Annotated in this window: 48 protein-coding genes and 1 pseudogene (2 of these 49 only partly in view); 21 read left to right on the forward strand and 28 right to left on the reverse strand. The window is 69.1% G+C overall.

Annotated elements, in window-relative coordinates; translation table 11 throughout:
* Both gap and Aco04nite_RS25615 read left to right on the forward strand, forming a co-directional pair.
* Nucleotides 1-42 carry the 3' portion of a type I glyceraldehyde-3-phosphate dehydrogenase gene (gap, locus tag Aco04nite_RS25610; RefSeq protein ID WP_212999914.1) on the forward strand. The gene continues 975 nt to the left of window position 1, outside the view, so the window shows 42 of its 1017 coding nt (coding positions 976-1017); its start codon lies off the left edge, out of view; it ends in the stop codon at nt 40-42.
* Between the two features lie 4 nt (nt 43-46).
* The gene (locus tag Aco04nite_RS25615; RefSeq protein WP_212999800.1) at nt 47-658 is read left to right on the forward strand and encodes a CBS domain-containing protein; all 612 of its coding nucleotides are present in this window, start codon (nt 47-49) and stop codon (nt 656-658) included.
* 31 nt (nt 659-689) lie between these two features.
* Here Aco04nite_RS25615 and Aco04nite_RS25620 read toward each other — a convergent pair whose 3' ends face one another.
* Nucleotides 690-1025, reverse strand: coding sequence for a helix-turn-helix transcriptional regulator (locus tag Aco04nite_RS25620; protein WP_212999801.1), 336 nt, complete (start codon nt 1023-1025; stop codon nt 690-692).
* 176 nt (nt 1026-1201) lie between these two features.
* Here Aco04nite_RS25620 and Aco04nite_RS25625 point away from each other — a divergent pair.
* Nucleotides 1202-2107 (forward strand): annotated as a pseudogene (locus tag Aco04nite_RS25625) (TerC family protein); the annotation flags it as partial.
* 65 nt (nt 2108-2172) lie between these two features.
* On the opposite strand, the gene Aco04nite_RS25630 reads toward Aco04nite_RS25625, so the two are convergent.
* From Aco04nite_RS25630 to Aco04nite_RS25645, 4 genes are read right to left on the reverse strand one after another with little or no spacing between them, the layout of a single operon-like run.
* Nucleotides 2173-3033, reverse strand: a complete 861-nt coding sequence (locus Aco04nite_RS25630; protein WP_212999915.1) for a universal stress protein — start codon at nt 3031-3033, stop codon at nt 2173-2175.
* The gene (locus Aco04nite_RS25635; RefSeq protein WP_212999802.1) at nt 3030-5693 is read right to left on the reverse strand and encodes a bifunctional acetate--CoA ligase family protein/GNAT family N-acetyltransferase; all 2664 of its coding nucleotides are present in this window, start codon (nt 5691-5693) and stop codon (nt 3030-3032) included. The genes Aco04nite_RS25630 and Aco04nite_RS25635 overlap by 4 nt, the downstream gene beginning before the upstream one ends.
* A 10-nt stretch (nt 5694-5703) precedes the next feature.
* Nucleotides 5704-6576 (reverse strand): universal stress protein, encoded by an 873-nt coding sequence (locus Aco04nite_RS25640; protein ID WP_212999803.1) that lies wholly within the window; start codon nt 6574-6576, stop codon nt 5704-5706.
* A gap of 20 nt (nt 6577-6596) precedes the next feature.
* Nucleotides 6597-9179 (reverse strand): cation-translocating P-type ATPase, encoded by a 2583-nt coding sequence (locus Aco04nite_RS25645; protein WP_244876286.1) that lies wholly within the window; start codon nt 9177-9179, stop codon nt 6597-6599.
* Between the two features lie 287 nt (nt 9180-9466).
* Here Aco04nite_RS25645 and Aco04nite_RS25650 point away from each other — a divergent pair, with 287 nt between their 5' ends.
* Complete coding sequence (locus Aco04nite_RS25650) at nt 9467-9928, forward strand: universal stress protein (RefSeq protein WP_212999805.1); 462 nt, start codon at nt 9467-9469, stop codon at nt 9926-9928.
* Nucleotides 9929-10010: 82 nt separating this feature from the next.
* On the opposite strand, the gene Aco04nite_RS25655 is transcribed toward Aco04nite_RS25650, so the two are convergent.
* From Aco04nite_RS25655 to Aco04nite_RS25675, 5 genes are all read right to left on the reverse strand, one after another.
* The gene (locus tag Aco04nite_RS25655; RefSeq protein ID WP_212999806.1) at nt 10011-10253 is read right to left on the reverse strand and encodes a DUF1918 domain-containing protein; all 243 of its coding nucleotides are present in this window, start codon (nt 10251-10253) and stop codon (nt 10011-10013) included.
* A gap of 304 nt (nt 10254-10557) precedes the next feature.
* Entirely contained in the window at nt 10558-11985 is a 1428-nt protein-coding gene (locus Aco04nite_RS25660) for a DUF4389 domain-containing protein (protein WP_212999807.1), read from the reverse strand.
* An 86-nt stretch (nt 11986-12071) separates the two neighbouring features.
* On the reverse strand, nt 12072-13688 hold the full coding sequence (locus Aco04nite_RS25665) for an ABC transporter permease (protein ID WP_212999808.1): 1617 nt from the start codon (nt 13686-13688) through the stop codon (nt 12072-12074).
* Nucleotides 13681-14661, reverse strand: coding sequence for an ABC transporter ATP-binding protein (locus Aco04nite_RS25670; protein WP_212999809.1), 981 nt, complete (start codon nt 14659-14661; stop codon nt 13681-13683). Before Aco04nite_RS25670 ends, Aco04nite_RS25665 begins: the two co-directional genes overlap by 8 nt.
* Nucleotides 14662-14665: 4 nt before the next feature.
* On the reverse strand, nt 14666-15256 hold the full coding sequence (locus Aco04nite_RS25675) for a DoxX family membrane protein (RefSeq protein ID WP_212999810.1): 591 nt from the start codon (nt 15254-15256) through the stop codon (nt 14666-14668).
* 256 nt (nt 15257-15512) lie between these two features.
* On the opposite strand from Aco04nite_RS25675, the gene Aco04nite_RS25680 reads away from it, so the two are divergent.
* The 4 genes from Aco04nite_RS25680 (at nt 15513) to Aco04nite_RS25695 (ending at nt 20544) form a co-directional block, all read left to right on the forward strand.
* Nucleotides 15513-16406, forward strand: a complete 894-nt coding sequence (locus tag Aco04nite_RS25680; protein WP_212999811.1) for a universal stress protein — start codon at nt 15513-15515, stop codon at nt 16404-16406.
* Nucleotides 16407-16517: 111 nt separating this feature from the next.
* Nucleotides 16518-17501, forward strand: a complete 984-nt coding sequence (locus Aco04nite_RS25685; RefSeq protein ID WP_212999812.1) for an Acg family FMN-binding oxidoreductase — start codon at nt 16518-16520, stop codon at nt 17499-17501.
* 86 nt (nt 17502-17587) lie between these two features.
* A complete protein-coding gene (gene adhE, locus Aco04nite_RS25690; RefSeq protein ID WP_212999813.1) occupies nt 17588-20173 on the forward strand; it encodes a bifunctional acetaldehyde-CoA/alcohol dehydrogenase in 2586 nt (861 codons plus the stop codon).
* A gap of 74 nt (nt 20174-20247) precedes the next feature.
* Nucleotides 20248-20544: a hypothetical protein gene (locus Aco04nite_RS25695; protein WP_212999814.1), complete on the forward strand. Its 297-nt coding sequence runs from the start codon at nt 20248-20250 to the stop codon at nt 20542-20544.
* Nucleotides 20545-20587: 43 nt separating this feature from the next.
* On the opposite strand, the gene Aco04nite_RS25700 is transcribed toward Aco04nite_RS25695, so the two are convergent.
* From Aco04nite_RS25700 to Aco04nite_RS25725, 6 genes are all read right to left on the reverse strand, one after another.
* Nucleotides 20588-21562: an Acg family FMN-binding oxidoreductase gene (locus Aco04nite_RS25700; protein ID WP_212999815.1), complete on the reverse strand. Its 975-nt coding sequence runs from the start codon at nt 21560-21562 to the stop codon at nt 20588-20590.
* Between the two features lie 111 nt (nt 21563-21673).
* The gene (locus Aco04nite_RS25705; RefSeq protein ID WP_212999816.1) at nt 21674-22189 is read right to left on the reverse strand and encodes a flavodoxin family protein; all 516 of its coding nucleotides are present in this window, start codon (nt 22187-22189) and stop codon (nt 21674-21676) included.
* Between the two features lie 94 nt (nt 22190-22283).
* On the reverse strand, nt 22284-23255 hold the full coding sequence (locus Aco04nite_RS25710; RefSeq protein WP_212999817.1) for an Acg family FMN-binding oxidoreductase: 972 nt from the start codon (nt 23253-23255) through the stop codon (nt 22284-22286).
* Nucleotides 23252-24115 (reverse strand): universal stress protein, encoded by an 864-nt coding sequence (locus Aco04nite_RS25715; protein ID WP_212999818.1) that lies wholly within the window; start codon nt 24113-24115, stop codon nt 23252-23254. Before Aco04nite_RS25715 ends, Aco04nite_RS25710 begins: the two co-directional genes overlap by 4 nt.
* Nucleotides 24116-24124: 9 nt before the next feature.
* A complete protein-coding gene (locus Aco04nite_RS25720; RefSeq protein ID WP_212999819.1) occupies nt 24125-25084 on the reverse strand; it encodes an Acg family FMN-binding oxidoreductase in 960 nt (319 codons plus the stop codon).
* Between the two features lie 73 nt (nt 25085-25157).
* Entirely contained in the window at nt 25158-26885 is a 1728-nt protein-coding gene (locus Aco04nite_RS25725) for a GAF domain-containing sensor histidine kinase (RefSeq protein ID WP_244876287.1), read from the reverse strand.
* 115 nt (nt 26886-27000) lie between these two features.
* Here Aco04nite_RS25725 and Aco04nite_RS25730 point away from each other — a divergent pair, with 115 nt between their 5' ends.
* From Aco04nite_RS25730 to cydC, 6 genes are all read left to right on the forward strand, one after another.
* Entirely contained in the window at nt 27001-27444 is a 444-nt protein-coding gene (locus Aco04nite_RS25730; RefSeq protein ID WP_212999820.1) for a CBS domain-containing protein, read from the forward strand.
* 52 nt (nt 27445-27496) lie between these two features.
* Nucleotides 27497-28141, forward strand: coding sequence for a response regulator (locus Aco04nite_RS25735; RefSeq protein ID WP_212999821.1), 645 nt, complete (start codon nt 27497-27499; stop codon nt 28139-28141).
* A 148-nt stretch (nt 28142-28289) separates the two neighbouring features.
* The gene (locus tag Aco04nite_RS25740; RefSeq protein WP_212999822.1) at nt 28290-29678 is read left to right on the forward strand and encodes a cytochrome ubiquinol oxidase subunit I; all 1389 of its coding nucleotides are present in this window, start codon (nt 28290-28292) and stop codon (nt 29676-29678) included.
* Nucleotides 29679-29689: 11 nt separating this feature from the next.
* On the forward strand, nt 29690-30685 hold the full coding sequence (gene cydB, locus Aco04nite_RS25745) for a cytochrome d ubiquinol oxidase subunit II (RefSeq protein ID WP_212999823.1): 996 nt from the start codon (nt 29690-29692) through the stop codon (nt 30683-30685).
* Entirely contained in the window at nt 30682-32373 is a 1692-nt protein-coding gene (gene cydD, locus Aco04nite_RS25750) for a thiol reductant ABC exporter subunit CydD (protein ID WP_212999824.1), read from the forward strand. Before cydB ends, cydD begins: the two co-directional genes overlap by 4 nt.
* Entirely contained in the window at nt 32370-34028 is a 1659-nt protein-coding gene (gene cydC, locus Aco04nite_RS25755) for a thiol reductant ABC exporter subunit CydC (protein WP_212999825.1), read from the forward strand. Before cydD ends, cydC begins: the two co-directional genes overlap by 4 nt.
* Nucleotides 34029-34630: 602 nt before the next feature.
* Here cydC and pflA read toward each other — a convergent pair.
* The 5 genes from pflA to ppdK form a co-directional block, all read right to left on the reverse strand.
* Nucleotides 34631-35380, reverse strand: a complete 750-nt coding sequence (gene pflA, locus Aco04nite_RS25760; RefSeq protein ID WP_212999826.1) for a pyruvate formate-lyase-activating protein — start codon at nt 35378-35380, stop codon at nt 34631-34633.
* A complete protein-coding gene (gene pflB / locus Aco04nite_RS25765) occupies nt 35380-37623 on the reverse strand; it encodes a formate C-acetyltransferase (RefSeq protein ID WP_212999827.1) in 2244 nt (747 codons plus the stop codon). The genes pflA and pflB overlap by 1 nt, the downstream gene beginning before the upstream one ends.
* Nucleotides 37624-37772: 149 nt before the next feature.
* Nucleotides 37773-38783 (reverse strand): alcohol dehydrogenase AdhP, encoded by a 1011-nt coding sequence (gene adhP, locus Aco04nite_RS25770; protein WP_212999828.1) that lies wholly within the window; start codon nt 38781-38783, stop codon nt 37773-37775.
* A gap of 89 nt (nt 38784-38872) precedes the next feature.
* Nucleotides 38873-39178, reverse strand: a complete 306-nt coding sequence (locus Aco04nite_RS25775) for a hypothetical protein (RefSeq protein ID WP_212999829.1) — start codon at nt 39176-39178, stop codon at nt 38873-38875.
* A gap of 12 nt (nt 39179-39190) precedes the next feature.
* Nucleotides 39191-41848: a pyruvate, phosphate dikinase gene (ppdK, locus tag Aco04nite_RS25780; protein ID WP_212999830.1), complete on the reverse strand. Its 2658-nt coding sequence runs from the start codon at nt 41846-41848 to the stop codon at nt 39191-39193.
* Nucleotides 41849-41980: 132 nt separating this feature from the next.
* On the opposite strand from ppdK, the gene Aco04nite_RS25785 reads away from it, so the two are divergent.
* The 6 genes from Aco04nite_RS25785 to Aco04nite_RS25810 all read left to right on the forward strand — a co-directional run bounded on the left by Aco04nite_RS25785 (nt 41981) and on the right by Aco04nite_RS25810 (nt 47930).
* The gene (locus Aco04nite_RS25785) at nt 41981-43021 is read left to right on the forward strand and encodes an alcohol dehydrogenase catalytic domain-containing protein (protein ID WP_212999831.1); all 1041 of its coding nucleotides are present in this window, start codon (nt 41981-41983) and stop codon (nt 43019-43021) included.
* On the forward strand, nt 43018-43647 hold the full coding sequence (locus tag Aco04nite_RS25790) for an SRPBCC family protein (protein ID WP_212999832.1): 630 nt from the start codon (nt 43018-43020) through the stop codon (nt 43645-43647). Before Aco04nite_RS25785 ends, Aco04nite_RS25790 begins: the two co-directional genes overlap by 4 nt.
* Nucleotides 43648-43736: 89 nt before the next feature.
* A complete protein-coding gene (locus Aco04nite_RS25795; protein WP_244876288.1) occupies nt 43737-44423 on the forward strand; it encodes a CBS domain-containing protein in 687 nt (228 codons plus the stop codon).
* A 56-nt stretch (nt 44424-44479) separates the two neighbouring features.
* Nucleotides 44480-44950 (forward strand): Crp/Fnr family transcriptional regulator, encoded by a 471-nt coding sequence (locus Aco04nite_RS25800; protein ID WP_212999833.1) that lies wholly within the window; start codon nt 44480-44482, stop codon nt 44948-44950.
* A gap of 71 nt (nt 44951-45021) precedes the next feature.
* Nucleotides 45022-45429, forward strand: coding sequence for a nitroreductase/quinone reductase family protein (locus tag Aco04nite_RS25805; RefSeq protein ID WP_244876289.1), 408 nt, complete (start codon nt 45022-45024; stop codon nt 45427-45429).
* Nucleotides 45430-45530: 101 nt separating this feature from the next.
* Nucleotides 45531-47930, forward strand: a complete 2400-nt coding sequence (locus Aco04nite_RS25810; RefSeq protein WP_212999834.1) for a phosphoketolase family protein — start codon at nt 45531-45533, stop codon at nt 47928-47930.
* 399 nt (nt 47931-48329) lie between these two features.
* Here Aco04nite_RS25810 and Aco04nite_RS25815 read toward each other — a convergent pair whose 3' ends face one another.
* The 7 genes from Aco04nite_RS25815 to Aco04nite_RS25845 form a co-directional block, all read right to left on the reverse strand.
* A complete protein-coding gene (locus Aco04nite_RS25815) occupies nt 48330-49214 on the reverse strand; it encodes a universal stress protein (RefSeq protein WP_212999835.1) in 885 nt (294 codons plus the stop codon).
* Between the two features lie 452 nt (nt 49215-49666).
* A complete protein-coding gene (locus tag Aco04nite_RS25820; RefSeq protein WP_212999836.1) occupies nt 49667-50563 on the reverse strand; it encodes a universal stress protein in 897 nt (298 codons plus the stop codon).
* Between the two features lie 580 nt (nt 50564-51143).
* Nucleotides 51144-52142 (reverse strand): Acg family FMN-binding oxidoreductase, encoded by a 999-nt coding sequence (locus tag Aco04nite_RS25825; RefSeq protein WP_212999837.1) that lies wholly within the window; start codon nt 52140-52142, stop codon nt 51144-51146.
* Between the two features lie 161 nt (nt 52143-52303).
* Nucleotides 52304-53080, reverse strand: a complete 777-nt coding sequence (locus tag Aco04nite_RS25830; RefSeq protein ID WP_212999838.1) for a sulfite exporter TauE/SafE family protein — start codon at nt 53078-53080, stop codon at nt 52304-52306.
* A complete protein-coding gene (locus Aco04nite_RS25835; protein WP_212999839.1) occupies nt 53077-53658 on the reverse strand; it encodes a rhodanese-like domain-containing protein in 582 nt (193 codons plus the stop codon). Before Aco04nite_RS25835 ends, Aco04nite_RS25830 begins: the two co-directional genes overlap by 4 nt.
* Nucleotides 53655-55058, reverse strand: a complete 1404-nt coding sequence (locus Aco04nite_RS25840) for an MBL fold metallo-hydrolase (RefSeq protein WP_212999840.1) — start codon at nt 55056-55058, stop codon at nt 53655-53657. The genes Aco04nite_RS25835 and Aco04nite_RS25840 overlap by 4 nt, the downstream gene beginning before the upstream one ends.
* Nucleotides 55059-55252: 194 nt before the next feature.
* Nucleotides 55253-55516 carry a metal-sensitive transcriptional regulator gene (locus Aco04nite_RS25845; RefSeq protein ID WP_438874940.1) on the reverse strand — a complete coding sequence of 88 codons (264 nt, stop codon included), beginning with the start codon at nt 55514-55516 and terminating at the stop codon, nt 55253-55255.
* A gap of 303 nt (nt 55517-55819) precedes the next feature.
* Between Aco04nite_RS25845 and Aco04nite_RS25850 the strand changes: the two genes are divergently transcribed.
* Nucleotides 55820-57238, forward strand: the 5' portion of a protein-coding gene (locus Aco04nite_RS25850) for an FAD-dependent oxidoreductase (RefSeq protein ID WP_212999842.1). 210 nt of this gene lie beyond the right edge of the window; only the first 1419 of its 1629 coding nucleotides appear in the window; it begins with the start codon at nt 55820-55822; the stop codon falls past the right edge of the window.

Here is a 57238-nt window from a genome sequence, read left to right on the forward strand (position 1 = left end):
AACCGCCTCGTCGACCTCACCCTGCAGATGGCCGGGCGGTGACGTCATGCGCGTCAGGGACATCATGTCCAGCCTCGTGCATACCGTCGTGCAGACCGCTTCGGTGGAAAGCGCCGCGCAGCTGATGGCCGGCAAGGCCGTCACCGCGCTGCCCGTGGTTGATGGTGATGGGCAGCTGGTCGGCATGGTCAGCGAGAGCGACCTGCTGTGGCATCGGGTCCCGATGGACCCGACGGCCCACGTGCGGCGCATCCCGGCCACCGACCCGGCCGAGCGGCCCGGGATGGTGTCCGAGGTGATGTCGCCGTACCCGGTGACCACCTGGCCGGACGCGGACGTCGCGGAGGTCGCCGAAGTAATGCTGGAGAAGGATGTGCGCAGCATCCCGGTGCTCGACGACCGCGCGCTGGTCGGCATCATCAGCCGCCGCGACATCCTTCGGTCGGTGGTGCGCAGCGACGAGGCCATCGCCCGCGAGGTACAGCACCGGCTCGACGAGTACGCCGATAGCCGGCAACTCTGGACAGTCACCGTCGATGGCGGGATCGCCACGGTGACCGGCGAATACGCCAACGACACCGAGCAGGCCGTAGTGACAGTGCTGGCGCGCACCGTGCCCGGTGTAGCAGCGGTGCGCACCGAAGCTTCGGTGTCATGAGCGGTGGGAAGGTGCGATCAGGGCTGCTCGATTACGGGCGGCCCTGATCGGCCTTAAGCGGCGGTGCCGGGGCGAACAATGACAGCAAGTCGCCGATTCGCCGATCCGCCTCTGCCGGGTGGCGGAAACGGCCGGCCGGGTTGACGGTGTAGCGGTTGCGGCGTCCCACGCGGGTGTGCTCGAGGTAGCCGGCCTGCTCGAGGTCCGCCACAATCGCCTGCGCCGCCCGCTCGGTGATGCCCACGGTCTCGGCAACCTCGCGGAGCCGGGCATCCGGGTCGCGGGCGATGGCCAGCAACACGTGCGCGTGGTTGGTCAGGAACGTCCAAGCCGGCATCCGTACGCCTCCCCTTGTCGTACGAACCATACTTCGTGAATAATGGTTCGTAGTTCGAGGGGGAGTACCCGATGTGCGGCGCGGCGCCGTCAATACGGACCCGGCCATCCGGGGCCCGGTGACGCGGCCACCAGTGTGGTGGTTCGGGGAGACCGTCGACCAGTGACGCCGGCCCACGCGGCCGGCCTGGTCGGAGGGAGCTCCATATGTCCGTGCCCTGGTGGGCTTGGGTCCTGGTGATGGGTTTGGTCGCGGTGATGCTGGCGGTCGACCTGTTCCTGCATCGCGACAACCACGTGATCGGGTTCCGGGAGGCAGCGACGTGGTCGGCCGTCTGGATCGGTGCCGGTCTGATGTTCGGTGCGCTGCTGTGGTGGTGGCAGGGCGCCGACGTTGCCGGCACCTATTACGCCGGCTATCTGATCGAGAAGGCTCTGTCCATCGACAATGTCTTCGTCTTCGCGTTGATCTTCTCGGCCTTCGCGGTGCCGCCCGCGCTGCAACACAAGGTGCTGTTCTGGGGCGTCGTCGGCGCACTGATGATGCGGCTGGTGTTCATCTTCGTCGGCGCGGAGCTGCTCGAGACGTTCTTCTGGACGGCGTACGTCTTCGGCGCCTTCCTCGTCTACACCGGTTACCGGATGGCGTTTCGCCACGGCGAGCAGAGCCCACCGGAGCGCAACCCCGTCGTCCGCCTCGTGCGCCGTGTCGTGCCGACCGACCCGGCCTACCACGGCGACCGGTTCTTCACCCGCATCGACGGCCGCCGCGTGGCCACCCTGCTGTTCGTCGTGCTGATCGCCGTCGAGGCCACCGATCTGATCTTCGCCATCGACTCGGTCGCCGCGGTCCTGGCCATCACCACGAGCACGTTCATCGTCTGGACGGCGAATGCCTTCGCCATCCTGGGCCTGCGCAGCCTGTACTTCTGCCTGGCTGGTCTGCTGCGCCGGTTCGTGCACCTGCACTACGGCCTGGCCGTGCTGCTGGCCTTCGCCGGCGTCAAACTCATCCTTTCCGAGACGCCGGTCGGCAAGCTCCCGATTCCGCTGACCCTCGGCGTCATCGTCGGGACGATCGCCGTGTCCATCGTCTGGAGTTTGCGCAGCACGCTGGCGAACGCGCTTGAATTCCTGAGAATGGTGGGCGGCGCTGCGGCGCCGCCCACCAGACTTCACTACTTGCCGTGGACCACGGCCACGGTGCAGGCAGAGTGGCGCAGCAAATGCTGGCTGACCGAACCGAGCAGCATGCCCAGCGTTGCTCCGCGTCCCCGCGTCCCGACGACCAGCAGTTGGGCGCTCTTACTGGCTTCGACCAGGGCCGCCGCCGGGTGCTCCACCACAGCGTCGGTCGAGACGTTCAGCTGCGGGTACTTCTCGCGCCAGCCGGCGACGAGCTCGTCGAACGGGCGACGTTCGTCCGCGGTCACGGCTCGGGTCACCAATGGCGTCTCTTCCCACAGCCCGGTCACCGGCGCCCACGCACGGATCACGCGCAGGTCGACGTTGCGGGCGACGGCCTGCTCGACGGCGAAGCCGAGCGCGAGCTGCGCCGACGCGGAGTCGTCGACGCCGACCACGATCGGCGCGTCCGCGGCCGGGGTGCCGCGGACCACGATGACGGGGCACTCAGCGTGCGCACTGACCGCGACGCTGACCGAGCCGAGCAGGCCGGTCACTGCGCTGTGCCCGCGGCAGCCCAGCACGATCAGACCTGCGTCGGCGGAGCGGCCGATGAGCTCGAGCGCGGCGCTGTTGCTGACGATCGCGATGTGGGTGTGCACGGACGGGTGGGTCTGCTTCGCCGCGGCGACGGCCTCGTGCAGCGCGCCCTTGATGGCACGGTCGGTTTCACCGTCCGGCCAGACGGACGGAGCGGGGATCGTGGAGGTCGCCGGCAGCCAGGTGGGCCACTCGTAGGCGTACAGGAACTCCACCGCTGCTCCGGTGCGGGCGGCTTCGTCGAGTGCCCACTGAGCGGCTGCCTTGGCGTCGGGGGAATGGTCGTAGCCGACGACGATTCTTCGGGCGGTCATGATGGCGTCTCCTCTCGGGAGGGGTCGGCCGGACGCAGGGCGCGAAGCATCGGGTCCGGCTCGGCGCCGGTCGGCGCCAGCCGTAGCTTCGCGTCGACGGCGACGACGCCGTCGGGTCCGGCGAGTACGGGGTTGAGGTCAAGCTCGGCGACCTCGGCGAAGTCCTCAGCCAACCGGCCGAGGCGCAGAAGAAGGTTTTCGAGCGCGGCCGTGTCGATCGGCGCCGACCCGCGGTAGCCGGTGAGCAGCGGCGCGGCGCGCAGGCTGCGCCACATCCGGCCGGCGTCGAGGTCGGTCATCGGGACGAGTTGCAACGCGCGGTCACCGAGCAGGTCGGTGTGCACGCCGCCGAGGCCGAGCAGGACGACCGATCCGAACAGCGGATCATGAACGACACCGGCTACCAGCTCGACCGGTGCGGACACCTGCCGCTGCACCAGCACCCCGGCTCCGGCCCGGCCGGCCGCGGCGACCGCGTCGAACGCGTCGTGGACCTCTTCGGGACTGGTCAGGCCGAGTCGTACACCGCCGGTGTCGGACTTGTGGACCACGGCCGGATCGGCGGACTTGAGCACCACCGGGTAGCCGAGTCGGTTCGCGGTAGTGACAGCGGCAACCCGGGAGGTCACCGTCGCCGCGGGAAGGACGTTGATGCCGTAGGCGCCGAGGATTTCGGCGGTTTCTTTGTACGGCTGCCAGCCGCCACCGCCTGCCAGCGCTCGGTCTACGGCCGCACCTGCGGAAGCGGCGTCGATTCCGGTGATGTCAGGGCGGCGGCCGAGAGGTTGCCGTCGCCAGTCGGCGTACCTGGCGGCGTGCCCGAGTGCCCGCACCGCCCTTTCCGGCGATTCGTAGACGGGTGCGCCACGCATGCCGATGCGCGTGACCGCTTCCTCGCCGCCGATCACCACCGCCGCGACCGGCAGGTCGGCGTGCTGATCCACCACTTTGCCCAGAGCGGCGATGATCTCAGCGGGATCGTTGGCCCGTGTACCGATGACGATCAGCAGCAGCATGTCGGCCTCGCCGCTGTCGGCGAACGCGGTCGCGACTGCGGCGAACGCAGCGGGGGTGGCGCCGGCGCCGAGATCGATAGGGTTGCCGTGCCCGGTGAGCGGTGGCACGGTCAGGCTGGCGACCTCCGCGGCGTCGGCGGCCAGCACATTCAACCCTCCGGCGTTGCTGACGACGGCCAAACGCGGGCCGGCCGGTAACGGCTGGTCGGTGAGCATCCGCGCGGCGTCGATCAGGTCACCGAGGTTGTCCGGGCGGATCACACCGGCCTGGGCGAAGAGCGCATCCACGGTTGCAGTGGGCGCCGCGGCCGCTGCCGTGTGGGAGGCGCCGGCCCGGCGTCCGGCATCCGAGCGGCCACTCTTGAGGGCGAGCACCGGCTTGCGGCGTCCCAGGGCGCGCACCGTACGGGCGAACTTGCGGGGATTGCCGAACGATTCGAGGTAGAGCGCCACGGCACGGGTGGCCGGGTCGTCGTACCAGTAGGCGATGAGGTCGTTGCCGCTGACGTCCGCCTTGTTGCCGAGCGACACGAACGTGGAGATGCCGAGGTCCTGCTCGAGCAGGGCGATGCCGACTGCGCCGGACTGGGCCGCGACCGCGAGGCTGCCCGTCGCCGGAACGTGCGGCGCGAAGCCGGCGTCGAGCCTGATCGAAGGGTCGGTGTTGATGACACCGAGGCAGTTCGGCCCGATCAGTCTGATGCCATGCCCGCGAGCGAGCCGGATGAGGTCATGTTGGCGTTGGCGGCCGTCCGGCCCGTCCTCGGAGAATCCGGCGCTGAGCACGACCGCGCCGCGGACGCCGATCTTCGCGCCGTCGGCGAGCACTCCGGCAACCTGATCCGCGGGTACAGCTATGACCAGAAGGTCGGTCGGTGCCGGGAGGTCACGTACCGAGCGGCAGGCGGGGATACCTTCCGGCGCCGCGCCGCTGTGGTTGACCGCGTACAGGCTCCCGGTGAAGCCGTACTCGCGAATCGCCCGCAGCGTCTCGTAGCCGACTCCGCCGGGTCGGTGGCCTGCGCCGACGACCGCAACCGAGGTGGGTGACAGCACCGCGCGCAGTGACGCCCGTTCCGCCGCTCGGTCTCGCGCGTCGACTGCCTGCCCCACGGTTTCCTCGTCGCGGACGGCAAGGCCTACGTCCACGATCCCGGCGTCGAGCCGCGACCACGAGTCCGGGCTCAGGTCGCGGGTCACGCGCAACATCGCGGTGTTGCCCGGCAGTACCTCGCCGACCAGTTCCTCGATGCCGTGGCGGCGCGCCCGGGCGGCGAGGTGCTCCAGCAGCAAGGTGCCGATTCCACGGCCGCACTGCGCGTCCGCGACGAAGACCGCGAACTCGGCACGCCGCCCATCTCGATGCGGAGAACCGCACGAAGCGACTCCGACCAGCGCGTCACCCTCGGCGGCCAGCATCGCAACGTGGCCGTCGGACTCCGGCGCGCATAGCCGGTCCACCTCAGCGGCGAGACTGGCCGAACTCGGTGCGGCGAAGAACCGCAGCCGTAGGCTCTCCTCGCTCGCTTTGTCGTACAGCCTGGTCAGGCCGTCTCGGTCGCCCGGCTGGACCGGCCGGATCGTGACGATCCCACCGTCGGCGGTCAGAGCGTCTACTGCGTCGAGTGCAAGATCGGCGGTCATAACCTGCTCCTCAGGCCGGTTGCGGCCGGACGATATAGACCGGGCAGGCAGCGTGGTGCAGCAGCTGCAAGGTCGTCGAGCCCAGCAATGCGCCGGCGAGCGGCCCATGGCCGCGGTTGCCGACCACCACCAGGCGGGCATGCCGGGAAGCCCGCTCCAGGGCAAAGGAGGCGCTCTCGTGGGTCACTACCGTCTCGACCGGCACATCCGGGAACTTCGCGCGCCACGGGGCGACCTGTTCCTCGAAGCGCTGCCGTTCAGCTGCGTCCTGCTCGGGCGTGTCGACCGTCGGCGGTGCCACGTCGGAAAGCCAGAGCGGAATCACCGGAAGATAGGTACGGACGAGATTCAGCGAGCAGCCGTGCTCGTTCGCCGCGGTGAACGCAGTTTCCAACACCATGTCCGCTGCGGGCGAGTCGTCGACACCGACGGCGATCGGACCGTCGACGGCTTCGGCCGGTCCGCGCACCACTACCACCGGGCACGAAGCATGCGTGGCGACGCGCTGGCTCACCGAGCCGAGCAGCAGGCCGGCGAAGCCGCCACGACCACGGCTGCCCAGCACCAGCAAGTCCGCACCCTGGGACACCTCGAGCAGCCGCGGGGCGGCGTTCCCGATCAGAGTGTCGGTCTGCACGGTGATACCCGGTGCGACGTCCCGGGCTCGATCCCACGCCGCGGCCACGATCGCCTCGGCGATCTTTCGGGCGAGGTCGACGAACTCGCTCCCGATGGTGTAGCGGGCGCCCTGCCATTCCCAATCGAAGGCGTGCACGATACGCAGTGGCACATGGCGGCGGTCAGCTTCCTGAGCCGCCCAGTCGACGGCGTTGTTGCTCGGGTCGGTGCCGTCTGTACCGACGACGATGCCCCTGATGGTCATGGCCCGTACCCCTTTCGGTCTCAGCTTTCAGCGTGAGATTTGTCGATGAAATGCGGCAGGGCGGCAGGTCCCCGTCCGGCGGGCCGGAAGTCCCGTATCCAGCGATGCACGACAAGCAGCGCAAGCCCAGGAATCACGGCAACGGCAGCGCAGGCCAGCAACTGCGGCCAGGTCAGCGCTTCTGTGCCGAGCAACGTGCGCAACGGTGGCGCCAGTACACCGGCGACCTGCAAGACACCGGACAGGGCGACGGCTGCGACCAAGGACCAGTTACGCGGCGCACCCGGTACGGCCTTGGCCCGCACGGCGAGGGCGACGCCGAGCTGGGCCAGACCGAGCACGACGAACATGACCGACTGCCATGGCAGGTCCCTTTGCTGGGCGAACACTCCGGACGCCAGGACCACCGTTGCCAGGCAGACGCCGCCCGCCAGCACACTCGCCAGCAGTCCGTCACCGAGTACCGACTCCTGCGGCGAGCGGGGCTTACGCTGCAATACATCGGCTTCGGCCGGCTCGGCGCCGAGCGCCACACCTGGGATGCCGTGTGTCAGCAGGTTGATCCAGAGCAGCTGCCCCGGCAGCAGCGCCACGGGCATGCCGAGCAACGGACCAGCGAGCATGACGAGCAACTCGGCGATGCCGCCGGACAGCGCGTAGCGCAGGAATCTGCGGATGTTGTCGTAGATCCGGCGGCCCTCGCCGATGGCATCGGCCACCGTGCCCAAGTTGTCGTCGACCAGCACCAGCTCGGCGGCCTGCCGGGCGACCTCTGTTCCGCCGCCCATGGCGATGCCGATGTCGGCGCGACGCAGTGCGGGGGCATCGTTGACGCCGTCGCCGGTCATCGCGACTACCTCGCCGCGCTGCTGAAGGCCGGCGATGATGTCGAGCTTCTGCTCCGGCTGCGTTCGGGCGTACACCCGGGCGTGTTCGATGTCGTCGGCGCTCAGCGGACCGGCGTCGCCGACGGAGACGCGTTCGCCCGGCCGGAGGATGCCGAGCTGGGCGCCGATCGCCGCTGCGGTTGCGGGGTGGTCGCCGGTTATCAACAGCAGACGTACGCCTGAGGCTTCGAACGCCTCTGCGGTCGTCCGTGCGTTCGCCCGCAGTGGATCGCCGATGCCGACCAGCCCGACAGGTTGCAGCGGGGGAGGGTTGGCCGGGTCCGGCTGAGTGGCGGTGATCGCTGTCGCGAGGGCCAGCACCCTCAGTCCGTCTGCGGCGAGATCAGCCGCAGCGCCGCGCAGGTCGGCGTCTGTCTCCGGATCCAGGACGCTTTCGGGCGCTCCTTTGCGCACCACCAGGTAGGTGCCATCGCGCAGATGGTGAACAGTCGTCATTTGCCGAGTCGCCTGGTCGAAGGGATGCTCGGCAGTACGGGGCGAGTCGGCTCGTTCAGCGGTGATGTCTAGACCGCATCGGGCAGCGAAGGTGACAAGCGCGGCTTCCATCGGGTCACCGGCCGCGGTCCACTCGGATCGCTGCTCGCCGGGTGCGACAAGATCCGCGTCGTTGCAGAGCAGGCCGGCGCGGGCGATCAGGCGCAGCGTTTCCTGGTCGTCGGGCGATCCCTCACCCACGTGGACCTCACCGTCCGGTGCGTAGCCGGCGCCGGTGATCACGTACCGGGCGCCACTGGCAGTGACGGCCTGCTGGACCGACATGCGGTTCTGGGTCAGGGTGCCGGTCTTGTCGGAGGCGATGACGGTGACCGAGCCGAGCGTTTCCACCGCGTGCAGCTTGCGGGGTATCGCCCTGGTGCGGGCCATCCGCCGGGCGCCCAGCGCTAAGGCGAGCGTCACCACGGCCGGCAAGCTCTCCGGCACAGCCGCGACGACGAGACTTACTGCGGTGATGGCCATCCGGGCCAGGGGTTCACCGGCGAGCACGCCGACAGCGAAGACGACGGCGGACACCGCGATCGCGGTGATACCCAGAACGCGCCCGAGGCTCGCGATGCGCCGCTGCAGCGGGGTCGGTGCCGGCTTCGTACGAGAGACCAGAGCCGCGATCCGGCCCAGCGAGCTCGAGGCCCCGGTCCGCATGACCAAGCCGGCGGCTCGGCCCGTGGTGAGTACAGTGCCCGAGCCTGCCTCTTCCCCCGCCGCCCGGTGCACCGGCACGGACTCGCCGGTCAGCGCCGATTCGTCGAAGGCGGCACGCTGCGCTTCCGTGAGGTGGAGGTCGGCCGGAACGACGTCACCGGCCTCAAGGCGTACGAGATCACCGGACACCAGCTGCGAAGCCGGAAGAACGACATCGTGGCCATCGCGCACGACGCGCGCGGTGGGCGCGGCAAGCTGGTCGAGAGCCGCGATCGCGGAGTCAGCTCGGATTTCCTGCAGCACACCGATCAACGTGTTCAAGGTTACGACGAGCAGGATCACGGCCGTGTCCGGGATGTCGCGAAGGGCCGTCGTGACGACGGCGGCGGCCAGGAGCAGCGCCACCAGCGGGTCCGCCAGCTGCCGGCCGATGCGTCCGGCCAGTCGGCGCGGAGCCGGCGCTGCGACGGTGTTGAGGCCGTCAGCCGCCAAGCGTTCGGTCGCTTCCGCAGTGGTCAAGCCGGTAGGGGCGGTCGGGACGACAGTGGTCTCCACGGCTATTCCTCCCATTGGTGTCAGCTCCACGCTGCGCCATTGAGGACCCGTCCGGCAGGGCCGAAAGCCCCAGCTACGTGGGACCGTCCTCAGCGGGGGACGTCGTGCCGAAGGTGCGGACAACGGGCCCTTCGGCACTGTCGACGCCCGCTGCGTCGAAGCATGGTGAAGGTGTGGCCGGCGACATGTCAGCTGCTCGGAACGGCGGTTCGCCGTGTATCTCTCTGTCCTCCTCGCTGGGCGCCAGACACGAACGCCGGCCACACAGTCGCGATCGGAGGCACGTCATGACGCTCTACGAACTACACGACCCCACCGATGTGCGGGAGACCGACATCGTGGTCGGCGTCGACGGTTCGCCGTCGTCCACAGCGGCTCTGCGCTGGGCCCTTGCCCAGGCCAAGCTCGCGAGCGTACGAGTGCAGGCCGTTGCCGCGTGGGAGTACCCCACTTACTACGGCTGGGCGGGTGCGTATCCCTACGAGGACGTGTCCGTCAGCACCGGAAAGTACCTCGACGAGACGGTCCATCGGGTGATCGACGCCGAGAAGGCGGACGTTGAGGTGTTGCAGAGTGTCGTTCCCGGCAACCCTGCCCAGGCCCTCATAGACGCCTCTGCCCACGCCGCACTTCTCGTGGTCGGTTCCCGGGGGCACGGCGCCTTCGCCGGCGCTCTGCTCGGATCGGTCAGCCAGCACTGCGTACACCACGCGCATTGCCCGGTCGTCGTGGTGCGCGGAAAGAGCTGACGACGTCGGCGCGCCCGTGTCCTCACCCCCCAAGGGTGAGGACACGGGCGCGCCACCCTGAGTGGAGGTATGAAGCGCCGACTTACGCCCGGTTGGCGTCGGCCGGCACGTCGGAGTCGGCGGAGTTCGATCCGGTTGAGTCGCCGCGCTCGATCCGCGCTTCCTCGCCGGGAAAAATGAGGGACTTCCGGCCGTCGTCGAGCCAGCGGACCTCGTACGGCGGAGCCCCATCATCGTGCCGGACGGCGATGACTGTTCCGACACGGCGGCCATCCGCCGTAGAGGTTCCGTCGACGGTGATCCGGTCACCGACTTGAGCGAACATGGCGAACGCCCCTTCCTCGCTGTAGGTGATTGCCCACCGGCTCCGTGCCGAAGGAACAGATGACGCCGTTCGTCGACGGCTGCAGGCGGTTGATCGGTCGGCCGCCTCGTCCGACTGCTGCCTTGCCGCTTCCCGCAATCTGTGCCGTCGTGACAACGATCCCTCGACAGCGTGCAGAGGGTCAGAGGCTTTGGCCCAGCCTGAGGGTGGCACTCGGCCTTCCACTGAGGTGCCGTGAACCGCCCGAGTCTCACGACCGCAGGGCTTCCCCGTACCGCGTTCGGTGCGGGGAAGCGGTTGGCGATCACACGCCGGCCGTAACCGGCGGTATCGGCTGGGGAACCGGACCGATCGGCGGTGGCGGACCGTTGTGCCGAAGGCCGAGACCCCATCCGCCGAGCACGATCAGGCCGATGGCCAGCATGGCGAGGATGCCGCCCAGGGCGAGCAGGCCGCCTCCCCAAGCGGCCGAGGCCGGGACCTGGAACGCGCCACGGACGTCCGCAGCCACCCCCGGGGAGCCGTCCGCGTTGACAACGACAACGGCGTACTGGCCGTCCACCATGTTCCACTCGAGCGTGGCTTGCGGTCCGGTCGCCGAGGCCACCCAGAACGTCTGGGACGTGGGATCGGTGACCGCGAGGACATCACCGGGGACGCGGTCATAGTCGGGTGTGCCGTCGCTGAGGCCGGTCAGCTCGTCGTGTGCGGTTCCGCTCAGCCAGGCGTCGATCGAGTGCTGCGGGGCGATGCCGATGAACAACGAGCGCCCGTTCGAGGAGACCGCATTCAGCCGTAGTCCGCCGGTGTCGGAGATGCCGCGTGTCCAGGCGTCGGCGTCGGTGATCGTGAGATCCTCCGCTGTGACGGCCGCGGTGGTGCTCGTCAGGTCGACCGCGGGTGAGGTCACGTAGCCGGTGCTGTCGTGCCGGCTGTCCACGGCGAGCAGGATGCCGCCGCCGATCGCCGCTCCGGCCGCCGGGGCCAGGAGCATCACTCCCACCACCAGCGCGATGGCTGAACCGGCCCCGGACCTCGTCTCGGCATGGGCGGCATGCGGCGGCGGGTCACCATCCGGGCCATCGGGCTCCATCCCGCCTTGGTCCAGCCGGAAGGGTGGGTACCGTGGCGTGAGCAGGGTCAGATAAGCCAGGACGCGCAGATTCCACCGGGCGATGCCGATCAGCAGGCGGGCGAGTCCCCGGGGGTAGTGGCCGGTGAACAAGAGGGCGAATCCGGCGATGAGCAGCGCAGCGGAGACCACGCCGATGGGCGCGGCCGTGCGAGCGTCGCCGGCCGCCGGTGACCACGTCGCGGCCCCGTTGAGCGCCCCGATGATCAGGAGGTGCGGGATCGCGAACACCCAGGCCACCAGCGGTAGCCAACGCGGCGGCGGGCCGTCCGTGCTGTCCAGCCGTACGCGTGCCGGGTAGTCGGGCACGTCGGCGAGGGTGAAGGGCGGGTACCGATCTGTGCCGAGCACCTGGTAGCCGTAGTAGCCGACCCGCCAGCTCCAGCGCAGCACTCCCAGGTTGTAAGCGCGGATGGCGACCGGGTAGTGGCCGGTGAACAGCACCGCCAGGTAGGCCACCAGAGTGAGCACCACCAGGCCGGTCCAGAGCACCAGCAGAGCGAGATAGTGCGGGACGAGCAGGATCCACTTGACGAGCCACAGCCAGCGGCTCAGTGGCTCCTCGTGCCTTGCCTCGACCCGCACGGGATAGCGGTTCATGACACCTCCCGAGGCTTTCCTCCAGTTCATCGCCGAGAAACCGTGTCCAACAGGGCCGGAAGCCCTGCGAGCCGCAGGCACAACGGTCAGACGAGACCCGCCCGGCGACGGCGGGCCACAGCCAGCGCGACCAAGGCCCACGCGGCAATCGCCGTGAGGTGGCCCCAGGCGAATCCGGCACCCGTGCCGTCCGGTCGCGTTGCGGTGAGAAGCGCCTGCAGCAGATGCCGCAGCGGGAACAGGTCGGCTAAGGCGGTGAGTTCGCCGGGAAGCGGCTGGTCGCCGACCACGAAGATCTCCGACAGGAAGGACAGCGGTAGGAGCGTCCCGAGGGTTACCGCGACCAGCGACCGCGCCCGCGGTAGGAGGGCAGCCAGGGCAGCGCCCATCGCAGAGAAGCACAGCGAACCCAGAACGGCCGCGAGCAATACGGCGGGCAGGCGCGCCGCGTCAAGGCGTACGCCCAGGAAGCCGATGCCGATGGCGGCGAGAACCGTGCCGCCCAGAAGCGCGGTGAGCAGGGCAACGCACACCCGGCCCGCGACATACGCGCCGAAGGGCAGGGGAGTGCCCAGAAGCCGTTTCAACACGCCGGCGGTACGGGCGGCGACCAAGCCCTCAGGCATGTCGACGTAGGCGGTGACCGCGATGGTGTACGCCGTGAGACCGGCGAACAGGTACTGAGCCATTGCCATGCCATGCACTCGGGCGTCACCGAAGACCGTGGGAAAGAGCGCGAGCAGCATGGCCGGGAAGATCAAGGCGAAGAAGACAGAGAGTGCATCGCGGCGCATGCCGAGGAGCGCGTACGAGATCTGGCCGTGCAGCGCCATGAACGGTGACCTGCGGCCGGGTTCCAGCGGGTTCGAGAGATGCGTGCGCGCCGGGCCGGGTGTTCGCGTCGAGGCCGGTCCGCCGCCGAGCTCGTGGGGCGTCCAGCCGTAGCGGTGTCGTGCGATGAGCACGCCGACGACAGCCCAGACGGCCAGCACGGCCAGGTGTTGCGGGGAGAAGCCTGCACCGGCGCCAGGGCGGAAGGTCTCAGCCGTCGCCAAGGCGAGGTGCTTGAGCGGCAGGAAGGATCCGAGGAGTTCCAACGGCTGCGGCAGGTCCACGTTGACGATGAAGACGTCGGAGACGAAAGCCAGCGGGATGAGGATGCCCTGTGCCAGTGCTTGAGTCGCCGTCACGGTTCTGACCGACGACGCCAGAGCGATGCCCAGAGCGGCGCAGCACGCGATGCCGAGCGCCAGGGTGATCAGCATGGCGGGGACCTTGTTCCACACGATCTCGACGTCGTACGCGAGAACGCCCACGGCCGTCAGCAGCAGCACAGCGGACCCAGCGGCAACCGCCGATGCGCAGATGCGTGCCGCGACCACGGCTGCCGCTGGTATGGGGGCAGCGTGGAGCCGAAGAAGGACGCCGCTCTCGCGCAGCACGGCCGTCTCTACCGCTGTCAACGTGAAGGAGGCCTGAGCGACTCCGAACACTGCGAACGGTGCGACCAGGAACTGCGTCACCGGAACGCCTTCCTCGGTGGTCGCACCGCCCACGATAGTCCCCACGATGATCAGAAAGGCGAGCGGAAACGCCAACGTGAAGAAGGCGGCGAGAGGATTGCGCAGAGAGGCGCGGACCGCATGAGCGGTCATGAGCCTGAACGGCTTCTGCGGCCGGGCAGGGACATGCTCGTCAAGCATGGTCTGCCTCCCCGGTCAGCGCGAGGTAGGCGTCCTCCAGCGTCGGCGGAGCGACCGTGAAGTCGGACAGCTCGATGCGACGGTCCCTCGCCCATTGGATGACCTGCCAGCTGTCCGCTAACGGATCGCGGGACAGGACACGTACGTGATCGCCGTGGATCTTGGGTGGAGCGCTCGTCGCCGGCATCTCGGTTGACGGCGGGGATGGCGGCAGCCGGAAGCTGATGATGGTGGGCAGGCGGCTCTGCGCTCGAAGTTCGTCCGGCGTTCCGACCGTCAGCAGCTGTCCGGCGCCGAGCACACCGACCCGGTCGGCGAGACGCTGCGCCTCCTCCAGATAGTGCGTGGTCAGGAGGATCGTCGTGCCCAGGTCACGCAGTCGCGCCACCAGCTCCCACGCGTGATGTCGAGCGGCCGGGTCGAATCCGGTGGTCGGCTCGTCCAGAAAGAGAAGCTCGGGAGCGCCCGCCAGGCCGAGAGCGAGATCCAGGCGACGCCGCTGGCCGCCGGACAGGCCCTTCACCCGTACCGTCCGTTTGTCCCCGAGCCCGACCAGGTCGATCAGTTCGTCCGGATCGTGCCGGCGAGGAAACAAGCCGCACTGCAGGCGGACCAGCTCTCGGACGGTGAACTCCTCCTCGAATCCCGCGGACTGCAGCACCACTCCGATGCGAGCGCGGTAGGCCGACCCACCCGTCGCTGGATCGAATCCGAGCACGTCGACGGAACCGGAGTCCCGGGCGCGATAGCCCTCGAGAATCTCCACGATGGTTGTCTTGCCGGCGCCGTTCGGGCCCAGCAGGGCGAAGATCTCGCCGTCGCCGACCGAGAAGCTGACCTGGTCGACGGCGTGCACCTGACCGTACGTCTTGGTCAGGCCCTGGACCACGATGCGGTCCGTGTTGCCGCACGCCGGATCGCCCGGCCGCGCTCGATGCGGCCGGGCGACGTTGTGCCTTCGGTGGGTATGCATGGCTTCAGATGAGCCAGCGGTTCTTCTGCACGATGGGCAGGGACGCCCACCACTTGCCCAGCCCCCAGGTGTGACCGGCGTAGGTCAGCGCCAGGACGATGCCGGCGAGGCCGTAGATGATGTGGTAGTCGACGATCGGGTTGGTCGACATGCTCGGCTCTCCGGCGGCCGTCGTGGAGTCCAGCGGCCACTCGGCGGCCCACATCAGGGCCATCATGAGGGCGCCGGCTCCGGCGGCGAGGCGCATGCCGATACCGAGGACCAAGGCCAGGCCGATGGCGAGCAGGCCGAGCATGAACAGCCAGTTGGCCCAGGGGGCGCCGGCGATGTTGTGGAAGAACGTCTGCAGCCAGCCGGGGCCGACCTCGACGCCGGACAGAAAACCCTTGGTGGGGGAGCCGCCGTTGATCCAGGCGCGCTCCGAGGTGGTGGCGAAGCCCCACCCGAACAGCTTGTCGAAGAACGCCCACAGGAAGACGAAGCCGGTGGAGATGCGCAGCACTGCCAGCGACCTCGCGGCGGTCGTGGTGAGCATTGAGCCGGGAGCCTCGACGCGTTCCAGGTGAGTGGCTGAGCCCCGGCCGATGGTTGTCATGGTGTCCTCCTTCATCGATGTCTGTACCTCGAGACTGCGCCGGTCATGGATGTGAGTCGTGAGGCCATGTACCTGACCTGCGCGGGACGAAGGTCCTGGCACGGTCAACGGGGGTGATGGGTTCGAGGTGGCCAGATCGCGTTCCGGGACGAATGGCCCGGCCTGTGGTGCCTACAGGCCGTGATGCGCATCGCTGTTGGGCGCCTAACTTGCGACTATGCACAGCGACGTATCGACACCTAGGAACCGGCCGGTCGTGGTCGGGGTGAACGGATCACGCATTGGTCCGGCATTGGTCGATCTCGCGGTGACGGAGGCCGCTTTGTACCGGGCTCCGTTGCTCATCACGCACGTCTGGCCCGGCCGGTACGCCGGCGCGTACCGCGGCCATGGCGCCGTGCCCTCACGCGCGGATGCAGAACGGCTGCTCGAGCTGTCGGCCGGCCGGGCCCGTCAGCTCGCTGCGAGCGTGCCGGTCACCACCGAGCTGCTCGACGGCGGAGCCGCCAACCAGCTGGCCGAAACCTCGCGACGCGCCCGCCTGCTCGTCTTAGGTCATCGTGACGAGGTGTACGCCCGTCCGACGTGGGGCTCCACCACCGCTTACCTGGCCCACCAGAGCAGGTGCCCGGTGATGGTCTATCGCGGGGTGGTGCCCGTCGACGGCCCTGTCGTCGTGGCGACCTCGTCCCGGCCGGAGGAGTGTGACGCCACGCTTGGCTATGCCTTCGAGCGTGCCGCTTTGGTGAGCGCGCCGTTGACGGCAATACACATCTGGACCAGGCCTGGCGCCGCGGACGGCATCCCGCCGATCGTCCGGCCGGGAGCGTACGCCGAAGAGCGGGCGGTCGCGGACCAGGCATTGGCCGAAGTGCTGGCCGGTTGGACGGCGCGTTTCCCTGACGTGCCCGTCGAGCGGCTTGTCGTGGGCGACTTCGACATGGCGCTGACCATCGAGCGTGCTCTGCGGCGTGGTCGCCTCATGGTGGCGGGAATCGGGCAGAGTGGCAGCTTCGCTGAGCTGCTCTGCAGCGCGCGTGAGGCGCGCGCTGTCGTGCGGAAGACCAGCCCGACGGTATTGGTTCCGCGCGAGTCTGCACGCCGTGGGAACCCGGTGGTGAGCCTGCAGTACCCCCGCGATCGGGTCTAACGGCCCTACGGAACTCATCGAGCGCCACGACAGTCTGGAACCGAGCCCACCGGTCCTGGCGTACGCCCGGTACGGAGGTTCCCGACGCGGCCGGCTCGACGAGGAGGAGCAATGTCCACCACGATCACACCGCTGGTCCGGGAGGTCCTCCCCGAGTGTGTCCGCACGGCGACGGGCGCACCTTCCCTGCACAACAGCCAGCCGTGGAAATTCCGGATCGAGGGCGCCCGCGTCGATGTGTACGCGGACCCGTCGCGGCGTCTGCACGTGCTGGACCCGCAAGGCAGGGAACAGCTGGTCAGCGTCGGTGCGGCCCTGTTCACCCTGCGCCTCGCGGTCCGGCGCAGCGGCTACCGCTCCGACTACACGCTGTTCCCCGACACCGACGAGCCTGACCTGGTGGCGAGATTGACCGTCACCCGGCCCTCGCCGGTTTCCCCGGCTGCGGAGGCGCTCGCCGCTGCAGTCGCCCATCGGCACACGAACCGATGGCCCTTCGCGCAGATACCGGTTCCCCGCGAGGCGCTGGATCGGCTCCGTGACGCCGCCCGCCGAGAAGGTGCGGTGCTCGCGCTGGCCAACCCCGCCGGCCGCGATGTCGTCCTGCGCCTGGCGCGCGTAGCAGACGAAAGACTCCGTCAACGGCCCGGCTACTGCGAGGAGCTCGCCCGCTGGACCGGAGACCGCGTACGGAACGACGGTGTGCCGCCGGAGGCGATCGGCCCCTGGGACGCGCTGGAATCCGTTCCGGTCCGCGACTTCACCGAGGCGTCAGCCCAGCGCCGGAACGGCGAGGCGTTCGAGCCGTATCCGACGATCCTGGTCCTCGCCACCGAAGGCGACCGGAAAGTCGACTGGGTGCGGGCCGGGCAGGCCCTGCAGCGGACGCTTCTCACCGCCACCTGGCAGGACCTCGCGACGACGCCGATCAGCCAGCCCGTCGAGCTGCCGGCGGTCCGCCGCCTGCTCATCGAGCCCGGCTCGGGGCTGGCGGCCCAGATGGTGCTGCGCGTCGGTTACGGGCGTGCCGTCGAAGGCTCGCCGCGGCGACCTTTGTCCGAGGTGCTCCTGAAGTCCGATCACCGCCGGTCCTGAGCTCTGCGTGCGCAACGACCGGGAGTCGCTGACCCCGGGCAGGTTCTTCGGTGCCGCTTGACCGCGGCGCCTCGAGAGGAGACGCAATGACTGCCGGGGAGATGGTGGACGTCCTCGTGTCCGATGGCCTGCGCGCGCTCGACGAGTACGCGGCCTTCGATCAGGAACAGATCGACCACATCGTCAAGAAGGCGTCCGTGGCAGCCCTCGACCAGCACGCCACGCTCGCCCGGCTCGCCGTCGAGGAGACCGGCCGCGGTGTGTTCGAGGACAAGGCCGTCAAGAATTTGTTCGCCTGCGAGCACGTCACCCACAGCATGGCGAAGCTGCGCACCGTCGGGGTCATCGCCGAGGACGACATCAACGGCATCGTCGAGATCGCCGACCCCGTCGGGGTGATCGCCGGGATCACACCGGTCACCAACCCGACCTCCACGACGATCTTCAAGGCGCTGATGGCGCTGAAAACCCGCAATCCCATCGTCTTCGCATTCCATCCGTCGGCGCAGCAGTGCAGCGCCGAGGCTGCTCGCGTCGTGCGCGACGCCGCCGTCGCCGCCGGCGCCCCACGACACTGTGTCCAGTGGATCGAGCAGCCCTCGGTGGAGAACACCACCGCGCTCATGCACCACCCCGGCATCGCGACGATCCTCGCCACCGGCGGGAACACCATGGTCCGGGCGGCCTACTCCACCGGGAAACCCGCGCTCGGCGTCGGCGCCGGCAACGTGCCCGCGTACGTCGAAGCGAGCGCGAACCTGACCCGCGCCGTCCACGACATCGTGCTGTCCAAGTCGTTCGACAACGGCATGATCTGCGCCTTCGAGCAGGCCGTCATCCTCGACGACGCCATCTACGAGCAAGCCCTCGCCGAGTTCGGCAGACTGCACGCGCACGTCGCTACCCCCGTCGAGAAGAGGCAGCTGGAAAAGTTCATTTTCGGTGTGGCAGCCGACGGCGCAGGCTGCGACGGCGACCGGCTCAACCCGGATGTCGTCGGCCGTACCGCCGCCTGGATCGGCGAGCAGGCCGGCTTCAGCGTGCCACCGCAGACCTCGGTGATCCTCGTCGAGGTCGCCGAGGTCGGCCCGCGGGAGCCGTTGACCCGCGAGAAGCTCGCCCCGGTGCTCGCCGTACTCCGCGCTCCGTCGCGGGACGAGGGCCTGCGCTACGCCGCCGAGATGGTGGAGTTCCACGGTCTCGGCCACAGCGCCGTCATCCACACCGAGGACGACGAGCTGGTCAAGGAGTTCGGCCGCCGAATGAAGGCAGTCCGGATCATCTGGAACTCACCGGCCTCGCAGGGCGGCATCGGCGACATGTACAACGCCTTCCTGCCCTCACTCACGCTCGGATGCGGCAGCTACGGCGGCAACTCCGTGTCGAACAACGTCTCGGCGGTCAACCTGATCAACATCAAGCGGATCGGCCGCCGCACCAACAACCTGCAGTGGTTCAAGGTTCCCTCGAAAATCTACTTCGAGCCGCACGCCATCCGGTACCTCACCGACATGCCCGACGTGCAGCGCGTCACCGTGGTCACCGACGAAACGATGACCCGGCTCGGCTTCGTCGACCGGATCAACCGGGTCCTGCAGAGCCGGCCGAACCAGGTGGCGCTGCAGATCATCGACGACGTCGAGCCTGAGCCACGGATCACTACCGTGGACCGCGGGGCCGCACTGATGCGCTCTTTCCGGCCCGACACGATCATCGCGCTCGGCGGCGGCTCCGCCATGGACGCGGCCAAGGTGATGTGGCTGAAGTACGAGCATCCCGAGGTCGACTTCGACGACATGCGGGAGAAGTTCTTCGACATCCGCAAGCGGGCCTTCGCCTTCCCCGCCCTTGGCGCCTTGGCCCAGCTGGTGTGCATCCCGACCACGTCCGGCACCGGGGCGGAGGTGACCCCGTTCGCCGTCATCACCGACCATGTCACCGGTAAGAAGTACCCGTTGGCCGACTACGCGTTGACACCCACGGTCGCCATCGTCGATCCGCAGCTAACGGCCAGCCTGCCCCGGGCGATCGCGGCGGACAGCGGTTTCGACGCCCTGACGCACGCGATCGAAGCCTACGTCTCGGTCTACGCCAACGACTTCACCGACGGGTTGGCTCTGCACGCCATCCGCCTCATCTTCGCCAACCTCGAGCAGTCCGTGGTGGCCGGCGATGCGAAGGCGCGCGAGCACATGCATAACGCCGGAACCGTCGCGGGTATGGCCTTCGGCAGCGCCTTCCTGGGCATCGTCCATGCCATGTCGCACACCCTCGGGGCGACGTTCCACATAGCGCATGGACGCACCAACGCGGTGCTGTTGCCGCATGTGATCCGCTACAACGGCACGATTCCCTCGAAGCTCTCGGGGTGGCCGAAGTATGAGAGCTACCGTGCGCCCGAGCGGTTCGCCGACATCGCCCGGATGCTCGGCCTGCCCGCCGCGACACCGGCCGACGGAGTCGCGTCGCTCGCGGCTGCCGTCGAGGCCCTACGAGACGCGGTCGGCATCGAATCGTCCTTTGCCAAGCTGGACGTGGATGAAAGCGAGTTCCTGGCCGCTCTGCCCCGGCAGGCCCTCAACGCCTACGAGGATCAGTGCGCACCGGCCAACCCACGGATGCCGATGCTGGAGGACATGCAGCATCTGATGAAGGCCGCCTACTACGGCTGACCGACGTCGTCGCCTCGTGGAATCTGCCACGCGCTCTGGAAGAGGCCGACCATAGTTCTCGGGAGGTGAGGACGATGTTGTTCCTGCTGGTGGCGACCCTGGTTCTCGGGGCAATGTGCGTCCTTCCGTTCATGTACGGCTGGCAAGACGTGGCCGCAACGAAACGCCGAGGAATGACCGAGGACAAGAAAGAATCGGAGAGCAAGCAGCCGTGGCAACCGGAGAGCCTGGAAGGCGTCCTGGTCGCCCAGCTGATGGGCGCCGAGATCACCCTCGGTCAGTACTCGCATGAAATGGCGAAGATTGCCGCTCGAGACGACGAACGCCATCCCCTCTCGATCCCACCGGAGCAAGGTGCCGCCGGGGTGTAGGAGCTGAGGGCCGGCTTCGGTGTGCCGATGAAACGACCGCGTGTCAGTCTGCGATTTGCTGGAGAACCTCGGTGACCGGGCGTCGGGGCGTGGTCGGCGCCGACGGCCCGTACCCCAAGCGGACAACCATCTGCGCGAATCGGCCGGAGCGTCGGTCGGCCAGCACCTCACGGATCGAAGGGATCTCCACCGGCTGACTGATCGGGGTGGTGGACAGGTGCCGCCTGGTCGCGCTGAGCAGTACCCGCTGCAGCGCCTGCCCGGCACAGACCCAACTGGCCGGCTCGTCGCCACTGGTGGTCAGCACTGCAATGGTGGGGTGTCTCTCGAACCGTTCACCCCGCCGCTGGAGCTGCGGGTGGACGATGCCGAAGTCTCGCATCGGCAGCCGTTCCATAGCGTCCCACGGGCCGAACGCGGCGGCCGGCACACCGTCCCGGCGTCGCGCCATGGGGCGGGTCCACCGGCCCATTTCTGCGCGGTAGCCGTCGGAGCTGCGCAATCGACGCTCGGCCTCTCGGCCCAGGCCCGCGATGATGGTGCGGCTCGCGGGGCCGGCGATGGTGAGCTCGGCGCCTTCGTGGTCGGCCGCCGCTCGCAACTCCTCGATCACGTCGGCCGGAACGACTTTCGCCTGGAACGGCTGCCGGTTGGTATGCCGGTGGGCGATGGCATCGGCGAGGCCCGACAATGCCGCGGACGGCTTGGCGAAAGGACCCGGCCGGACGACGGCCACCAGGTCAGGGCGATCGATGTCCGGCAGGATCGCCAGCTCCGGGACCCGGCCGACACTGCGGAGCGCCAGCCTGAGCGTGAATATCGCGGCACCTACGCTGATCAGGAGTTCCCGGCCGTCCGGGTCGAGCACCTCGAGCTGCCGGTCGCGGTCCACGTACACCTCGACCGTCTCGCCTACCAGCCGGAACCGCCACGGTTGGCTGTTGTGCAGCGACGGCGCCAAGGTCGCCGTTCGAACGCACTCGACGAGTTCCGGTGTGGTGAGAACGGATCCGTACATCGCTTCCTCTGCCTTCACGGTAGGACGACTCCGGGTTACCGAGCAGAGCCGTTGGACTCGGATGCGGGTTGGTGTCGATCAGCAGTCGGTGGTCTGTCGAGTCGACGTCGCTCAGACCCGGTGGCCTTCGGGCAGCAGTGCCGCGGCCAGGTCGGCGGCCCAACGGCGGGCGCGGTCGAGCTCGCCATCGGCCAGCGGCCCCTGGGTGCCGTTCACCAGGAAGCTTTCGGCCGGTTGCAGGATCCGACAGCCGAGCCTCCGCAACTGGCGCTGCGCACTTCGTGCCGCGGAGCCCGGAATGAACGACTTGTTGATCTTCGTGTCGAATGCCGCGGCAGCCGTTCCGGTGAGCATCGGTGACACGTCGAGATACTCACGCAAGCCCGGAGCGACGGCTTCCTCCCGGACCTGACCCTGCCGAGCGGCATCCTCACGGGTAGCCGGGCGACTGAGCCCGAATGCGTGCGTAGGACCACCAACCACCAGCAGATCCGCGTTCATGGCGGAAGGCATCTCGCAGGCGTGGGCGAGGGTGACGTCGGTGAGTTCCTGGAGCCTTTCAGCAATTACTCGCGCGACCTGCTCGGTGTTGCCGAACATCGACTCATAGACGACCAGCGCTTTCATGGTGACCTCCTGTCACGGGCATCGGACCCGGCGAACCGTCTCCCTTCACCGTCTCGCTGCGACAGTGCGCTCATCAGGGGCGCCCGGCCCCAACTCAGTGGCCCTTGGGCCCTTCCTGGACGACATCGGAGACGTCCCGCCGAGGGGAGGCCTTGCCGGGGGCGCCGTAACCGATGCGCAGGGCAAGCTGCGGGTAGCCGCTCCGGCCGAGCGACCGTCGCAGTTGATCACGTGCGGCCGGGACCTCGATCGGCTGGGAGATCATCGAGGTGGCCAAGCCGGCATCGGTCGCGGTGAGAAGCACCCTCTGAAGGGCCTGACCGGCGGTGAGCTGGTCGACCGGCCAGTCGCCGGGCACGCCGAGAACGCCGACCAGCGGCTCGGGCTCGTAGTCACGGCCGGGCGCGCGGTGCCGGTCGCCGAACACTCGTTGCGGCAGGAGATCCTGTGGCTCCGGCAGCGGCGCTCCGGCGCCGACCGGGATGCCGTCCGGTGCGTCGTCGGCGTGGACCCAGCTGACCAGTTCGGCCTGGTAGCGGTTGTCGCGGCGCAGCACCCGGTCGGCGCTGCCGGCGATCTCGGCGAAGCCGGCCAGGGCCGTCATGCCGACCAGCAGGTCGAGCCAGGCCGATTCACTGCGCGCCGCCTCGATGAGGCGCATCCGGGAGTCGGCCGGTACCGCGTCGGGCCAGAACGGTGCCCGGTTGCTGTGCCGGCGGGGGATGGCGGCGTACAGATCTTGCTCGGCGTAGGTCGGTGGGCGCTCGGGACCAGGAACGAGCCGGGCCATCAGGTTCGGCTCGGCGGTGGACGGGCGCAGGTGCACCTCGGCCGGCCGGCTTCTGACGGCGAGCGCCAGACGGGCGTTGTAGGTGGCGGCGCCGCAGGCGAGACGGATCGCCCAGCCTGATCGGTCGGCGACGGCGAGCTGGCGGGAGTGATCGGCGAGGATCTCGACGGCACCGTCGCGCAGCCGGAAAACCCACGGCTGGCTGTTGTGTATCGACGGAGCCTGGATGCCCGCCTTCGCCGCCGCGGACAGATCCGCGTCGTTGTAGCCGTTCACAGCGGGTCTCCCTCGCGTTGGTCGAGCGGGACGACAGCAACCGGGCAGCGCGCTTCGGTCGCCACGGTCAGGGGCACGTCGCCGGTGCGGGCGCGGCCGATGACGCCCCGGCGTTTGTCACCGATGACCAGCAGCCGGGCTTCCGCGCCCGCTCCGATCAATGCGTCGGCCACGGACCCATGGAGTACTGCTCGCCGGACCGCCACCGCCGGGCACTTCAAGGCCCATGGCTCCGTCTCAGCGGCGAGAAGTTTCAGGGCCGCCGGTTCGGCGGCGAAGTGTGTGGAAAGTGTGGTGTCGTCATAGAAGTAGTCATCCTGGTCGGCCGCCGAAACATGGACCGCGGCCAGCGGCAGGCGATGTTCAGCGGCATAGGCAAATCCGAACTCTGTGGCAGCCTGACCAGCCGGTGTCCCGTCCACACCCACGACGACGTGACCGGCGAGCGGCCCACCACGGCTGGAGATGCTGTTGGGCCGGACGATCACGACGGGGCAATGCGAGTGCCGCAGCAACCGCCGTACCGTCCGGCCACCCTCGCCCGCGCCCACTATCAGCAGGCGGACGCCGATGGACGCGTCGACCAGGGCAGCGGATGGTTCGCCGCTACGGATCTGGAGGGCGACCCACTGTCCGCCGAGGCGCGTTTGCGTCTTCGCGTACGCGCGGGCGAGCGGCGGATCGACCAACTCGACCTCGGCCGGTGTCGGCCGGCCGGTCGGTCGATCCAGCGGCGAGCCGGGTGCGCACACGTGCAGCAGCACCAGCCGAGCCCCGGTCTGCTCAGCCTCGTCGGCCGCCCAGGCCAGGGCCGGCCAGCTGCCGGCGCCGCCGACGCCGACCGCGATCGAGCGGCCCATGGTGGTCACCTACTTCGTGATGATGATGACGTCGCGAAGATCCCGGCGCGGCGCCGCCGGGACCGGCTCACGGTCTTGGCGGTAGCCCAGTCGGACGACGAGGTACGGCTCACCGATGTCGGCGACTAGGCCACGCAGCAGGTGGCGGGGCCATTCGGCCTCGACGGCGTCGCTCAGCGGGGCGGTGGCCAGGCCGTCGGCCGTCGCGAGCAGCAGCAACGCAGACAGCGCTTCGCCGCCGCGGAGCAGGTCGATGGGCTGGTCGCCGTTGCCGAACAGGACGACGTAGGCGGCGCCCTGGTCGTGGGCCGCGCCCGCATCGAGCTGTGCTGTGGCGTCGGGGAAGAAGTCCCGGACCGGCACGCGCCGTAGCTCCGGCTTGACCGCCGTGGCAGGCGGCACACCGTCGCCGGTGTATCCCGGCCGGCTGGTCCACTGGTGCAGGTCCGCGCGGTAGGCGGGGTCGTCGAGCTCGGCGCCGGCGGCAACCTCGGTCGAGACGGCCAGCATGGCGATCTGGTCGGGTCGTACCGTGTGCAGGTAAGCGCCCTCGGACTCGACGAAGCGACGTAGCTTGGTCAGCTCGAAGTCGGTCACCGGCCGGTCGCCGAAGGCCCGCCGGTCGGTTCGCCGCCGGGAGATCGAGGCGGCCATGCGGGTCGCTTCGGGGTCGGGCGGGATCGGGTGGCCGATGGTGATGCGAGCCAGCAGGTCGGATCGCCCGGGATCGGGCAGCCGTGCGACTGTCACGGACCAGCCGGCTGCGGCCAGGTAGGTGCGGGCGTGGTGCAGGGCAGCGCCGCAACTGAGTAGCAGCAGGCGGCCGTCGCGGTCGATGCTGTCGACGCGGCGCTGCGGGTCGGCGAACAGCTCCATGGCCTCGCCGGTGATCCGCCAGTTCCACGGCTGGGTGTTGAAGACCGACGGCGCGTGCTGGGCGGCGCGGGCGGCCTGCTCGAGCGGTGTCATGGGAAACCTCCGTACGTCTTCCCACCACCGTGCCAATTGCAAGCCTTGGCCGTTCAGGGCCGAAGGTCCTGTTTTACCCTCCGACCGGGACCCGCCACGTCAGCACTGTCCCCGTTCCGGTCGAGGGCGAGCCGACTTCGAACGTGCCGCCCAGGTCGTTCGCCCGTTCGCCCAGGTTGACGATGCCGCCGCGGGCGCGTGACGGGTCGAAGCCGACGCCGTCGTCCTCGACGCACAGGACGACCTCGCCGTCCGCCGTGCGTAGGGAGATCCGGGCGGTGCTGGCCTGCGCGTGCCGGGCGATGTTGGACAACGCCTCGCGGAGAACCGCGAGGATCTCGGGTTTGATGTCGTCGGGAATGGCGCTGTCGACCGGACCGGAGGTGTCCAGGACGGGCCGGAAGCCCAGCGCTTCGGCCGCACCCTCGACGGTCTCGTGCAGCTCGGCGCGTAGCGAGGACGGCCCGGTCGGGGTGCGCAGCTCGAAGATCGAGCGGCGGATGTCACGAATGGTGGCGTCCAGGTCGTCAACGGCGGCGTTGATGCGATTGGCCACGTCGGGCTTGCCTGCCTGATGCACGGCGCCTTGCAGGTGCATGCCGGTCGCGAACAGCCGCTGAATCACGACGTCGTGCAGGTCGCGGGCGATGCGCTCGCGGTCCTCGAGCACGGCGAGTTGCTGGCGCTCATCCTGGGCTTGAGCCCGCTCGAGAGCCAACGCGGCCTGCCCGGCGAAGGTCGACAGTTGCACGGCGTCCTCGTCGCTCGGCTGCTCGCCGACGGGCTGGGTCACGATGAGCACGCCATACAGGGTCCCAGCGGCTGCGAGCGGGACGGCCATCGCCGGACCGTCGGGTACCGAACCCGGCCACTCGGCCGCCGCACGGAGGTTTTCGACGGCGCGGACCCTTTCCCGCCCGAACTCGGCGGCTGCGGCCGGCTCGACCGGCACGAGCTGGCCGACGAGCTCGCCGCAGGACGGATCCGCACCTTCGGCAACCTCGATCGTGTACCGGGCGTTCGGCTCGTCGTACAGCATCACCATGACCAATTCGGCGCCCGACACTTCACGGGCGCGCCGGGCGATCAGCCGCAGCGCTTCGGTGCGCCGGACCGTGCCCAGGAGGACTCCGGTGATCTCTGCGGTGGCGGCGAGCCAGCGCTCGCGGCGCTGGGCCAGGGCGTACAACCGGGCATTGTCGATGGCGACACCGGCCGCGGCGGCGAGCGCGATGACAATCTCTTCGTCGTCATCGCTGAACTCGTTGGCACCCTGTTTCTCGGCCAGGTAGAGGTTGCCGAAGATCTGGTCGCGGGTGCGGACGGGTACGCCGAGGAAGCTGTGCATCGGTGGGTGGTTCGGTGGGAAACCGTACGACTCGGGATGTTTGGTGATGTCGGGCAGTCTCACGGGCTTCGGGTCGGTGATCAGCAGGCCGAGCAGGCCGCGGCCGTGGGGAAGATCGCCGATCTTGGCGTGTGTCGCCGGGTCGATGCCGGAGGTGATGAAGTCGGCGAGGCCGGTGCGGTCGGCGGTGAGCACGCCCAGGGCGCCGTAGCGCGCACCGGCCAAGGCGCAGGCCGCTTCGACGATGCGCTGCAGGGTGCTGCGCAGATCCAGGTCGGCGCCGATGCCGACCACGGCATCGAGCAGCGAACGCAGCCTCTCCCGGCTGGCCATCACGTCACCGACCCGGTCGAGCATCTCCTGCAGCAGCTCGTCGAGCCGGATCCGGGAGAGCGGGCTGAGGCCGAGCGACGGCGGATCGATCCGGTCGTCCCCGGTGCGGCGTTCCACCATGGCGTCAGGTTAGTGCCCGGGCGTGAGTCGCGGAACGGCCTGAGTGTGATGACCTTCGGCCCTGCTGGGCCGAAGTGTTGGCGCCTACCTTCGGAGGTAGACAGGGAGGCGCGAGATGAAGTTGCGGCGTGTCGACGACGTCATGACTCGTGATGTTGTGACGGTGGATGAAAACTGTCCTTATGACGAGTTGGTGCGGCTCTTGATCCGCAAGCGGGTGAGCGGGCTGCTCGTGGTCAACCGCTTCGGGCACGTGCTCGGGGTGGTGTCGGAGACGGACCTTCTTCACCGTCTGCAAGCGCCGCACCGCCTATCGCTCAGCCGCCGTGGGCGTCGTCGACGCGCCAAGGCCACTGCTCGTACGGCGCGGGACCTCATGACTGCACCTGCGACACCGGTGAGGCGCTCCCTATCTGTGGAAGCGACCGCGGAACGCATGCTTGCGGCCGGCGTGAGGCGCCTACCGGTGGAAGACGAGTCCGGTCGCCTGGTCGGCATCATCACGAGAAGCGATCTGCTCCGGGCCGCCGTCGACGAGTCGTTGCCGCCGAGTCGGTAGGTCGGGTCTTTGGTCCCTAGGACAGTCGGCCGGCAGACGGTAGTAATGGGGGATGATCCGAGTCTTTCTGCTTGACGACCACGAGGTGGTCCGGCGCGGTTTGGTCGACCTGCTGCAGGCCGACGGCGACATCGAGGTGATCGGCGAGTCGGGCCTGGCCCAGGAGGCAACCGCCCGGATCCCCGCGCTGCGACCCGACGTGGCGATCCTCGATGCCCGGCTGCCCGACGGCAACGGCATCGACGTGTGCCGCGACGTGCGTGCGGTGGACTCGACGATCAAAGGGCTGATCCTGACCTCGTACGAGGACGATGAGGCGCTCTTCGCCGCGATCATGGCGGGTGCGTCCGGTTACGTGCTCAAGCAGATCCGCGGCAACGACCTGGTCGATGCCGTGCGCCGGGTCGCCGCCGGCCAGTCACTGCTCGATCCGGCGGTCACCCAGCGCGTGCTCGAGCGCATCCGGCACGGGGTCGAACAGCCCAGGGAGTTCGCCTCGCTGACCGACCAGGAGCGTAAGATCCTGGAGTTCATCGCCGAAGGTCTCACCAACCGCGAGATCGCCGCTCGCATGTTCCTCGCCGAGAAAACGGTCAAGAACTACGTTTCCAGCCTGCTGGCCAAGCTCGGTCTGGAAAGGCGCACGCAGGCCGCGGTGCTCGCCACCCGGCTGCTCGGTGAGCATCCACACGGCTGAACGAGATCATGGTGCCGGCCGGTTCCCTTCCAGGGGAGCCGGCCGGCGCTGTCTCGGGACCACGGTCGGGACCGGACGGGACTTTAGGCCCTGATCGCCGGGCGGTGCGATCACGAGACTCGGGGGCATCCGTGGAAAGGATCCGCCCGTGGACGCGCTCGACCTCGCCCGATGGCAGTTCGGCATCACCACCGTTTACCACTTCCTGTTCGTGCCGATCACCATCGGCATGTCAGCCCTCGTCGCCGGGCTGCAGACCGCCTGGGTGCGCACCGGCAAGGAGCACTACCTGCGCGCCACCAAGTTCTGGGGCAAGCTCTTCCTGATCAACTTCGCGATGGGTGTGGTCACCGGCATCGTGCAGGAGTTCCAGTTCGGCATGAACTGGAGCGACTACTCCCGCTTCGTCGGTGACGTCTTCGGCGCCCCGCTGGCGATCGAAGGGCTGCTCGCGTTCTTCCTCGAGTCGACCTTCCTAGGCCTGTGGATCTTCGGCTGGGACCGCCTGCCGAAGCGCCTGCACCTCGCCACGATCTGGCTGGCCTCGATCGGCACACTGCTGTCGGCGTACTTCATCCTGGCGGCCAACTCGTGGATGCAGCACCCGGTCGGCTACACCGTGAACCCCGTGTCCGGACGGGCCGAGCTCACCAGCATCTGGGCGGTGCTGACCAACTCCACGACGCTGGTCACCTTCCCGCACACCATCACGGCCTGCTTCCTGACCGCCGGGGCGGTGCTGCTCGCGGTGAGCGCCTGGCACCTCAAGCGCCGCAACCAGGAGGACGTGTTCCGCCCGGGCCTCAAGCTCGGCGCCTGGGTGGTGCTGATCGCAGGGGTCGGCGTGCTGATTACCGGTGACCTGCAGGCGCGCATCATGACCGAGCAGCAGCCGATGAAGATGGCCGCCGCCGAAGCGCTGTACGACACGGCCAAGCCGGCCAGTTTCTCGATTCTCACGATCGGGTCGCTCGACGGGCGCGAGGAGATGGCCAGCGTGCGTATCCCGTCGCTGCTGTCGTTCATGGCGACCGGCAGCCCGGGCGGCGAGGTCGAGGGCATCAACAACCTGCAGGCCGAGTACGCCGAGAAGTACGGTCCCGGTGACTACACGCCCTATGTGCCGGTCACCTACTGGTCGTTCCGCCTGATGATCGGCTTCGGCGGGCTCGCCATGCTTGTGGCCCTGGCCGCGCTTTGGGCCACCCGCCGCGGTCGGGCACCCACCAACCGGTGGCTGTGGTTCGCCGCGATCGCCTCGATCGGCATGCCGCTGGCGGCCAACTCGTTCGGCTGGATCTTCACCGAGATGGGCCGCCAGCCGTGGACGGTCTTCGGCGTCTTCAAGACCGCTGAGAGCGGCTCACCGTCGGTGAGTACCGGCGAGGCTGCTACCTCGCTGATCGTGCTCACCCTGCTGTACGGGGTGCTCGCCGTCGTCGAGGTCGGGCTGTTCGTGAAATACGCCCGGGCCGGCGCTCCACAGATCGAGCAGCCGACCGAGGATCCCGACCGCCCACTCGCCTTCGCCTACTAGGGACTGCTGACATGGAACTCACGACTGTCTGGTTCGTGCTCATCGCGACCCTCTGGGCCGGCTACTTCCTGCTCGAAGGCTTCGACTTCGGCGTTGGCATCCTGCTGCCGGTGCTCGCCCGCGACAACCGCGAGCGCCGCCTGCTGATCAACACCATCGGCCCGGTCTGGGACGGCAACGAGGTCTGGCTGCTGGTCGCCGGTGGGGCGACCTTCGCCGCCTTCCCGGAGTGGTACGCCACACTCTTCTCCGGCTTCTACCTGCCACTGCTACTGATTCTGGTGGCACTGATCCTGCGTGGTGTCGCCTTCGAGTACCGCGGCAAGCGCGATGACGACACCTGGCGACGCCGCTGGGACCTCTGCATCATCGGCGGCAGCCTCGTCCCGGCGGTCCTGTGGGGTGTCGCCTTCGGCAACATCGTGCGCGGCGTCAAGCTCGACGCGAACCACGAGTACGTCGGGGGCTTCTTCGACCTGCTCAACCCGTACGCGTTGCTCGGTGGCCTGACCACCCTGACGCTGTTCGTGTTGCACGGCGCGGTGTTTCTGGCCCTGAAGACCGACGGCGAGATGCGCGAGCGGGCCGGCCGGCTCGCCGAGCGACTAGCGCCGGCAGCGATCCTGATCGCCGGCGGGTTCCTGGCCTGGACCGCGCGGACCCACCACGACATCACCGGCTGGGCGATCTTCGCGGCCGCGGCGCTCGCCCTGGCCGGTGCCGCGTTCGCCACCCGATCCCGCCGCGAGGGCTGGGCCTTCCTGGCCACCGGCGCGACGCTCGTGCTCGCAGTCGCGGGACTGTTCGTGACGCTGTTCCCGGACGTGATGCCCTCCAGCATCGCCGCGGCCAACAGCCTCACCGTCGACAACGCGTCGTCCACCCCGTACACGTTGACGGTGATGACCTGGGTGGCGGTGGCCTTCACCCCGATCGTGCTGGCCTACCAGGGCTGGACCTACTGGGTGTTCCGCAAGCGGCTCACCATCGAGCGGATTCCCGCGTGAAGCCCTTGGACCCGCGGCTGCTGCGATACGCCCGCGGCACCCGCGTCTACCTGGCCGCGACCGTCGCCCTCGGGGTGGTGCTCGCCGCGCTGATCGTCGCCCAGGCGACCCTGCTGGCGCACGGCATCACCGCCGTGTTCCTCGATGGCGCCGACGTGCGGACGCTGACTCCCACCCTGATCGCGCTCGCCACCGTGGTCGCCGGCCGGGCCGCGGTCGCGTGGGCACAGGAAACCGTCGCGGTCCGGTCGTCCGCGGCGGTCAAGAGCGAGCTGCGCGGACGCCTGCTGGCGCACCTGGTGGCCGTCGGGCCGGCGCGCGGGGGCGACACCGGGGCGGTCACGACGCTGATCACCCGCGGACTCGACGCCCTCGACGCCTACTTCGCCCGCTACCTGCCCCAACTGGTGCTCGCGGCTCTGGTACCGGCGGTCGTGCTGGCCCGGCTGCTGCCGGCCGACCTGACCGCCACCATGACCATCGCGCTGACCCTGCCCCTCATCCCGATCTTCATGGCCTTGGTCGGCCTGCACACCGAGGCCGCCAACCACCGCCAGTTCCGCCTACTCAGCCGGCTGTCGCACCACTTCCTCGATGTGGTCGCCGGCCTGACCACGCTGAAGGTCTTCGGCCGGGCCGGCGCCCAGGCGGCCACGATCCGGCGGATCAGCGCGGAGCAGCGCCGGCTCACCATGCGAACTCTGCGCGTCGCGTTCCTGTCCTCGCTCGTCCTCGAGCTGCTGGCCACCCTGTCGGTGGCGCTGGTCGCGGTCGGCATCGGCCTGCGCCTGGTTTCCGGCCATCTCGACCTAACCACCGCGTTGCTCGTGCTGATCCTGGCGCCGGAGGCGTATCTGCCGCTGCGGCAGGTGGGCGCGCACTACCACGCCAGCGCCGAGGGGCTGGCCGCCGCCGAGGAGGCCTTCGCGATCCTCGAGACCCCGGTGCCCGCACGCGGGGCAGCGCCCGCGCCGGCCGGGACGATCGTTTTCGACGACGTGGTGGTCCGCTACCGCGACCGGGACGCGCTGCACCTGTCCGCGACCGTCGAGCCCGGCGAAATCATGGCCCTGACCGGGCCGAGCGGCTGCGGCAAGTCCACCGCGCTCGACGTCTTGCTCGGTTTCGTCACCCCGGACCACGGCCGAGTCACCGTCGGCGGGGTCGACCTGGCCAGCGTTGACCCGGCCGCATGGCGGTCCACGATCGCATGGGTTCCGCAGCGGCCTTACCTGTTCGCCGGCAGCATCCGCGACAACATCGCCCTCGGCCGGACGCCGATGCACCTGCCTGAACCACCCACGGCGTTCGCACACTGCTTCACCGGCACCGTGCCCGACGCGCCCCGCCCCGATGTGGCCGCCGCGGCGCGACTCGCCGGCGCCGCCGGCTTCATCGCCGGGCTGCCCGACGGCTACGACGCCGCGCTGGGCGACGACGGCGCCGGGCTCTCGGCCGGACAACGGCAACGGATCGCCCTCGCCCGCGCGTTCCTGCGCGACGCCCCGATCGTGCTGCTCGACGAACCCACCGCCAACCTCGACACCGAAACCGCAGCCGACGTCATGGCCGCCATCCGCCGCCTCGCCCACGGCCGTACGGTCATCATCGCCGCGCACCGCCCGGAACTGATCGCCCTGGCCGACCGCATCGTCGACCTGGCCCCACAGCCGGTAGGTGCCCGATGAGCTGGCTCCGGTTGCTGCGCACCGCGGCCTCGCCCGCCGCCGGGGGACTGGTGCTGGCGGTCCTGGCCGGCACCGGCGCCGCCGGCGCGGCGGTCGGCCTCATGGCCGTCTCCGCATGGCTGATCTCCCGCGCCGCCCTGCACCCGCCGGTATTGCACCTGATGGTCGCCATCGTCGCCGTGCGCGCCTTCGGCCTCGGCCGCGGCGTCCTGCGCTACGCCGAACGGCTGGCCGGCCACGACGCCGCCCTGCGGGTCCTCGGCCGGTTGCGCGCCCGCGTCTTTACCCGCTTGGCCGAACTGGCCCCGGCCGGGCTCGCCGGTTACCGCCACGCCGACCTCGCCCAGCGGCTGGCCGCCGACGTGGACGCCGTGCTCGACATGCTGACAAGAGTGCTGCTGCCGTACGCGGTCGCGGCCCTCGTCGGCCTCGGCTCGGTGCTGCTGGTCGGTACGTACTCGCCAGCAGCGGGACTGGCCCTCGCCGGTGGGCTGCTGCTGGTCGGCGCCGTCGTGCCGGTATTGCAGTCCCGTGCAGCCCGCCTTGCCGACGGACGCCGGGCGCCGCTGCGCGCCGAACTGGCCGCCGGCACCGTCGACCTGGTGCACGGCCTGCCGGACCTGCTCGCCTACGGTGCGGACAGCGGCCGGATCGCCCGGCTCGCTGAGTCCGATGCGAAACTACGCCGCGCCGAACAGCGCTCCAGCGCGCTGGCTGGCGTCTCCGCCGCCATCACAGCGTTGGCCACCGGCATGTGCCTGCTCGTCGGCCTCGCCGCCGGCGCGGTGGCGGTCCGGTCCGGCGCCCTCTCCGGCGAGCTGCTGGCCGTGATCGTGCTGACCCCGCTCGCCGTATTTGAGACGGCCGCCGTCCTGCCCGCCGCGGCGCAGCACTTCGCCGCCGCCCGGGCCTCGCTGCGCCGGCTGGCCGACGTGCTGTCCGCACCGGCGCCGGTCTCCGCCCCGCAGGCACCGGTCAATGTCCCCGACGGCCCGCACACGCTGCGTCTCGAGGCGGTCGACGCCGCCTGGACGCCGGGCCGCACCGTCCTGCACGACGTCGACCTCGAATTGCGGCCCGGGGCCCGGGTCGCGCTGGTAGGCCCCAGCGGTAGCGGCAAGAGCACGGTGGCGGCGTTGCTGGTGCGCTTCCTCGACCCCACTGCCGGGCGCGTCACCCTCGACGGGATCGACCTGCGCCGGATCGATCCGGAACTCCTCCGGCAGATCGTCGGCTACCTGCCCGAGGACGCCTACCTGTTCGACACCACGATTGCGGCCAACCTGCGCATCGCCCGGCCGGACGCCACCGACGACGAACTGCGCGCCGCCCTGGCCGAGGCCCGGCTCCTCGACTGGGTCGGCACCCTGCCCGACGGCCTCGAGACGCTGGTCGGCGAGCACGGCCGCGAGCTCTCCGGCGGCCAGCGCCGCCGGCTCGCGCTGGCCCGCGCACTGCTGCGAGGCTTCCAGGTGCTCATCCTCGACGAACCCACCGAACACCTCGACGACGAGAACGCGGCCGCGCTCCTCGACGACCTGCTGGCCGCCGTCGGCGACCGCAGTGTCCTGGTCATCACCCACCGCACCGACATCGCCGCCCGCGTCGACGAGGTGGTCGACCTGAACCGACTCCCGGCCACAGTGCCGGTTTGAAAATGCCCAACTCAAGAGAAGCACCGCGAATGCTCTGGCCCTTACCGCACACGCCATCGAGACAGCTCATGCCGCCGTGGCACTGGCGGGCGTGCGAGCCGCAACTGTCGTCGGCGCGCGCGGGCGCGCATGAGTGCCGGGCAACCGCCTCGCGCAGCGCACCGGGCAGAACGACAGGCGCGGAGTACTTGGGATTGCCAACGCACATCGGTGGCGGCTGGCAATCGCGGCTGAGGGTGAGATCCCGGACGGGCCGTGAAGATGCGACGACCACCGTGCGGGCCATCTTTCTGCACACCGGCCTCGCCGGCGGGGTGCGCCCGGCTCCACGGTCGCAGGTAGTGGGCCGCACGGCCCACTGCAGATGACTGAGTGGATTCTCCCTCAGCACGTGAACTCGTCGCCGCTACGCCAGAAGACGGAGCCTGTTCGATCGGGCGCAGCGCCGGCCCGGCGTGGCCCAGCGTTGCGCGGCCTGTGACGGCGCATGCAGGCCGGCCGTCACGGATCCGTTGCCCGGCTCCTGGTTGTCGGGCACGGCGCGCATAGCCGGGCGACCATCGCGATCAGGTTTCCGAAGGACACGACACGCCGGCGTGCGCTCAGGTCACCGTCAACCCATGGCTGCGAAACTGCCCGCGGACCCGGTGCAGCAGTGCCTGGTCCGGCGCCGGCGTGTCCGCCAGCGGGAACGGCAGGCCGAGCGCGGCGTACTTCTGCGCGCCGAGGCGGTGGAACGGCAGTACCTCGATGCGTTCCACGCTGGGCACGCCCGCCGCGATCGCGGCGACGGCGTCGACGTTCGCCGGGGCGTCGGTGAGACCGGGGACGAGCACGAAGCGCACCCAGATCGGGATACCGCGCTCCGCGAGGCGATGCGCGAAGGCCACGGTCGGTGCCAGCCGGCCGGTGCCGGTGACTTTCCGGTACGTGCCGGGGTCGCCTGACTTGATGTCGAGCAGCACCAGGTCGGTGGCGTCGAGCAGGCCGTCGTCCGCACGGTTACCCAGGAATCCGCTGGTATCCAAGGCGGTGTGCAGCCCCATCTCCTTGCACGCGCGCAGCACCTCGCGGGTGAATGCGGGCTGTTGCAGGGGTTCGCCGCCGCTGAGGGTGACGCCGCCGCCGGCCACCTTGATGAACCGTTCGTAGCGCCGGATGTCGGTGACGAGTTGGTCGACCGAGGCCGGGTGCCCGTAACGGCGGTACTGGGTGTCGGGGCTGTGGCAGTAGAGGCAGCGCAGCGGGCAGCCGGCGAGGAAGGCGACGAACCGGGTGCCCGGCCCGTCCACTCCGGTCGAGATGTCGAAGGAGTGGACCGAGCCGGTCACCGGCGGGGCGACAGCGGTCATCACAGAGACCCGTGGAACGTCCGGGAGATGACGTCGCGCTGCTGCTCGGCGGTGAGCTTGACGAAGTTGACCGCGTAGCCGGAGACCCGGATGGTCAGCTGCGGGTACCTGTCCGGGTGGGCCATGGCGTCCTCGAGGGTGGCCCGGTCGAGCACGTTGACATTCATGTGGAATCCAGCGCTGTCGGTGTATCCGTCGAGCACGCCGGCCAGGTTGCCGATCCGCTCCTCGCGGGAGTGGCCGAGGCCGTCCGGGGTGACGGTGATGGTCAGCGAGATACCATCGCGGGCCGATCGGTACGGCAGCTTGGTGACGGACAGAGCGGCGGCGACCATGCCGTGCTTGTCGCGGCCGTTCATCGGGTTCGCGCCGGGAGCGAACGGCTCGCCCGCGCGCCGACCGTCGGGGGTGTTGCCGGTGTTCTTGCCGTAGACGACGTTCGAGGTGATCGTCAGCACCGACAGCGACGGCTCGGCACCGCGGTAGGCGGGCTGGCGGCGGATCTTGGCCATGAACCTTTCGACGAGGTCGACGGCGATCGCGTCGACGCGGTCGTCGTTGTTGCCGAAGGCCGGGAACTCACCGTCCACGGCGTAGTCGACGACCAGGCCGGTCTCGTCCCGCAGGGCTTTCACCTGGGCGTACTTGATCGCACTCAGGCTGTCGGCGGCGACGGAGAGGCCGGCGATGCCGGTGGCCAGGAACCGGTGCACGGGATAGTCGTGCAGGGCCATTTCGAGGCGCTCGTAGGCGTATTTGTCGTGCATGTAGTGGATGACGTTGAGTGCGTCGACGTAGGTCTCGGCGAGCCAGTCCAGCGTGCGGTCGTAGGCGGCCAGGACCTCGTCGTAGTCGAGCACGTCGGCGGTGACCGGCGGAGTGACCGGGGCGATCTGCTCGCCGCTGATCTCGTCGCGGCCGCCGTTGATCGCGTACAGCAGGGCCTTGGCGATGTTGGCCCGGGCGCCGAAGAACTGCATGTCCTTGCCGACGCGCATGGCCGACACGCAGCAGGCGATGGCGGTGTCGTCGCTGTAGGCGGGCCGGATCAGGTCGTCGTTCTCGTACTGGATCGAGCTCGTGTCGATCGACACCTGGGCGCAGAACCGCTTGAAGCCCTCCGGCAGCGCGGGCGACCAGAGCACGGTCAGGTTCGGCTCCGGGGCCGGGCCGAGGTTGTAGAGGGTCTGCAGGTAGCGGAAGCTGGTGCGGGTCACCAGCGGCCGGCCGTCGCAACCGAGGCCGCCCAGCGCCTCGGTCACCCAGGTCGGGTCGCCGGAGAACAGTTGGTCGTACTCGGGGGTGCGCAGGAACCGGATGATCCGCAGCTTGATGACGAAGTCGTCGACCAGTTCCTGCGCCTGTTGCTCGGTGAGCCGGCCCTCGGCGATGTCGCGCTGCAGGTAGATGTCGACGAACGAGGCGGTGCGGCCCAATGACATCGCGGCGCCGTTCTGCTCCTTGGTCGCGGCCAGGTAGGCGAAATACAGCCACTGGATGGCCTCGCGCCCGGTGGTCGCCGGGCCGGAGATGTCGTCACCGTACCGGTCGGCCATGAAGCGCAGCTCCTCGAGCGCGCGGACCTGCTCGGCGAGTTCCTCACGATCGCGGATCACGTCCTCAGAGGAAAGTTTCTCGTCGAGCGTCGCCTTGACGGTCTGCCGCTCGGCGATGAGCCGATCGACGCCGTACAGCGCCACCCGCCGGTAGTCGCCGATGATCCGGCCACGCCCGTACGCGTCCGGCAGCCCGGTGACGATATGCGAGCGTCGCGCGGCCTTCACGTCGGCCGGGTACGCATCGAACACGCCGGCGTTGTGGGTCTTGCGGTACTGGCTGAAGATCGTGCGGACCGCGGGGTCGAGGCTGAAGCCGTACGCCTTCAGGCCTGCCTCCACCATGCGCAGGCCGCCGTTCGGCATGATCGCCCGGCGTAGCGGCGCGCTGGTCTGGAGCCCGACGATCAGCTCGTGATCCTGGTCGAGGTAGCCGGGCTCGTGCGCGGTGATCGTGGACGGGGTGTGGGCGTCCACGTCGTAGATGCCGCGGCGGCGCTCTTCGACGAACATGCGCTGCAGCTGCCGCCAGATCCGCTCGGTGCGGTGCGTCGGGCCGACCAGGAACTCCGGTCCGCCGGCGTACGGCTCGATGTTGTCGTGGATGAACCCGCCGACATCGATCGTCTCGCGCCATCCGGTGCCGCGGAAGCCGCGCCAAGCCTCGTGGGATGTGGTGGTGGCCATGGCCCCTCCTTCGTCTCTATTCAGCCTTGCCGAGCGCGTTCCGGCCGGTTAGGGCCGGAGGTCCCGGACTCAGGTACCGTCCGGGACCTCCGGGTGCGGGCGCGATATCGTCGGCCACTGGGGCGCGATTTCGTCGGCCCTGGGATTGGTCAGGGGACGAGCACGAGGCGAGCCGGGACCCGGCCGGCCAGGACTTCCTCGATGGCGTCGTTGATCTCCGCGAGGGGACGGGTCTCGCAGAAGACCTGGGTGCGGCCGGCGGTGTGCAGCCTGAAAACCTCGGCCAGGTCGGCGCGGGTGCCCACGATCGAGCCGATCACCTGGATGCCCTTGAGCACGGTCTGGAAGATCGGCAGCGACATCGCGTTGTCCTTCGGCAGGGACACGAGGATCAGCCGTCCGCCGCGGCGCAGCGAGGCGTGCGCCTGCTCGAGCACCTTCGGGTCGGCGGCGAGCACGACGGCGACGTCGGCCCCGCCGAGGGCCTCGATCGCGGCGACCGGGTCGGTGGTGGCGGCGTTGATCACGTGGGCGGCGCCGAGCTGCTTGGCCAGCGCCAGCTTCTCCTCGGTGACGTCAACGGCGATGGTCTCGCCGCCGAAGATCTGCGCGTACTGCAGCGCCAGGTGGCCGAGGCCGCCGATGCCGAAGATCGCCACCCGGTCGCCGGGCGTGACCCCGCCGACCTTGACCGCCTTGTATGTGGTGACTCCGGCGCAGGTCAGCGGCGCCGCCTCGGCCGGCGCGATACCGGCGGGGACCGCCACGACGTAGCGGGCGTCCGCGATCAGGTATTCGGCGTGCCCACCGTCGATCGCGTAGCCGGTGTTGAGCTGCGACTCGCACAGCGTCTCCCACCCGGTGACGCAGTATTCGCAGGTGCCGCAGGCGTATCCGAGCCACGGAACGGCGACCCGGTCGCCCACGCTGTGCTCGGTGACGCCGGCACCTGTCTTCTCGACGATGCCGACGCCTTCGTGGCCGGGAATGAACGGCGGGGTGGGCTTGACGGGCCAGTCGCCGCGGGCGGCGTGGATGTCGGTATGGCACAGACCGCTCGCCTCGATCCGGACCTGAATCTGCCCGGCGCCGGGCTCCGGGATCGGAACCTCTTTGACTTCCAGCGGTTGGTCGAAGCTGGCGACCACGGCTGCACGCATGACGTCCTCCTTCATTTCGTCTTCACCTCGAGCCTCGTCCCGCGTAAATCACCGCAGTAGGGCCGATCGACCTCGGTACGCGGGACTTCTCAGCGCTGCTCGACGAGCCGGTGCGCACGCAGCAGGTGCGCCCACCACGGCCGTTTGGCCGAGGCGGCGCGCAGCGGCAGCCGGCCGGTGCGCCTGAGACTGATCCAGCCGCCGGGACCCATCGTCACCGTGCCGATCGCGGGGCGCCGTCGCAGCGCCAACCCGACCGAGATTCCGGCGGTGGCCACCGCCGCCGCGGCCAACGCGGCCACGGCAACGGTGGTGGCGTCGACGGCCGGCACGAATCGGCCGTCTATGTAGGCGCCGATCTCGCGATCGCCGCGCCGGACAGAAGTCGTCGTCATCGTCGGGCCTTCCTATCGGCTGTCCGAGCCGGTCGCTCCGGTCGCGGCGCGTCCGGCCTCGAGCCGGGCGACCGGTACACGAAACGGGGAGCAGGAAACGTAGTCCAGCCCGGCGGTGTGGAAGAACCGGACCGAGGCGGGATCGCCGCCGTGCTCGCCGCAGACACCGACGATCAGGTCGGGCCGGATGGCCCGGCCGCGTTCGACCGCGATGCTGACGAGTTCGCCCACGCCGTTGCTGTCGATGGTCTCGAAGGGCGACACCGCGAAGACGCCCAGCTGGATGTAGCGACCGAAGAACGCGCCCTCCACGTCGTCGCGGGAGAAGCCCCACGTCATCTGGGTCAGATCGTTGGTGCCGAACGAGAAGAACTCGGCCGATACGGCAAGCTGCCCTGCGGTCAGGGCGGCGCGCGGAACCTCGATCATGGTGCCGATCCGGATCGGTGGTGCACCCGGCACATCGGCCAGGATCGCCTCGGCTTCCGCGCGTACCGTCTCGAGTTCCTGGACCGCGCCGACCAGCGGGACCATGATCTCGGGCCGCGGGTCACCGCCCGCGGTCGCGCGGCTGGCCGCTGCCTCTGCGATGGCTCGGACCTGCATGGCGAACAGGCCGGGGATCACCAGGCCGAGGCGTACGCCGCGCAGGCCGAGCATGGGGTTCTGCTCGTGCATCCGCCGTACCGCAGTCAGCAGAGTTGCGTCGCGTCCCGGGTCTTCGCCGCGTGCTTCGGCGCGGGCCACGCGGGCGGTCAGTTCTTCCAGCGGCGGCAGGAACTCGTGCAGTGGCGGATCGATCAGGCGCACGGTCACCGGCAGGCCGTCCATCGCGGCGAACAGCTCCTCGAAGTCGGCGCGTTGCAGCGGCAGTAGCGCCGCGAGCGCGGCGTCCCGCTCGTCGTCATCGTCGGCCAGGATCAGCCGCTCCACGAGCTGCCGGCGCTCGCCGAGGAACATGTGCTCGGTGCGGCACAGCCCGACGCCGGTGGCACCGAAACGGCGGGCGCGGGCGGCGTCGGCTCCGGTGTCGGCGTTGGCGTGCACGCCCAGCCGCGCCGTGTGGTCGGCGTGGATCATCAGCCGCTGCACCGCGGACAGCAGCGGGTCGCCGTGCGCGGTGAGCTCGCCCTCGAAGAACCGCACGACCGGCGAGGGCCGCACGGGCACCGAACCCGGATAGACCTTGCCGCTGGTGCCGTCGATAGAGATGACGTCCCCGGCGTGCAGGGTTCGGCCCCCGACGGTGACGGTGTCGCCTTCGATGACCAGTTCGTCGGCGCCGCAGACGCAGGTCTTGCCCATGCCGCGGGCAACCACCGCCGCATGCGAGGTCTTACCGCCCCGGCTGGTCAGGATGCCCTGGGCGGCGGTCATCCCGGGCAGGTCGTCGGGATTGGTCTCGCGGCGGACCAGGATGACCGGTCCGGTGGCTGCCGCCGCGGCGGCGGAGTCGAAGACGATCGCGCCGACCGAAGCGCCCGGAGATGCCGGCACGCCGACGGTCAGCGGCGGGGGAGCGGCGGCGGTGTCGAAGCTCGGGAACATCAGCAGGGCCAGTTGCTCGCCGGTGATTCGCTGCAGGGCCTCGTCGAGGGTGATGGTGCCCTCGTCGACCAGCTGTGCGGCGATGACGAACGCGGCAGCGGGGGTGCGTTTGCCGACGCGGGTCTGCAGCATCCACAGCTTGCCGTTCTCGATGGTGAACTCGATGTCGCACAGGTCGCGGTAGCGCTGCTCGAGCCGCTGCATGATCGACAGCAGCTGGGTGTGGCTCGCCGGGTCGATGGTGGCCAGATCGGCCAGGCCTACCGTGTTGCGGATGCCGGCGACCACGTCCTCGCCCTGGGCGTTGCGCAGGTAGTCGCCGTAGACACCGCGCCGGCCGGTGGCCGGATCGCGGGTGAAGGCGACGCCGGTGCCGGAGTCCTCACCGCGGTTGCCGAAGACCATCGCCATCACGTTGACCGCGGTGCCGAGGTCCTGCGGGATGCGTTCCTGCCGGCGGTAGAGGGTGGCGCGTTCGGCGTTCCACGACCGGAAGACCGCGCCGATCGCCAGGAACAGCTGCTCGTGCGATGCCTGGGGGAAGTCGCGGCCGGTGTGCTCCCGGAAGACTTTCTTGTACGCGTGCACCAGGTCCTGCAGCTGCTCGGTGGTCAACTCGGCATCGGTGCGGACGCCCGCCGTCGACCGGGCGGCGGCCAGCTCCGATTCGAACTCCTCGCCGGGCACGTCGAACACGGTCTTGCCGAACATCTGGATCAAGCGCCGGTAGGAGTCCCACGCGAAGCGCTCGTCGTTGCTCTGCCGGGCGAGGCCCGCGACGCTGGTGTCGTTGAGGCCGATGTCGAGGATCGTCTCCATCATCCCGGGCATCGAGAACTTGGCACCGGAGCGAACCGACAACAGCATCGGGTCGTCGGCGTCCCCGAACGTCTTGCTCATCCGGGTCTGCATCAGGTGCAGGTGGCGCTCGACCTCGGCGAGCAGCCCTCCGGGCATCGTTCCCGTACGCAGGTAGTCGCGGCACGCCTCGGTGGTGACGGTGAAGCCGGGCGGCACCGGCAGACCCATCCGGGTCATCTCCGCCAGGTTGGCGCCCTTGCCGCCGAGCAGTTCCTTGAGGTCTTTGTTCCCCTCGATGAAGTCGTAGACGTATCTGGTCATCGCCGGTCGCACCCCTTTTCCCTTTCCTTGTTGGTAGCCCGGCCGACGGCCCCCGTTGTAGGGCCGGACGTCCCTACTCGGCGGGTCCCGGCCGGACGAGCGTGGAGGCGAAGACCGAGAAAGGGGAAGGTCATGAGAGGCCTTGTGTACGGCGGACCGGGCGTCCGATCGTGGACGGAGATCCCGGACGCCCGAATCGAAGACCCACGCGACGCGATCATCCAGGTCGACGCGGTCACCATCTGCGGCACCGATCTGCACATCCTGGGCGGCGACGTGCCGGAGGTCACGGAAGGCACGGTGCTGGGCCACGAAGCTGTCGGCACGATTGTCGAGACCGGGGGCGGCGTGGGTGGATTGGCGCCCGGCGACCGGGTGCTGGCCTCGTGCATCTCCGCCTGCGGCATCTGCCGCTACTGCCGCCAAGGGGCGTACGGCCAATGCCGTGGAGGCGGGGGCTGGATCCTCGGCCACCTCATGAACGGCGTGCAGTCCGAGTACGCCCGCATCCCGTTCGCGGACCTGTCCACCTACAAACTGCCCGACCGGGTCGACGACGAGTCGGCCGTGCTGCTGGCTGACATCCTGCCCACCTCGTACGAGGTCGGTGTGCTCAACGGCCAGGTCCGGCCGGGTGACACCGTGGCCATCGTGGGTGCCGGGCCGATCGGGCTCGCCGCCGTTGTCACGGCGCGGCTCTTCTCGCCCGCGCACATCGTTGTGATCGACAAAGCGGAGAGCCGCCTGCAGGCAGCGAAGATGTTCGGCGCCGACACCACCGTTCTCGTGGGTTCGGACGACGCCCTCGACACGGTGCAGGCACTGACCGGCGGTCTCGGCGCCGACGTGGCGATGGAGGCAGTCGGCACACCGCAGACGTTCGAGCTGTGCACCACGCTTGTACGGCCCGGTGGCCGAGTCGCCAACATCGGCGTGCACGGCGCGCCGGCCACCCTGCACCTGGAAGACCTGTGGATCCGCAACGTCACCATCACCACTGGTCTGGTCGACACCTACTCGACCCCGAAACTGCTGGACATGCTGGTGGCGGGGCAGCTTGATCTCGGGCACATGGTCACGCACCGGTTCGGCCTGAACGAGTTCATGGCTGCGTACGACGTGTTCGCCGACGCCGGGCGCTCCGGCGCGCTGAAGGTGGTGTTGTCGCGATGAGGACCGGACTACTGGTGATCGGAACGGGCTTGGCCGTGGCACTGTCGCCATGGGCCCGTAGGCACTACGTCACCTGGGGCGCCACGCCCGAGGAAGCATCCGGGCCCATGCCGGGCGACAATCTGCTGCCGGATGCTGGCCTCGTCTCCACCCGCTCGATCACCATTGACGCAGGACCCGAGGCAGTGTGGCCGTGGCTGGTACAGATGGGCAGCGGCCGCGGGGGCGCCTACACGTACGACTGGATCGAGAACCTGTTCGGGCTGAACATGCGCAGTGCCGACGAGATTCTGCCGCAGTTCCAGCGCCTGGCCGTCAGCGACAGTCTGCCGCTGGGTACCGACGGGCCGGCCATGCAGGTGGAGATCTGCGATCACGCGAAGACGTTGGCCTTCCGTTCCGTCGACAGAGCCTGGGTGTGGATCTTCGATCTGCGTCCCGTCCAGGGCGGGACCCGGCTGATCAGCCGCAACCGCATCTCCCCGCCCGGAACCAGCCGGGCCGCCCGGCTGCTCTACGACGTGATGATGGCTCCCGGCAGCCTGATCATGGAGCGCCGCATGCTCCGCGGCATCAAGGAGCGGGCTGAGCGGATCGGTCGTTCAGCGGAGCCCGTCGGAGCCTGACCTGTTGGCACGTCTGCGTCAGGTCTTTCGGCCCTGACCGGTGGCGGGCCGGACTTCTACCGTGAGAAGTACGTAGCGAGGAGGCTGCCATGTCAGTGTGGAGAGTGGACGACGTAATGACCAAGGCGGTCGTGTCGGTGCAGCCGACGGCGACCTACCGCGAAGTGGTGGATCTGTTGATCGGCCGGCGTTTCAGTGCCGTACCGGTCGTGGACGGATTCCAGCACGTGACCGGCGTGATCTCCGAAGCGGATCTGCTTCGCAAGATCGAGTACGCGGGTGACGACGCGCCTCGACTGTTCGAGGGACGCCGTCGCCGGGGCGAGCGAGCCAAGGCACATGCGGGCACCGCAGCCGACCTGATGAGCAGTCCGCCGGTGCTGGCACTCAGCGGGACACCGATCGCGGCCGCCGCCCGGCTCATGGACGTCGAGAACGTCAAGCGGTTGCCCGTCGTCGACGATCTGGGCCGGCTGATCGGCATCGTCTCCCGCGGTGACCTGCTCAAGGTGCACCTGCGGCCGGACGACGAGATCCGCGCCGACATCGGCCACAACGTCTTCGACGTACTGCTGCCCGACGGCTCCGAACAGGTGGACGTCGCCGTGGCCGAAGGAGTGGTGAGGCTGACCGGGCCGATCGACCGGCGCTCGACCGCCAACCTGGCGATCCGGCTGACCCGGCAGGTCCCCGGCGTCGTGGACGTGATCGACAAGTTCGATGTCGCGTTCCAGGACACGGACACCACCGGAGCCGGCGTCTTCTTCGTCGCCTGAACACGTGCGCGGGGCTTGGCCGCCACCGGGCCCCGCGCCCACCACGGGAGAACCCCATGCCGTCGTTGAGTGTCTTCGACCTGCTCGCCATGCATGACTTCGTCGCCGACCTTCCGGCCACCTGGCTGCATCGGCTTGCCGGTGCCGGGCGACCGGTCTACTTCGCCGCCGGGCACCGGCTGTGCCGCGAAGACGCCCCGGCTGAGCAGTTCTGGCTGATCCACTCCGGCGCGGTCGCGATCGATTTCTCCGTTCCGGGCCGCGGCGACATCGTCGTCGAGCGGGTCGGTGCCGGCGCGCCGGTTGGCTGGTCGTGGATGCGGCCGCCATTTCGGTGGCGTTTCGGCGCCATCGTCGCGGAGGACGTCCGTGCCCTGGAGTTCGACGCCGCGCGAGTTCAGAACCTGATCGCCGAAGACGCCGACCTCGGGCGAGAACTGACCGGCCGAATGCTGGACATCGTGACGGACCGCCTGCAGCACGCCCGGCATCGGCTGATCGAGGTCTATGCCTACCCGGGAGATTGACGATGCTGCTCGCAGATTCCTTGAAGCGCTGGATGTACCGCGGTGGACGCCCGCAGGGTTTGGCCCGCTTGATGAACCGATTCTCCGCTGTCCAGTTCCGGGCCGGCTTGCTCGTGCCGTCCAACTGGGCGACTCTCGAGGTGCGTGGGCGGCGTACGGGCCGGATGGTGTCCTGCCCGCTCGTGGTTGCCCGATACGAGGGCCGGGATTACCTGGTTTCCATGCTCGGAACCGACGCCAACTGGGTCGCAAACGTGCGTGCCGCAGGCGGCGACGCTTCCCTCAGCCACGGGCGCAGGGAGAACATCCATCTCAGCGAGGTAGCGGTGCAGGACCGCCCGCCGATTCTGCGCCGCTACCTGGAGAAGGCCCCCGGAGCGCGACCGCACATCCCAGTTGATCGGCATGCCCCGCTCGAGGCCTTCGAGGCGATCGCGGGGGACTACCCGGTGTTCCTCGTAACCCGTCCTGCCCCGTAGGGCCGAAGGTCCCACCGGCGCTGGCTTCCGGCCCTACGGGCAGGACACGCCCGCGCCCTACGGTCGGACACAACGACAAAGATCCTCCGAAAGGAATCGCCGTGACCGCGGTTGTGTCCGACCTGCTGCAGACCCTGGCCGAACCCGACGAGGCCGAGCTCGCCCGCCTCGACGCGTGGTGGCGGGCCGCCAACTACCTGACCATCGGGCAGATCTACCTCAAGGCGAACCCCCTGCTGCGCGAGGCCCTGTCCGCGGAGCACATCAAGCCCCGGCTGCTCGGACACTGGGGGACCAGCCCGGGCCTGTCGCTCATCTACGCCCACGTATCGCGGCTGATCCGCCACACCGGCCAGCAGGCCATCTACCTGGCCGGGCCCGGCCACGGGGGCCCGGCACTGGTCGCTGCCGGCTACCTGGAGGGCACATACTCGGAGATCTACCCGCAGATCACCCAGGACGAGGACGGCATGCGGAAGTTGTTCCGCCAGTTCTCCAGCCCCGGCGGCATCCCGAGCCACGTCTCGGTCACCACGCCCGGATCGATCCACGAGGGCGGCGAGCTTGGCTACGTGCTGGTGCACGCGTTCGGCGCCGTCATGGACAACCCGGACCTGCTGGCTATCGCGGTAGTCGGCGACGGTGAGGCCGAGACCGGCCCGCTCGAGGGTTCCTGGAAGGGTGTCTCGTTCATCAACCCCGCCCGCGACGGGGCGGTCCTGCCGATTTTGCACCTCAATGGAGCCAAGATTTCCGGCCCCACCGTGCTGGCCCGCAAGCACGCCGACGAGGTGCAGGAACTGCTGCGCGGCCACGGCTACGACGTCATCGAAGTCTCCGGTGAGGACTTGCCCGGCATGCACTTCCGGTTCGCCGCCGCCCTCGCGCAGGCGTGGGGACGCATCCACGCCATCCAGACTGCGGCACGCGAGGGCAAGTGGGACGGGACCCGGCCGGTCTGGCCGCTGATCGTCCTCCGTTCACCCAAGGGCTGGACCGGACCGGACGAGGTCGACGGCGTGCGGGTCACCGGCTCGTGGCGGTCGCACCAGGTTCCGCTGTCCGGAGTGCGGGACAACCCGGAACACCTGGCGATCCTCGAGCATTGGCTCAAGTCGTACCGCCCCGAGGAGCTCTTCGACGCGACCGGAGCGCCGACCGCTCTGATCCGCGAACAGGCGCCCGCCGGCGATCTCCGGATGAGCGCCTCGCCGCACGCCAACGGCGGCGTCCTGACCCGCGATCTCGACCTGCCCGACTTCCGCGACTACGCCTTCCCGGTGACACAGCCGGCGACCGAGCACGCCGAGTCGACCCGCCGGCTCGGCGAGATGATGCGCGACATCTACGCCCGCAACCCGGAAACCTTCAGGCTGTTCTGCCCCGACGAGACCAACAGCAACCGCCTCGGCGCCATCTTCGAGGTCTCCGACCGCGCGTTCATGGAGCGCGTCGGCCCCGGCGACGTGGCGATCAGTCGCGACGGGCGGGTGATGGAGGTGCTGTCCGAGCACAACTGCCACGGCTGGCTCGAGGGCTACAACCTGACCGGACGGCACGGCATGTTCGCCACCTACGAGGCCTTCGCCATGGTCAGCGCGTCCCAGACCGTCCAGCACGGCAAGTGGCTGCAGGAAGCGAAGAACCTGCCCTGGCGGGAAAAGGTGCCCAGCCTCAACGTGCTGCTCACCTCGACGGCGTGGCGCAACGACCACAACGGTTTCAGCCACCAGGGCCCTGGACTGATCCAGGTGGTGCTCACCCAACGGGGGGACGTGGCCCGCGTCTACCTGCCACCGGACGCCAACACACTCCTGTCGGTCGCGGATCACTGCTTCCGATCGCGGTCGTACGTCAACCTGATCGTCATCGACAAGCAGCCGCAGCTGCAGTACCTCACCATGGACGAGGCCATCGAGCACTGCACCCGCGGCGCGGGAGTCTGGGACTGGGCCGGCACCGACGACGACGGCAGCGATCCCGACATCGTGCTCGCCTGCGCCGGCGACGTAGTCACCATGGAAACCGTCGCCGCGGCGCAGATCCTCCGCGACCGGCTCCCCGGCTTCAAGGTCCGGGTTGTCAACGTCGTCGACCTGATGACGCTGCCGCGGCCCAAGGACCACCCGCACGGCATGAGCGGGACCCAGTTCACCGAGCTGTTCACCGACACCGTCGACGTGGTCTTCGCCTTCCACGGCTACCCGGGCGCCATCCACCAGCTCGTGCACGGCCGGCCCGACGCCGACCGCTTCCGGGTGCGTGGCTTCATCGAGCAGGGTACGACCACCACGCCGTTCGACATGACGGTCCGCAACAAGGCGTCGCGCTACCACCTGGTGATGGACGCGATCAACAACGCCCACCGCCTGCCCCGCGGCGCCGCCGACTTGAAGGCGTGGTGCGAGGCGCAACTCAAGCGGCACGAGGCGTACGTCATCGAACATCTAGAAGACATGCCGGAGGTTCGCAACTGGTCGCTGGACACCACAGCGAAGTAAGCACTGGCTCCGGTTGGCGGCGGCTCCGAAGCTCGGGGCCGCCGTCAACCTGTCGGTCTCGTCCCTCCTTGTGTTGAGCGCACCGCTGCGACGTCAGTTTGGAGTTGCACGTGCAGGTGAGGTCGTCCGGCGCGGAGCAACTGCCGGACGACCTGGGAAACAAGCGGCGCGCAGACACGTAGTGGGGCCGCGCGTCCGGTGCTGTACCGACACCGGGTAGCCGTCGGTGAGCTGTGCGGGCAGCCTGTCGTGTCGCGGTGATGGCCGGTGATCGTGTGGGCGGCGAACGGCACGTGGCGCAGTCCGGGGGTTCGTCCGTTGCTCACCGCAGCGCGGCCGCCACGGCGGAAGGTCCGTTGAATCCGACGATGACACGACCGGCCATCTCGTCGCCTCCGTTCACGAACCGGGTGCGGTGGCGGTGCCGGATTCTTCACGGCTATGCACGATCATGACCATGCGGTGCGCCCGGTGCAATGTGCTCATGGCGACGCTGCCGACGATGAGCTCGCGCCCCGCGGATCGGCCCCGTGAGCCGAGCACCATCACCGCAGCACGGTGATCCCGGGCGGCCGCGGCCAAGGCGTCAGCGATCGCGGGTGCGGAACCTTCGTGGCGACTGTTCACCCGCTGCACGGTCATCGCAGGCTCGCCGGCCAGACTCACCGGCTCCACGTCATGGTCGACGCTGATCAGCACGATCTGGCGCTGCGGCCACAAACGCACGGCCTCGGCTAGAGCGTTGGCGGCTCCGGCGGATCCGTCCCAGGCCACCAGCACGGGGCCTTGGTTCAGGGCCTCGTCGTCGGCGGCGAGCAGCGGGTACGGCGCTACCAGCGCCGGTTGGGTGGCGTAGTGCACGGCCATGTCGGACACGCTGCCCAGTACGGCTCGAGTGCCGCCGAGTCCGCGGGATCCGAACAGCAGCAGATCCGCGTCGACCTTGCGGGCGACCTCGGTGAATTCGAATCCCTCACCGCCGTAGCAGCGCACCGTCAAAGGTTCGGCTGTCCACCCGGCGGTCCGCGCCAGGGCGACGCCCATTCCCGCGACCCGATCGGATTCTCTTTGCCCTTCACGCTCGACGGCCGCGACGAACGCGTCGACCTGCTGAGTTCCCCTCCAGAGCCGCCGCCGTAGCTGCTCGCTGGCGAACGGAGGCGTCCACAGATGGACGACCACCGCATGGGCGCCCGGAAGCAGCCGAGCACATTCCTCGATCGCCACGCCCGCCGGCAACGATCCGTCATAGCCAACCAATACCCGTACTGCGGTCCTGCCCATGAGCTTCCCGCCTCCTGACGCCGGTTTACAGGACATCCCTCGGTTCGAGGGTGTTCTCTTCCTGAACGCCCCGCCAGAGGCAACCGGCCCCTCTACGGACCGGCCGGTTCAGGCAGCTGAGCGAAGGCCTGCGCTGTGTGACACGCGTTCTTGCCGACGTCTTAGACGGAACTCACCGCGAACTCAGCGGGTCTGCCGACGGCGAAGCTTCAAGGTGATTGCGCTGACGGTGGCAGCGACGCTGGCGCACGTGAGTGCGATCCCGACCGCGCCCCAGACGACCATAGCCACGGACAGACTCGCGCGTACTGGTCGCCGGAGCGTTCGCCGTGGCCGATCCTCGGCGTAGCGACTGGGCTGGGCAGGAACGCGATGGGCGGTATCACCACGACTCTGCGGCGTGAGCGGCCGCAGGTTCGGCGTGCGGCGGAACGCCGTTGGAAGTGAGGAGCTCAGTCTGATTGCTGCTCGTCGCGGACCACCGCGACCGGGCAGGCGGCATGAAAGATCAGATGCTGGCTGACGGAACCGATCAACAGACCGACGAAGCCGCCATGGCCACGATCACCGACGACCAGCAGCTGCGCCTTATGCGACCAGGACGCCAGCACCGGCCCGGCCGAGCCTCGACCCAGCCTCCGCCGGATCGGAAGGCCGGGATGGCGGTCGGCAAGGCTCTTTACGATCTTCGACAGCTTCCGGTCTTCGTCGGCCTCGAGCAGGTCGATGTCGTAGACCAGCGGCATTATGGCGCCCGGTCCGGTTCCTGCCGGTGTGCGCCAAACATGCGCGGTCACGAGTTCGGTGCCGCGCCGTGCGGCCTCGTCGGCGGCGAATTCAAGCGCCCGCAACGACCGCGCGGAGCCGTCGACGCCGACGATCACAGGCCCCTCAGATTTCGAAGCGCCCTTGACCACGATGACCGGACTGGATCCGTAGGTGGACAGCTGGGTGGCGACCGTGCCGGCCAGCATGCCCTCGAAGCGGCCCAGACCTCGGTCACCGACAACGACCACTGCCGCGTGGCGGCTGCGTTGCAGCATCACGTACGCCGCCGGCCCGTCCGCTACCTCGGTCGTGACCGGAACCTCAGGCGCTACCTTCTCGGCGTGGGTTTTCGCCTCGGCGACGATCGCGTCGGCGTGGGCCCGGACCAGTGTGGCCGGTTCGGGCGCGCCTTCCGTAGCCGGCCGTGCGGCGACCAACGCAGCCGGCCAGACGAATGCGTAGACGATGTGCAGCCGGGCACGACGCAGCTGGGCTTCGGTCGCGGCCAGTTCGACGGCGTCGAGACTTGACGGTGACCCGTCGACGCCTACTACCACGGGTGCACTGGCAATGGCCGTCATCTCAACCTCCGCTGTTTGTGCTGGACCAGCCGGTCGTATCGGCGGCCTGTGGACGATCGGATCCGGGATGCCCCGGCCTGGTGCCTCCCTGGCCGTCCCGGCAATCGTGACGCTGGATCCGCGGGGCCGGTAGGGCCGATGGTCCCTGCCCGGCGGATGTACCGGGTTCGCTGACGCGGCGGCGACGCCGCTGTCGCGGGCACGCCGAAGAATTTCAGCGACCCGGTGGTTAGCGTGAGCAGGTACGGCAGAAGGTCGATCCCGGCGAGGAATGCGGCGAGCTCACCGCCGCTGTCACCGGACCCGCCTACGCCTTCTCCGTTGACGCCGTCCGAGAGTTCACCTGGCACAGCACCGCCCGCACCGCCACCGTCGCCCGCTCCGAAGCCGTCCGGATGCTCTGACCTCGGTTGCCGTCGCGGCTGGTCTGCCGCCTGTCTGGTACAGGCTTGTCCTCGAGCAGCCGTCACCGGCAGAGCGCTGGTCGCGGGAAGAAACTCGACGATCCGCGGTCTGCTTGAGCTGCGAGAACGCAGAAGATACTGCATTGAAACAGGCCAAGAGACCCAGAGACGACGGATTAGTTTTCGATGCGGATCACGTCGGCGGGCGCACGGCGCGGTGAGGGAGGGACGGGATCGGTCGCCTCGACGTAGCCGAGCCGAACAACCAGATAGGGCTCGCCCACCCCGGAGAGCAGCCGGCCGAGCAGGCGCCGTGGCCAGGCCACCTCGACTGCCTCGCTGATGGGAGCGGTCGCCAAGCCGTCGGCGGTTGCTCGCAGGAGCAGGGCGGACATGGCCTCCCCGCCGCGGAGCAGATCGCCCGGCTGGTCGGTGGTGCCGAAAATGATGACGTACGCGGCGCCTTCGTCGTGGTCGACGCCGGGCAGCAGACCGGGCGAGCCGTCCGGCAGGAAGTTGCGCACTGGTACCCGCCGAAGGCTGGGCTCGACGGCGGTCGTAGGCGGCACACCGTCGGCGGTCCACGCCGGTCGATGTGTCCAGTCGGTGAGCTCACTGGTGTGGGCCGGGTCGAAGTAGTTGGCGTCGGCGGCCTCATCGACCGAGATGGCCAGCTCCGGCACTCGGTCATCGGGCACGAGGTGCAGATAGGCGCCCTGAGCCTCGACAAGCCGCCGCAAGCGGGTCAGGCTTCGCTCGGATACCGGTCGGTCACCGAAGGCGCGGCGATCGGTGCGGCGCCGGCTGATGGCGGCGACCAGTTCCCCGGCGTCCGGGTCCGGCGTGGTGCGGCCCGGGACACGGATCCGGGCGAGCAGGTCGGGGTGCCCCTCCTCGGGAAAGCGGTCCACCTCTGCGTACCATCCGCCCGCCGCCAGTGAGATTCGAGCGTGGTGCAGTGCGCCACCGCAGCTCAGCAGGAGCAGCCGACCCTCGGCATCGGTGACGCCCAGACGGCGGCCCGGGTCGGACGCCAGCTCCAGGACGTCACCGATGAGACGCCACTTCCAAGGCTGTGTATTGAACACCGATGGAGCACGCAGCGACGCCCGGGCAGCGATCTCCAGAGCCGTGCGCGCCTCGGCACGGGTCACGTCTTCTGCTGGCCTGGTCATGGCAGAACCTCCGGACTCGTAGCGTTTCTCCACGGTTGCAGGCTGTGGTCGGACGGGTCAGGGTCGAAGGTCCCAACCAGTCGGCCATCACCCTGGCATCGGTGATTCAGAACGAGAGGATTTCTCGGCGGTCCTGGCGACTGACAGCTCAGGCATCGCCTTCAGCTGACCGGCGGATGGACAGCAGCTTGGAGGAGGACGAAGAGGGCAATGGCGAGGATGAGGTAGGCGAACGCCCGGCTGAGTCGCCGTGCCGGTAGCCGTGAGGCGAATCTGCCTGCGACGAGCGAGCCGATGATCGCGGCGGCCGTGAAAGCGCCGGTGACGCGGAAATCGAGGGTGGCGTCGCCGGCGTGGGCGACGAACCCGGCGGCGGAGTTGACGACGATGATCGCCAATGAGGTGCCGACGGCAGCCGGCATGGGCAGGCCGAGCAGCACGACCAACGCAGGAATGATGAGGAATCCTCCACCGACGCCGAACAGACCGGTGAGGAATCCCACGGCGATGCCGGCGCCGACAGACTTCGGCAGGCAGCCGCGCCAGTTGACGCCGCCGCTGGGAAGTGCGCAGTCGCCGCCGGATTTGTCGTCGTCGCGCAGCATCCGGGCAGCGGCGGCGACCATGAGGGCGGCGAATCCGAGCAACACCATGCGCGGATCGAGGAGCCGGTTGACCGCGGCCCCGCCGAACGCCGCGGCGGCGCCGGCGGCGCCGACGACCGCTGCGATACGCCAACGGATCAGCCCGGTGCGCAGCCGTGGCAACAGCGCGGCGGCCGAGGAGATCCCCACCACCAGCAATGACGTCGGTACCGCGGTGCTCAGTGGCAGTCCGGCTCCATAGACCAGGGCCGGGACGGCGAGAATGGAGCCGCCGCTCCCAAGCAGTCCGAGCAGGATGCCGATGAGCGTGCCGAGGCCGATGGCGGCGGTCACGGTTGCGGGCCGGCCAGATCAGAAACGATCTTGTCGAGGCTGGTTCGCGGTCCACGGTTGTAAGGCAGCCGAGACAACAGCATTCCCATGGCGCAGGTGTTGGTTACCGCGGCAAGTGCCAGCCCCGCGCCGACCACCGCCGCGACCCACTTCGCCGCCGGCACCGGGAGGCTGATCAGGACGGCGATGAGCACGATTGACCCGGCGGTCAGCCGAACCTGGCGTTCGAGATCCCATCGGGGTACGCCAGTGCGCAGAGGGGCGCCGGCCGCCTGCCAGGCGGTGATACCGCCGTGCAGTACGCGCAAATTGGGCAGACCGGCTGCGGCGAGTGCTGCTTCAGCGGCGACGGCACGTTGCCCGGACCGGCAGACGAGGACGACCTGTTCGTCCAGGTGGGCGCGGAGTTCGTCGCGGTGCTCGCGCAGCAGGTCGAGCGGCACGTTGTAGGAGCCTGGGATGTGCGCGGTTTCGAACTCGGCGGGCGTACGCACGTCGATGAGGCGCGGAGCGTTCCCGGTGGTGATGAGATGGCTCAGGTCGGCTGCTTGCACCGCGGCCGGGTCGCCGCTGCTCACGCGTTCTCCTCGGTGCTGGTGATGGTCAGGCCGGCATCGGCGGCTTTTTCATAGGCGTCGTCGAGGTGCACCACCGCGCGGCCGGCTCGTTGCAGCAGGCTGGTAGCGGCGGCAGCGCGATAGCCTGAGCCGCAGTGAACCCACACGGTGCCGGTGGGCACCTCGGCGAGCCGGTGCGGCAGCTCGGGCAGGGGGATGTGCACGGCACCGTTGATGTGGCCGGCCCGCCATTCATTGGTCATCCGTACGTCGATCAGTACCTCGGGCGCAGGAAGTCCGTGCGGTACGGCTCCGCGGCGAGCCGAGGCCAGATCTTCGAACGTTGCCGTACGGAGCTCGGCCAAACGAGCGTCGTCGCCGGCGGCCCAGTCCTCGGGCCGGCCGGTCGCTGCGGCGGCGGGCCGTTCGATACCGATACGAGTCAGTTCACGCTGGGCGTCGGCGATCTGCTGCTCGTTGTCGCCGAGCAGGGTGATCGGGGTGTCCCAAGGGGCCATCCAGCCGAGCCAGGTCGACATGGGCCCGTCGAGTCCGAAGCTCAAGGTACCGGCCAGGTGTCGGTGCGCGAATGCCTTACGGGTGCGTAGATCGACCACCCATTCGCCGGCGGTGATCCGGTCGGCGAGTTCAACCGGGTCGGCGCGGCGTGCGGGGGTGAGGTCGAGCAGGTCGGCGCCAGCGGCGTTGCGTGCTCCCATGTGTGCGTAGTAGGCAGGGTAGGCGTCCAACCCGGCGAGGGTCTCGGTGACGAAGTCGTCGGCCTCGAGGCGTAGGGCAGGGTTCACCCGCCGCTCCCGCCCGATGGTCGAGGCATCTGCGTCGGACTGGGTGGCGGAGCAGAAGCTACCGAATCCGTGTGTCGGCCACACCTCAGCGCCGTCGGGCAGTATTTCGGCGAGGCGGCGTACCGAGTGGTGCTGGCGGCCGGCCAGGGTGTGAGCACGCTGCTGGCCGAGCAGGTCCGTGCGCCCCGTGGTGCCGTACAGCAGGGATCCACCGGTGAATGCACCCACTGGTCCGTCGGGACTGTGCAGCACGTACGACAGATGGTGGAAGGTGTGCCCCGGTGTGGCAACAACCGTGACGCTGATCGCGTCGGACACGGTGATCACGTCGCCGTCGGCGACCGGTAGCCGCTCGAAGCCGACCGTGTCGATGCCGGCCACCAGGTAGGTCGCACCAGCAACGCGGGCCAGGGCCAGCCCGCCGGATACGTAGTCGTTGTGCAGGTGCGTCTCGGCCACGTGGGTGATTCGAACCCCGAGCCGGCCGGCCAACGCCAGCACCCTGTCGATATCGCGTTGCGGGTCAACTACCAGCGCCACCCGTCCGTCGTGGGCGAGGTAGCTACGGTCCCCGAGCGACGAGGTCTCCACGACCTCAACCTCAATAAGTGACATCCGCCTTCTCCTTTCGGTGTTTACGCCTGGTCGGGTTGGTGAGCTCAATGAACGCGTCGCGGCTCCGGACGGTCGGATGACCGGCAACGTCAATGGCTCAGTTGGATACCCCCGGGGGTATGTGCCGGACGGACTGGTGGGATGTGGGCAGGCTGAAGAGGCCCCACATGTGCGGGGCATCGACAGTCAGACGATCAGGACAGGGCCATGAACAACTTCTCGAGCTGTTCTTCGCTCATGGGTGGCTGCTCGCCGCGCTCGCGAGCCTCTTGGCATTGCCGCATGCCCGTTGCAATGATCTTGAAGCCAGCCTTGTCCAGCGCGCGTGAAACGGCAGCGAGCTGCGTCAGTACCCGTTCGCAGTCGTCACCGTTCTCGATCATGGCGATCACCGCTCCCAGCTGTCCGTTCGCGCGTTTCAGCCGCATCAACGGGTTCGACAGCACCTTGGCGTCCATCTCCACGTCGCCCACCTCCACAGCCGAGCATACCCCCCGGGGTACCGGAATCGAGAGTGGAACCAGTCACCCCAAGTAACTGCCGTGGCAAAGGTTTCTCGCCGGCAAGGAAGCCTGTCCAGTTGAAGGCCTCGAAGAAAACTGGCGTTTGACGTTCTTGATCCAGTCCTCACCTGCTGCTTGTTGCCGGCGAACGGTGGACGATCGCCATGCCACAAGAGGGGACTAACGACTCTGCCCCTCTGGCATACCCCCGCGGGTATGTTCGGAGAGTGAGTTCACGCCAGCCGCACAGGAGGAGCCGTGAAGACGATCGTGGTGGGTGGAGTGGCCGGTGGAATGTCGACGGCAACCCGGCTGCGCCGTCTGTCAACTCAGGCGATCATCGTGGTGTTCGAGCGCGGCGAGCATGTCTCGTACGCCAACTGCGGCTTGCCGTACCACGTGGGTGGCGTGATCGCCGAGCGCCAGGCATTGCTGCTGCAGACGCCAGAGAGCCTGCAGGCCCGCTTCGACCTCGACGTACGAGTGCAATCCGAGGTCCTCGCCATCGACCGGGACCGTCGAACGGTACGAGTGCGGGACCTGACACTCGGCCGGGAGTACGAAGAAACCTACGACCGTCTGGTACTCAGCCCTGGTGCCGTCCCCATCGTGCCCGAGCTGCCCGGAATCAAGCGAGCCCTGACCCTGCGCACGGTGGCTGACGCCGACCAGATACGGGCCGCGCTGACCGACGCTCGCACGGCCGTCGTCGTCGGCGGTGGATTCATCGGACTGGAAACCGCTGAGAACCTGGCCCACCGCGGTATGGCGGTGACGGTGGTCGAGCGCGACGCTCAGGTTCTCGGCATGCTGGACCCGGAACTGGCGGACGCCGTGCACGCCGAACTGTCGCGACATGGAGTAACTCTGCGTCTGGGTGCCAATCTGGCCAAAGTTCTCCCTGATGCCGTCGAACTCGACGATGGCGAACTCATCGATACCGACGTCGTCCTGCTGGCCATCGGTGTCCGTCCCGAAGTGGATCTGGCCCGCGACGCCGGCCTGGCGATCGGCCCGCGCGGCGGGATCGCCGTGGACGAGGGCATGCGTACCAGCGACCCGTGCATCTACGCCGTCGGTGACGCGGTGGAGAAAATCGACGCCACCGACAGCAGACCTCAGCTGATCCCGCTGGCCAACACGGCCAACCGGCAGGGAAGACTCGTGGCTGACGCAATAGCAGGCCACTCGGTGCACCTCGGCGGGCGGATCGGCACAGCGATCGTGCAGGTCTTCGACCTGACCATCGCCGTCACCGGCTGGAACGAGAAACGCCTGCGCGCGGCTGCCCGGCCTTACCAGATGATCCACACCCATCCGGCTTCACACGCCGGCTACTTTCCGGGCGCAGACCCGATGTCCTTGAAACTGATCTTCGACCCGCGAGACGGCGCCATCCTCGGTGCACAGGCGGTCGGCGGCAAGGGCGTTGACAAACGCATCGACATCCTCGCCACCGCCATGCGCGCAGGCCTGACCGCTCCCGACCTCGCTGACCTGGAACTGGCGTACGCCCCGGCGTTCGGCTCGGCCAAGGATCCCGTCAACATGTTGGGGTACATCGCCGACAACCTGATGTCGGGCACCGAACGCACCGTCCAGTGGCATGAGATCGCCGCCGGAGCCACTCTCCTCGACGTACGCACCGACGACGAGTACGAAGCCGGCCATATCCCC

Origin of the sequence: Winogradskya consettensis (assembly GCF_018332715.1) — a bacterium.
Taxonomy (GTDB): Bacteria; Actinomycetota; Actinomycetes; order Mycobacteriales; family Micromonosporaceae; genus Actinoplanes; species Actinoplanes consettensis.

What these genes read in the sequence shown, in the direction of transcription:
- Aco04nite_RS25615 (WP_212999800.1), top strand. Translation starts at nt 47, where the DNA reads ATGCGCGTCAGGGACATCATGTCCAGCCTCGTGCATACCGTCGTGCAG.
- Aco04nite_RS25620 (WP_212999801.1), bottom strand. Translation starts at nt 1,025, where the DNA reads ATGGTTCGTACGACAAGGGGAGGCGTACGGATGCCGGCTTGGACGTTC.
- Aco04nite_RS25630 (WP_212999915.1), bottom strand. Translation starts at nt 3,033, where the DNA reads ATGACCGCCCGAAGAATCGTCGTCGGCTACGACCATTCCCCCGACGCC.
- Aco04nite_RS25635 (WP_212999802.1), bottom strand. Translation starts at nt 5,693, where the DNA reads ATGACCGCCGATCTTGCACTCGACGCAGTAGACGCTCTGACCGCCGAC.
- Aco04nite_RS25640 (WP_212999803.1), bottom strand. Translation starts at nt 6,576, where the DNA reads ATGACCATCAGGGGCATCGTCGTCGGTACAGACGGCACCGACCCGAGC.
- Aco04nite_RS25650 (WP_212999805.1), top strand. Translation starts at nt 9,467, where the DNA reads ATGACGCTCTACGAACTACACGACCCCACCGATGTGCGGGAGACCGAC.
- Aco04nite_RS25655 (WP_212999806.1), bottom strand. Translation starts at nt 10,253, where the DNA reads ATGTTCGCTCAAGTCGGTGACCGGATCACCGTCGACGGAACCTCTACG.
- Aco04nite_RS25660 (WP_212999807.1), bottom strand. Translation starts at nt 11,985, where the DNA reads ATGAACCGCTATCCCGTGCGGGTCGAGGCAAGGCACGAGGAGCCACTG.
- Aco04nite_RS25665 (WP_212999808.1), bottom strand. Translation starts at nt 13,688, where the DNA reads ATGCTTGACGAGCATGTCCCTGCCCGGCCGCAGAAGCCGTTCAGGCTC.
- Aco04nite_RS25670 (WP_212999809.1), bottom strand. Translation starts at nt 14,661, where the DNA reads ATGCATACCCACCGAAGGCACAACGTCGCCCGGCCGCATCGAGCGCGG.
- Aco04nite_RS25675 (WP_212999810.1), bottom strand. Translation starts at nt 15,256, where the DNA reads ATGACAACCATCGGCCGGGGCTCAGCCACTCACCTGGAACGCGTCGAG.
- Aco04nite_RS25685 (WP_212999812.1), top strand. Translation starts at nt 16,518, where the DNA reads ATGTCCACCACGATCACACCGCTGGTCCGGGAGGTCCTCCCCGAGTGT.
- adhE (WP_212999813.1), top strand. Translation starts at nt 17,588, where the DNA reads ATGACTGCCGGGGAGATGGTGGACGTCCTCGTGTCCGATGGCCTGCGC.
- Aco04nite_RS25695 (WP_212999814.1), top strand. Translation starts at nt 20,248, where the DNA reads ATGTTGTTCCTGCTGGTGGCGACCCTGGTTCTCGGGGCAATGTGCGTC.
- Aco04nite_RS25700 (WP_212999815.1), bottom strand. Translation starts at nt 21,562, where the DNA reads ATGTACGGATCCGTTCTCACCACACCGGAACTCGTCGAGTGCGTTCGA.
- Aco04nite_RS25705 (WP_212999816.1), bottom strand. Translation starts at nt 22,189, where the DNA reads ATGAAAGCGCTGGTCGTCTATGAGTCGATGTTCGGCAACACCGAGCAG.
- Aco04nite_RS25715 (WP_212999818.1), bottom strand. Translation starts at nt 24,115, where the DNA reads ATGGGCCGCTCGATCGCGGTCGGCGTCGGCGGCGCCGGCAGCTGGCCG.
- Aco04nite_RS25720 (WP_212999819.1), bottom strand. Translation starts at nt 25,084, where the DNA reads ATGACACCGCTCGAGCAGGCCGCCCGCGCCGCCCAGCACGCGCCGTCG.
- Aco04nite_RS25725 (WP_244876287.1), bottom strand. Translation starts at nt 26,885, where the DNA reads ATGGTGGAACGCCGCACCGGGGACGACCGGATCGATCCGCCGTCGCTC.
- Aco04nite_RS25730 (WP_212999820.1), top strand. Translation starts at nt 27,001, where the DNA reads ATGAAGTTGCGGCGTGTCGACGACGTCATGACTCGTGATGTTGTGACG.
- Aco04nite_RS25735 (WP_212999821.1), top strand. Translation starts at nt 27,497, where the DNA reads ATGATCCGAGTCTTTCTGCTTGACGACCACGAGGTGGTCCGGCGCGGT.
- cydB (WP_212999823.1), top strand. Translation starts at nt 29,690, where the DNA reads ATGGAACTCACGACTGTCTGGTTCGTGCTCATCGCGACCCTCTGGGCC.
- cydC (WP_212999825.1), top strand. Translation starts at nt 32,370, where the DNA reads ATGAGCTGGCTCCGGTTGCTGCGCACCGCGGCCTCGCCCGCCGCCGGG.
- pflA (WP_212999826.1), bottom strand. Translation starts at nt 35,380, where the DNA reads ATGACCGCTGTCGCCCCGCCGGTGACCGGCTCGGTCCACTCCTTCGAC.
- pflB (WP_212999827.1), bottom strand. Translation starts at nt 37,623, where the DNA reads ATGGCCACCACCACATCCCACGAGGCTTGGCGCGGCTTCCGCGGCACC.
- adhP (WP_212999828.1), bottom strand. Translation starts at nt 38,783, where the DNA reads ATGCGTGCAGCCGTGGTCGCCAGCTTCGACCAACCGCTGGAAGTCAAA.
- Aco04nite_RS25775 (WP_212999829.1), bottom strand. Translation starts at nt 39,178, where the DNA reads ATGACGACGACTTCTGTCCGGCGCGGCGATCGCGAGATCGGCGCCTAC.
- ppdK (WP_212999830.1), bottom strand. Translation starts at nt 41,848, where the DNA reads ATGACCAGATACGTCTACGACTTCATCGAGGGGAACAAAGACCTCAAG.
- Aco04nite_RS25785 (WP_212999831.1), top strand. Translation starts at nt 41,981, where the DNA reads ATGAGAGGCCTTGTGTACGGCGGACCGGGCGTCCGATCGTGGACGGAG.
- Aco04nite_RS25790 (WP_212999832.1), top strand. Translation starts at nt 43,018, where the DNA reads ATGAGGACCGGACTACTGGTGATCGGAACGGGCTTGGCCGTGGCACTG.
- Aco04nite_RS25795 (WP_244876288.1), top strand. Translation starts at nt 43,737, where the DNA reads ATGTCAGTGTGGAGAGTGGACGACGTAATGACCAAGGCGGTCGTGTCG.
- Aco04nite_RS25800 (WP_212999833.1), top strand. Translation starts at nt 44,480, where the DNA reads ATGCCGTCGTTGAGTGTCTTCGACCTGCTCGCCATGCATGACTTCGTC.
- Aco04nite_RS25805 (WP_244876289.1), top strand. Translation starts at nt 45,022, where the DNA reads ATGAACCGATTCTCCGCTGTCCAGTTCCGGGCCGGCTTGCTCGTGCCG.
- Aco04nite_RS25815 (WP_212999835.1), bottom strand. Translation starts at nt 49,214, where the DNA reads ATGGGCAGGACCGCAGTACGGGTATTGGTTGGCTATGACGGATCGTTG.
- Aco04nite_RS25820 (WP_212999836.1), bottom strand. Translation starts at nt 50,563, where the DNA reads ATGACGGCCATTGCCAGTGCACCCGTGGTAGTAGGCGTCGACGGGTCA.
- Aco04nite_RS25825 (WP_212999837.1), bottom strand. Translation starts at nt 52,142, where the DNA reads ATGACCAGGCCAGCAGAAGACGTGACCCGTGCCGAGGCGCGCACGGCT.
- Aco04nite_RS25840 (WP_212999840.1), bottom strand. Translation starts at nt 55,058, where the DNA reads ATGTCACTTATTGAGGTTGAGGTCGTGGAGACCTCGTCGCTCGGGGAC.
- Aco04nite_RS25845 (WP_438874940.1), bottom strand. Translation starts at nt 55,516, where the DNA reads ATGGACGCCAAGGTGCTGTCGAACCCGTTGATGCGGCTGAAACGCGCG.